The sequence below is a fragment of the Methylobacterium adhaesivum genome (assembly GCF_022179065.1).
In the GTDB taxonomy this organism is placed as follows: domain Bacteria; phylum Pseudomonadota; class Alphaproteobacteria; order Rhizobiales; family Beijerinckiaceae; genus Methylobacterium; species Methylobacterium adhaesivum.
In genome coordinates this window covers 1-42393 of record NZ_BPQD01000048.1, presented here as the reverse complement: position 1 = coordinate 42393, position 42393 = coordinate 1, and the positions used below count along the sequence as shown (strand labels likewise).

The 42393-nt window shown below is 70.8% G+C and carries 36 protein-coding genes; 23 read left to right on the top strand and 13 right to left on the bottom strand.

The features are described 5' to 3' along the window. The first annotated feature begins 244 nt into the window (after window positions 1-244). From MFF01_RS21575 to MFF01_RS21550, 6 genes are all read left to right on the top strand, one after another. Window positions 245-1771, top strand: a complete 1527-nt coding sequence (locus tag MFF01_RS21575; protein WP_238228470.1) for a DUF8728 domain-containing protein — start codon at window positions 245-247, stop codon at window positions 1769-1771. A gap of 66 nt (window positions 1772-1837) precedes the next feature. Beyond that, entirely contained in the window at window positions 1838-3286 is a 1449-nt protein-coding gene (locus MFF01_RS21570; RefSeq protein ID WP_238228468.1) for a UbiA family prenyltransferase, read from the top strand. Window positions 3287-3297: 11 nt separating this feature from the next. Next, on the top strand, window positions 3298-3714 hold the full coding sequence (locus MFF01_RS21565; protein ID WP_238228467.1) for a GtrA family protein: 417 nt from the start codon (window positions 3298-3300) through the stop codon (window positions 3712-3714). Then, entirely contained in the window at window positions 3711-5051 is a 1341-nt protein-coding gene (locus tag MFF01_RS21560; protein ID WP_238228466.1) for an FAD-binding oxidoreductase, read from the top strand. Before MFF01_RS21565 ends, MFF01_RS21560 begins: the two co-directional genes overlap by 4 nt. 490 nt (window positions 5052-5541) lie before the next feature. Beyond that, entirely contained in the window at window positions 5542-6300 is a 759-nt protein-coding gene (locus MFF01_RS21555; RefSeq protein ID WP_238228465.1) for an SDR family oxidoreductase, read from the top strand. Beyond that, window positions 6300-7400, top strand: coding sequence for an endo-1,4-beta-xylanase (locus MFF01_RS21550; protein ID WP_238228464.1), 1101 nt, complete (start codon window positions 6300-6302; stop codon window positions 7398-7400). Before MFF01_RS21555 ends, MFF01_RS21550 begins: the two co-directional genes overlap by 1 nt. Window positions 7401-7785: 385 nt before the next feature. On the opposite strand, the gene MFF01_RS21545 is transcribed toward MFF01_RS21550, so the two are convergent. Beyond that, window positions 7786-9945 (bottom strand): S9 family peptidase, encoded by a 2160-nt coding sequence (locus MFF01_RS21545; protein ID WP_238228463.1) that lies wholly within the window; start codon window positions 9943-9945, stop codon window positions 7786-7788. A gap of 556 nt (window positions 9946-10501) precedes the next feature. Between MFF01_RS21545 and MFF01_RS21540 the strand changes: the two genes are divergently transcribed. Both MFF01_RS21540 and MFF01_RS21535 read left to right on the top strand, forming a co-directional pair. Continuing rightward, window positions 10502-10936, top strand: a complete 435-nt coding sequence (locus MFF01_RS21540) for a Ros/MucR family transcriptional regulator (RefSeq protein ID WP_238228462.1) — start codon at window positions 10502-10504, stop codon at window positions 10934-10936. Window positions 10937-11076: 140 nt separating this feature from the next. After that, window positions 11077-11940, top strand: coding sequence for a DUF6456 domain-containing protein (locus MFF01_RS21535; protein ID WP_238228460.1), 864 nt, complete (start codon window positions 11077-11079; stop codon window positions 11938-11940). A gap of 22 nt (window positions 11941-11962) precedes the next feature. On the opposite strand, the gene MFF01_RS21530 is transcribed toward MFF01_RS21535, so the two are convergent. From MFF01_RS21530 to MFF01_RS21520, 3 genes are all read right to left on the bottom strand, one after another. Beyond that, window positions 11963-12388 (bottom strand): SufE family protein, encoded by a 426-nt coding sequence (locus tag MFF01_RS21530; protein WP_238228458.1) that lies wholly within the window; start codon window positions 12386-12388, stop codon window positions 11963-11965. 230 nt (window positions 12389-12618) lie between these two features. Further along, window positions 12619-13662, bottom strand: a complete 1044-nt coding sequence (locus tag MFF01_RS21525; protein WP_238228456.1) for a sensor histidine kinase — start codon at window positions 13660-13662, stop codon at window positions 12619-12621. 233 nt (window positions 13663-13895) lie between these two features. Continuing rightward, window positions 13896-14900 (bottom strand): 2-hydroxyacid dehydrogenase, encoded by a 1005-nt coding sequence (locus MFF01_RS21520; RefSeq protein ID WP_238228455.1) that lies wholly within the window; start codon window positions 14898-14900, stop codon window positions 13896-13898. 283 nt (window positions 14901-15183) lie between these two features. Here MFF01_RS21520 and MFF01_RS21515 point away from each other — a divergent pair, with 283 nt between their 5' ends. Continuing rightward, the gene (locus MFF01_RS21515) at window positions 15184-15789 is read left to right on the top strand and encodes an SH3 domain-containing protein (RefSeq protein WP_238228454.1); all 606 of its coding nucleotides are present in this window, start codon (window positions 15184-15186) and stop codon (window positions 15787-15789) included. A gap of 106 nt (window positions 15790-15895) precedes the next feature. Here MFF01_RS21515 and irr read toward each other — a convergent pair whose 3' ends face one another. Beyond that, window positions 15896-16417 carry a Fur family transcriptional regulator Irr gene (gene irr, locus MFF01_RS21510; protein WP_373319837.1) on the bottom strand — a complete coding sequence of 174 codons (522 nt, stop codon included), beginning with the start codon at window positions 16415-16417 and terminating at the stop codon, window positions 15896-15898. Window positions 16418-16707: 290 nt separating this feature from the next. On the opposite strand from irr, the gene fabA reads away from it, so the two are divergent. The 3 genes from fabA (at window position 16708) to MFF01_RS21495 (ending at window position 22307) form a co-directional block, all read left to right on the top strand. After that, window positions 16708-17271, top strand: a complete 564-nt coding sequence (gene fabA / locus MFF01_RS21505; RefSeq protein WP_238228453.1) for a 3-hydroxyacyl-[acyl-carrier-protein] dehydratase FabA — start codon at window positions 16708-16710, stop codon at window positions 17269-17271. An 89-nt stretch (window positions 17272-17360) separates the two neighbouring features. Then, window positions 17361-18587: a beta-ketoacyl-ACP synthase I gene (fabB, locus tag MFF01_RS21500; RefSeq protein ID WP_238228452.1), complete on the top strand. Its 1227-nt coding sequence runs from the start codon at window positions 17361-17363 to the stop codon at window positions 18585-18587. A 138-nt stretch (window positions 18588-18725) separates the two neighbouring features. After that, complete coding sequence (locus MFF01_RS21495; protein WP_238228451.1) at window positions 18726-22307, top strand: AsmA family protein; 3582 nt, start codon at window positions 18726-18728, stop codon at window positions 22305-22307. On the opposite strand, the gene MFF01_RS21490 is transcribed toward MFF01_RS21495, so the two are convergent. Beyond that, window positions 22298-23578, bottom strand: a complete 1281-nt coding sequence (locus MFF01_RS21490) for a VpsF family polysaccharide biosynthesis protein (protein ID WP_238228450.1) — start codon at window positions 23576-23578, stop codon at window positions 22298-22300. The genes MFF01_RS21495 and MFF01_RS21490 overlap by 10 nt on opposite strands. A gap of 148 nt (window positions 23579-23726) precedes the next feature. Here MFF01_RS21490 and MFF01_RS21485 point away from each other — a divergent pair, with 148 nt between their 5' ends. The 3 genes from MFF01_RS21485 (at window position 23727) to MFF01_RS21475 (ending at window position 26479) form a co-directional block, all read left to right on the top strand. Beyond that, window positions 23727-25124 (top strand): ethanolamine ammonia-lyase subunit EutB, encoded by a 1398-nt coding sequence (locus tag MFF01_RS21485; RefSeq protein ID WP_238228449.1) that lies wholly within the window; start codon window positions 23727-23729, stop codon window positions 25122-25124. Next, the gene (eutC, locus tag MFF01_RS21480) at window positions 25121-25933 is read left to right on the top strand and encodes an ethanolamine ammonia-lyase subunit EutC (RefSeq protein WP_238228447.1); all 813 of its coding nucleotides are present in this window, start codon (window positions 25121-25123) and stop codon (window positions 25931-25933) included. The genes MFF01_RS21485 and eutC overlap by 4 nt, the downstream gene beginning before the upstream one ends. 117 nt (window positions 25934-26050) lie before the next feature. Next, window positions 26051-26479, top strand: coding sequence for a phospholipase A2 family protein (locus MFF01_RS21475; protein WP_238228446.1), 429 nt, complete (start codon window positions 26051-26053; stop codon window positions 26477-26479). A gap of 94 nt (window positions 26480-26573) precedes the next feature. Here the strand turns inward: MFF01_RS21475 and fabI are convergent, their stop codons facing one another. Further along, window positions 26574-27404, bottom strand: coding sequence for an enoyl-ACP reductase FabI (gene fabI / locus MFF01_RS21470; protein ID WP_238228445.1), 831 nt, complete (start codon window positions 27402-27404; stop codon window positions 26574-26576). 290 nt (window positions 27405-27694) lie between these two features. Then, complete coding sequence (locus MFF01_RS21465; RefSeq protein ID WP_238228444.1) at window positions 27695-27958, bottom strand: hypothetical protein; 264 nt, start codon at window positions 27956-27958, stop codon at window positions 27695-27697. 126 nt (window positions 27959-28084) lie between these two features. Here MFF01_RS21465 and MFF01_RS21460 point away from each other — a divergent pair, with 126 nt between their 5' ends. The 4 genes from MFF01_RS21460 (at window position 28085) to MFF01_RS21445 (ending at window position 32753) form a co-directional block, all read left to right on the top strand. Further along, window positions 28085-30460, top strand: coding sequence for an ATP-dependent helicase (locus MFF01_RS21460; protein WP_238228443.1), 2376 nt, complete (start codon window positions 28085-28087; stop codon window positions 30458-30460). Window positions 30461-30880: 420 nt separating this feature from the next. Further along, window positions 30881-31597 (top strand): PhoH family protein, encoded by a 717-nt coding sequence (locus MFF01_RS21455; RefSeq protein ID WP_238228442.1) that lies wholly within the window; start codon window positions 30881-30883, stop codon window positions 31595-31597. A gap of 135 nt (window positions 31598-31732) precedes the next feature. After that, window positions 31733-31978 carry a hypothetical protein gene (locus tag MFF01_RS21450; protein ID WP_238228441.1) on the top strand — a complete coding sequence of 82 codons (246 nt, stop codon included), beginning with the start codon at window positions 31733-31735 and terminating at the stop codon, window positions 31976-31978. Window positions 31979-32129: 151 nt separating this feature from the next. Beyond that, window positions 32130-32753 (top strand): LysE family translocator, encoded by a 624-nt coding sequence (locus tag MFF01_RS21445; protein ID WP_238228440.1) that lies wholly within the window; start codon window positions 32130-32132, stop codon window positions 32751-32753. Between the two features lie 268 nt (window positions 32754-33021). Here MFF01_RS21445 and MFF01_RS21440 read toward each other — a convergent pair whose 3' ends face one another. The 4 genes from MFF01_RS21440 to MFF01_RS21425 all read right to left on the bottom strand — a co-directional run bounded on the left by MFF01_RS21440 (window position 33022) and on the right by MFF01_RS21425 (window position 38773). After that, window positions 33022-34530: a L,D-transpeptidase family protein gene (locus MFF01_RS21440; RefSeq protein WP_373319839.1), complete on the bottom strand. Its 1509-nt coding sequence runs from the start codon at window positions 34528-34530 to the stop codon at window positions 33022-33024. A 400-nt stretch (window positions 34531-34930) separates the two neighbouring features. Next, window positions 34931-35884, bottom strand: coding sequence for an acetyl-CoA carboxylase carboxyltransferase subunit alpha (locus MFF01_RS21435; RefSeq protein WP_238228438.1), 954 nt, complete (start codon window positions 35882-35884; stop codon window positions 34931-34933). 111 nt (window positions 35885-35995) lie between these two features. Further along, on the bottom strand, window positions 35996-37813 hold the full coding sequence (locus MFF01_RS21430; protein WP_238228436.1) for an aminopeptidase P family protein: 1818 nt from the start codon (window positions 37811-37813) through the stop codon (window positions 35996-35998). A 24-nt stretch (window positions 37814-37837) separates the two neighbouring features. After that, the gene (locus MFF01_RS21425; protein ID WP_238228434.1) at window positions 37838-38773 is read right to left on the bottom strand and encodes a 50S ribosomal protein L11 methyltransferase; all 936 of its coding nucleotides are present in this window, start codon (window positions 38771-38773) and stop codon (window positions 37838-37840) included. A gap of 168 nt (window positions 38774-38941) precedes the next feature. Here MFF01_RS21425 and MFF01_RS21420 point away from each other — a divergent pair, with 168 nt between their 5' ends. The 4 genes from MFF01_RS21420 to MFF01_RS21405 all read left to right on the top strand — a co-directional run bounded on the left by MFF01_RS21420 (window position 38942) and on the right by MFF01_RS21405 (window position 41573). Beyond that, window positions 38942-39118, top strand: coding sequence for a hypothetical protein (locus MFF01_RS21420; protein ID WP_238228432.1), 177 nt, complete (start codon window positions 38942-38944; stop codon window positions 39116-39118). A gap of 98 nt (window positions 39119-39216) precedes the next feature. Then, window positions 39217-39915, top strand: coding sequence for a molybdate ABC transporter permease subunit (gene modB / locus MFF01_RS21415; protein WP_238228430.1), 699 nt, complete (start codon window positions 39217-39219; stop codon window positions 39913-39915). Further along, window positions 39912-41030: a molybdenum ABC transporter ATP-binding protein gene (modC, locus tag MFF01_RS21410; protein ID WP_238228429.1), complete on the top strand. Its 1119-nt coding sequence runs from the start codon at window positions 39912-39914 to the stop codon at window positions 41028-41030. The genes modB and modC overlap by 4 nt, the downstream gene beginning before the upstream one ends. 249 nt (window positions 41031-41279) lie before the next feature. After that, the gene (locus MFF01_RS21405) at window positions 41280-41573 is read left to right on the top strand and encodes a hypothetical protein (protein ID WP_238228428.1); all 294 of its coding nucleotides are present in this window, start codon (window positions 41280-41282) and stop codon (window positions 41571-41573) included. A gap of 139 nt (window positions 41574-41712) precedes the next feature. Here MFF01_RS21405 and MFF01_RS21400 read toward each other — a convergent pair. Further along, on the bottom strand, window positions 41713-42393 hold a 681-nt coding region (locus MFF01_RS21400), incomplete at its 5' end, for a flagellin (protein ID WP_283207222.1).

The window sequence follows — 42393 nt, the reverse complement described above, 5'->3', positions numbered from 1 at the left end:
GACCTGCACAGCACATCATAAAAACATCCCCTCCAGACGATCCCCCCGAACAGGCCGCCTCCAAACGAGGCGGCCTGTTCGCGTTTGGGTAGCGGAAACATGGGGTTCGAAGGGCCGAGCCCTTCGCGGGTCCAGGGCGGAGCCCTGGGTTATCCCCAAACGCGCCCGGTGGTTCGCCGATCGGCATCATGATGTCTTAAGCGCCGGGATGGATGGTGCCCCCTGAACTTCCGGGGACGCCATCATGGACAGAGTTTCGCCGAGAGCGGCGGCGTTGATCGCCTTCGGCGTCGCCCTGGCGTTCAGCCTCGCACCGGTGCCCCTGGGAGCTGCTGCCATCGTCGCGCGGATTCCCGACGACGCGTTCTACTACTTCGTCCTCGCCAAGAATTTCGCGACGCAAGGCACCTGGACGTTCGACGGCGTGAACGCCGCCACCGGCTTCCATCTCCTGTTCGGCTATGCGCTGGCCGGTCTGTACCGGATCGCCCCAGAGATTGGGTTCGTCGAGACCTATCTCCTCGTCGTCCTCGTCAATGCGGCCCTGATGGCGGCGGCCGTCTATTGGCTCGCACACGCCGCGCGGGAGACGTTCGGCGGGGGCGGCCTCGGGGTGCTCCTCGTCGCGATGTCGGCCGGCGGCCTGCACCTCGTCGGATTCCCGATGGAATCCTGCCTCGTCATCGCGGCCGCCGCCCTGTCCTACCGCCTCGTCGCGGCGGATTCGCCCGGACCGGGCGTCGTCCTCGCGGCCCTGGCGACGGGGATCGTCGGCGTGCTCGCGCGCTCGGATTACGCCCTGCTGCCCTTCGCGCTCCTCGGCGGGTTCCTGCTCCACCGCGCCTGGCACCGACGCTGGACGGTGCGGGGCCTCGGCGTGCCGGCGATGCTGTGCCTCGGCGCCCTACTCGGCATCGGCCTCGTGACCCTCCACACCTATCACTTCACCGGCGGCTTCGTGCAGCGCAGCGCCAGCATCAAGCATTTCTGGGCGACGGTGTCGGGCTATACCCCCTGGCCCGGCCTCGCCCGGGTGATCGAGTTGTTCGAGCCCTACGGCCTGCCGCGCGTGGCGGTGCCGGTGGTGCTCGCCGGGCTCGGGCTCTGGGTGATCCGGCGCGGGCGCTTGCGCGCGCTCCTCGACCATCCGCTCAGCCTCGGCTCCGTGCTGGCGATCGTCGGATACGGCGCCGTCTACGCCCTGAACGGGGCGGTGCAGTACTGGTATGCGGCGACGTTCTTCGCCGCCGTCGCCCTCCTGGCCGCCGGCCTCGTGGCCGCCTTGCCGGTGCGGGGCCGCGTCGTGCCGCTCCTCGTCCTCCTCTACGCCGCCGGCGCCGTCTGGCGCTTCGCCAACCCGCCCTGGCCCTGGCAGGTCGCCACCATGGAGGCGGGCGAGATGCTGCGCGACGCGCCCGACCTTGCCCCCGTGGCGGCGTGGAACGCCGGCATCGTCGCCTACTTCGCCGCCCGGCCGGTGACGAACCTCGACGGCCTCGTCAACGACGCCGTCTATCCGGCCGTGGTGTCGGGGGGGCTCGCCCCGTACCTCGCCGCGCAGGGCATCCGCTACATCGTCGACTTCCCCACCATGCTGTCGGAGGAGGCCGGCCGGCGCGGCGGCTATGCCGACGGCACCCTGCGCCGGTGCGCGCGCCTCGAGCGCACCATCGATCCGGCCCGCACCTTCGACGGGACGCCCCTGACCCTCTACCGCCTTGAACCCGCCTGCGTCGCGAGCGCGCCGCGCCTGGAGGCTACGGCGCCATGAGCCCGGGTTTCGCCGTCCTTCCCGCCGCGGTCGCACCGCGCCCCCCACGCTGCGAGGTCTAGAGGCATGCGCGCTCAACGTCTCACCGTCGAAGCGGCGCTGCCCCTGGTGGTCGATCTCGACGGAACCCTGATCCGCTCCGACCTACTCATCGAGAGCTTCTTCGCCGAGATCGGCGGCTCGCCCCTGGCCGCGTTGGCCCTGGCGCGGGCGGTGCCGCGCGGCAAGGCGGCGATCAAGCATCACCTCGGCACCGCCGCCCTCGATGTGGCGAAGCTTCCCTACGACGCGGCCGTCCTCGACGTCATCGCCGCGGCGCGGGCCGAGGGCCGGCCGGTCTACCTCGCCTCGGCGAGCAACGCCGTGCTGGTCGAGAAGGTGGCTCGCCATCTCGGCCTGTTCGACGGCTGGTTCGCCTCGGACGCGTCCGTGAACCTGTCGGGGACAGCCAAGGCGGACCGCCTCGTGGCGACGTTCGGGGCGGGCGGGTTCGATTATATCGGCAATCACGCCGACGACCTGCCCGTCTGGGCGAAGGCGAACCGGGCCGTCGCCGTGCGCCTCGCGTCGGCCGCGCGCCGGGCCCTCGTGGCCCTCGCGCCCGAGGCCGTGTTCCTGCCCGAGACCGGGCAAGACCTCGCCGCGCGGGTCCGGGCCTGGGCCAAGCTCCTGCGGGTGCATCAATACGCGAAGAACGCCCTGGTGTTCGTGCCGCTCCTCATGGCGCACCGCTTCGACGGGGCCGCCTTCCTCGCGGCGTTCCTCGCCTTCGTGGCGTTCTCCCTCTGCGCGTCGAGCGTCTACCTCATCAACGACCTCATCGACCTCGAGGCCGACCGGGCGCATCCGACGAAGCGGAACCGGCCGCTGGCGAACGGGCGGGTGCCCTTGGTCGAGGCCATGCTCGCCGCCCCCCTCCTGTTCGTCGCGGCCCTCGGCGTGAGTCTGGCCGTCTCGGCGGCGTTCTGCGGCGTGCTCCTGGCGTATTTCGCCCTCACCACCGCGTATTCGTTCTCCCTGAAGCGCAAGATGCTCGTCGACGTGGTGACGCTGGCGGCCCTCTACACCATCCGGGTCGTGGGCGGCGGTGTCGCCGTGGGCGCCGTCCTGTCGGATTGGCTACTCGCCTTCTCGCTGTTCATGTTCATGTCCCTGGCGCTGATCAAGCGCTACACCGAACTCACGAGCCGCCTCGACCGGGGCCTGCCGAGCCCGACCAACCGCAACTACGAACTCTCGGATCTCCCCATCGTCGCCTCCCTGGCGGCGGCGGCGGGCTACAACGCCGTGGTGGTGCTGGCCCTCTACCTGTCGTCGGACGCCGTGACGCAGCTCTATTCGCGCCCGAAGCTGTTGTGGTGCGTCGGCCCGGTGATCCTCTACTGGATCTCGCGGGCGCTGCTCATGGCCCATCGCCGGATGATGCACGACGATCCCATCGTGTTCGCCCTGCGCGACCGGGTCAGCCTCGTGACGGCGGCCACCGTTGGCATCCTGGTGCTGGCCGCCATATGAGCGTTCACGCCATGTCCCGTCCCGCGCCCTTCGCCCTCGGCCTGCGCTATGTCGGGTTCGCCGTGCTCGCCACGGCGGCGAACCTCCTCGCGCAGGAAGCCACCGTGCGGCTCGTGCCGTGGGCGCCCCTCCTCGTCTCCATCGCGATGGGCACGGGCGTCGGCTTCGTGGTGAAGTACCTCCTCGACAAGCATCTCGTGTTCTTCGACGCCTCGCGGACCCGGACGGAAGAGGCCCGCAAGGTCGTGCTCTACGGCCTGTTCAGCGTGGCGACGACCCTGGTGTTCTGGGTGTTCGAGTTCGGGTTCTTCGCCCTGTGGGGGACGAGCACGGCGAAATATGCCGGCGCCCTCCTGGGTCTCGGCGTGGGGTATGCGGTGAAGTACGGCCTCGACCGCCGCTTCGTGTTCACCGGGTCCGCGCCGTGAGCGGGGCGACGCAGGAGGTCTCGGGCTGGGGCCGCTACCCCCGGCAGGCGACGCGCCTCCTTCCCGTGCGCGAGGCGGCGGCCGTCTCGCCCCTGCACCGGAGTGGGACCGGGCTCATCGCGCGCGGCAACGGCCGGGCCTATGGCGACGCGGCCATCGGGGCCGACACCACCCTGGCCCTGCGCGGCCTCGACCGGATGATCGCCTTCGATCCGGAGACGGGCCACCTCGCCGTCGAGGCCGGGGTGCTCTTGGCCGACATCATCGACGCATTCCTGCCCCGCGGGTTCTTCCCGCCCGTGGTGCCGGGCACCCGCTTCGTCACCGTCGGCGGCGCCATCGCGGCGGACGTGCACGGCAAGAACCACCACGGCGCCGGGGGCTTCGGCGCGCATCTGCGCGACCTCACCCTGGCGCTCCCCGACGGCACGGTGCGGACCTGCGGGCCGGAGTCGGACCTCTTCGCCGCCACCGTCGGAGGCATGGGGCTGACGGGCACGATCCTGCGGGCGACCCTCGCCCTGCGCCGGGTCGAGACGGGCTGGATCCGCCAGAGCACCGTCGCGGCCGCCGACCTCGACGCCGCCATGGCGGCCCTGGAGGCGGCCCACGGCGCCACCTACGCCGTCGCCTGGATCGACTGTCTCGCGCGCGGCGCCGCCCGGGGCCGCGCCCTGGTCTATCGCGGCGAGCACGCCACCCGGGCCGACCTCGCGGCGCTGCACCCCGGCGCGCCCCTGCATCCCCCGACCGCGCGCGGGGCGCTGGCGGTGCCCTTCGACCTGCCGGCTCTGACCCTCAACCGGCTGAGCGTCGGCGCCTTCAACGCCCTGTATTACGGGCGCGGCCGCGCGGGTGCGGGCCGCGACGGGATCGTCGGCTGGGCGCCCTATTTCTTCCCCCTCGACGGCATCCGCGACTGGAACCGCATCTACGGCGGGCGCGGGTTCCTCCAGCACCAATGCGTGATCCCGAAAGCCCGCAGCCGCGCGGCCCTGGGCGCGATCCTCGATCGGGTCTCGCACGCCGCTCCGTCCTTCCTCGCCGTGCTGAAGCTGCTCGGCGGCGGGGGCGGGCTGCTGTCGTTCCCGATCGAGGGCTACACCCTCACCCTGGATTTCCCGGCGAGCCCCGCCAACCTCGCGCTCCTCGACGGCCTCGACGCCATCGTGCGGGAGGCGGGGGGCCGCCTCTACCTCGCCAAAGACGCCCGCCAGAGCCGCGACACCTTCGAGGCCGGCTACGGCGACGCCGCGACACGGTTCCGGGCGCTCCGGCGGGAGCTCGACGGCGAGGGCAGGATCGCCTCTGCCCTGTCGCGGCGGTTGGGGTTGTGAGCGTGGGCGTGGATCTCGGGAGGGGCGATGCGTCCCCGGCCGTCCACGCGGCGAAGGTTTTTGCTTCCGGGAAATCTCTTGGATCGAGACGTCGCGCGGGTCCCCTCTCCTGGAAGGAGAGGGACAGGGTGAGGTGTGCGGAGTCTCCGGAGAGGTCACACACCTCACCCCAACCCTCTCCTTTCAGGAGAGGGAGTGCGCCGTGCGTTTCACGGGCCGGTGAGACTTTCACGAAGCAACCTTGTGCTGACCGGCCGAGCGATCACAGCGGACGCACGGTGCGAGCCTCCGCTCACCGAAGGCACGACGGGGTGCCTTCGGTCCTCTCCCCGCAAGCGGGGCGAGGGGGATGCGCGCGGGCGTTCCGATTCGAATTCCGCCGCCCGATTACTTCGATGACTCCTCTGCCCGCACGGAGACTTCGCGTGAACCCCAGCGCGTCCACTCCGAAAACTCCGTCCGCGCTCCGCCCCAACGCCTTCGAGGCCGCATGACCCAGACCGCTTCCGTGCCGAGAAAGCTCATGCTCCTCGTCGGCGCCACCTCCGACATCGGGCACGCCACGGCGCTGGCCTACGCCCAGGCCGGATGGGACGTGGTTCTCGCCGCCCGCGACGGGGCGGGGATGGCCCGCAACGCCGCCGACCTCACGGCCCGCACCGGACACGCCGTGCCGGTGCGCGCCCTCGACATCACCGACACCGCCGCCTTTCCCGCCTTCGTCGACGGCTTGCCGCGCCTGCCCGACACGGTGGTGAGCGTCGTCGGGCTCCTCGGCGACCAGGCGCGGTCCGAGGCCGATCCGGCCGAGGCGGCGTTGGTGATGCGCACGAACTTCGAGGGGCCGTCCCTGCTGCTCGGCCTGCTCGCCGAGCGGTTCGCCGCGCGGGGGAGCGGCACCCTCGTGGGGGTCTCGTCGGTGGCGGGCGAGCGGGGCCGGGCCTCGAACTACGTCTACGGCGCGGCCAAGGCCGGCTTCACCGCGTTCCTGTCCGGCCTGCGCAACCGTCTCGCCCCCAAGGGCGTCCATGTCCTGACGGTGAAGCCCGGCTTCGTCCGCACCCGGATGACGGCGGGCATGCCCCTGCCGAAACCCCTGACGGCCGAGGCCGTCGAGGTCGGCGCCGCGATCTTCCGTGGCGCTGAGGTCGCCCGGCGCGACATGGTCTATGTCCGGCCGGTCTGGGCCCTGGTCATGCTGGTGATCCGCACCATCCCCGAGGGCGTGTTCAAGCGCATGAAACTGTGATGGACCGGATCTCGCGCAGGGACCTCGTCCTCGGAGGGGCGGTGCTCGCCGCCGGCACCGCCGCCGGCCCGGCCGGGGCCGCCGACCCGATCCGCTCCGTGCCCTCCCTCGGCGCCCTGGCGGCGGCACGCGGGGTCACGTACGGCGCCTCCATCGACAGGACGGTGCTCACCGATGCACGGCTCGCCGAACTCTACCGGCACCAGACCCGCATCGTCACCACGGACGTCGCCCTGAAGTTCGGCTCGATCCGTCCGCAACCGACCGTCGCCGACTATACGGACGGCGACGCTCTGGTGGCGTTCGCGGCGCAGGCCGGGCTCGCCGTGCGCGGACACACCCTGGCCTGGAACGCCTACCAGCCGGACTGGGTGGACAAGCTCAGCCCCAAGGAGGCCGCCTACTGGCTCGACCGCCACATCGCCGAGACGGTGGGCCGCTATGCCGGGCGCCTGCATTCCTGGGACGTCGTCAACGAACCCCTGTGGCCGGACGACGGCAATCCGGGGTCTTTGCGCGGCGGGCCGTGGTTCCGGGCGCTCGGCCCCGACTACATCCGCCGCGCCTTCGTTGCCGCCCACCGGGCCGACCCGAACGTGCGCCTCGTCCTCAACGAGGCGAGCCCGGAATGGAAGGTCGCCTTCGGGCCGACGGAGATCTACCGGACGGCCCTGTTGCGCCTCGTCGACGATCTCCAGCACGCCGGAATCCGCCTCGACGCGGTGGGCCTCGAATGCCACTGGTTTCCGGACTTCGTGTTCGACCGGGCGATCTTCTCCAAACTCGTGCGCGACCTCGCGGCGCGAAAGCTCGAGGTCTACGTCACCGAACTCGACGTCAACGATCTCCGGATGCAGGGCAACGACACCCGGCGCGACGCGCAGGTGGCGGCGCGCTACGCCGAGATCATGGCGGCGGCACTGGCCGAACCCGCCGTGACGGTGATCCAGACCTGGCAATTGTCCGATGCCCAATCCTGGCTCAACGGCGTCGCCGAGCCCGACTACCACACGATCCGCAAGCCCCGCCCGCTCCCCTTCGACCGCGACTACGCGCCCAAACCGGCGTACCACGCCATGGCGGACGCGCTTTTGCGGTGATCCGCAGAAGCCGTCGAGGTGAAGCGCGCTTCCGCGCCGTCACGTCTTCGATGGGCGTGCCGTCGATGAATCCGGCTCCGGCCGTGAGCCCCCTCTCCCCGCTTGCGGGGAGAGGGCCGCAGGCACCCCGTCGTGCCTGCGGCGAGCGAAGGCGCAGCCGCAGCGACGGTGAGGGGGCTTCGTCGGACGAGGCTCCTCCGGGCGCGCCCCCTCACCCTCGGCTGCCGCCTCGACGAGGGGGAGACGCATCTCCTCTCCCCGCAGGCGGGGCGAGGAGATGCGCACCAGAGCCGCCGCCTCGTCGGCAAGGCGCGTCGGCAGCACGCGCCGACCGCACCTCAGATCTGCGACTCCCTTCCTTTTAGGGACGGGGGTCGCCCGGCCCCTACGCCTCCGCCCGGCCCACGGCCAGCAGCGCGAAGGCGGAGATGAGGGCGACTTCCTCCAGGCGGTCGAAGCGGCCGGCGGCGCCCCCGTGGCCCGCCTCCATGTTGATGCGCAGGAGCACCGGGCCACCCCCCGTCATGGTTGCGCGCAGGCGCGCGACCCATTTCGCCGGCTCCCAGTAGGTCACGCGCGGGTCGGTGAGGCCGCCGAGCGCCAGGATCGCCGGATAGGCTTTGGCCGCCACGTTGTCGTAGGGCGAGTAGGACAGGATGGTCTCGAAGGCCGCGAGGCTCTCGGCCGGGTTGCCCCATTCGGGCCATTCCGGCGGGGTCAGCGGCAGGTCGCCGTCCAGCATGGTGTTGAGCACGTCGACGAACGGCACGTCGGCGACGATGCCCGCGAACAGCTCCGGCGCGAGGTTGGCCACCGCCCCCATGAGCATGCCGCCCGCCGAGCCGCCATGGGCGACGATGCGGCCCTGCGCCGTGTACCCGGCTTCGATGAGCGCCCGCCCGCAGGCCACGAAGTCCGAGAACGTGTTGGGCTTCTTCTCGCGCTTGCCGTCGAGGTACCAGTTCCAGCCCTTCTCGGTCCCGCCGCGCACGTGCGCGATGGCGTAGACGAAGCCGCGATCGACGAGCGACAGGGGGTTGGTGCGGAACGCCGCCGGCATCAGGGTGCCGTAGGAGCCGTAGCCGTAGAGGAGCAGGGGGGCGGTTCCGTCGAGCGCGAGGTCGCGCCGGTGCAGGAGCGAGATCGGCACGGTCTCGCCGTCCGGCGCCGTGGCGAACAGGCGCCGGGTGACGTAGTCCTCCGGCTTGTGCCCGCTCGGAATCGTCTGACGCTTGCGCAGTTGCCGCGAGCGGGTGACGCAATCGTAGTCGTAGGTCTCGGCCGGCGTCGTCATCGACGAGTAGGTGAAGCGGATCACCGCCGTCTCGAATTCGTGGCCCGGCTGCAGCCCGAGGGAATAGGCTTCCTCGGCGAACGCCACCCCATGCTCGGAGCCCATCATGTCGCGCACGACAATACGGGGTCGGGCGTTCTCGATCTCGAGGCGCACGATGTGCTCGGCGATGACGTGCTGGTGGCGGATCATCACGCCGGCCCGGTGCGGGACCACGTCGGTCCAGTGATCGAGGCCGGGGGCCTCGATCCGCGCCGTGGCGATCTTGAAGTCCACCGCCCCACCCGCGTTGGTGAGGATGAAGAGGTGCGGCCCCCAGTTCTCGACGGAATAAATGAGCTGCGGGGTGCGCGGCTGCACCACCCGCAGGGGCGCGTCGACCTCGGCCCGGTCGACGAGGTGGACCTCCGACGTCTCGTGGTCGCTCGCCGTGACCGTGAGGTAGTCGCGCGACTGGGTCGTGTCGATGTGGACGAAGAAGCCGGAATCGGGCTCCTCGTAGATCAGCCGGTCCTCGGCCTGTTCGGTGCCGATGCGGTGGAGCATGACCCGCGCCGGGCGGTGGTTCTCGTCCAGCGCCACGTAGTGGAAGGCGCGGCCGTCCTTCGTCCACACCACCTCGCCCGTGGTCGCCTCGATGCGGTCCGGGCCGTCGAGGCCGGTGGCGAGGTCGCGCACCCGGATGGTGTGGAGTTCCGAGCCGTTGGTGTCGGCGCTCCAGGCGAGCCGAGCGTGATCGTCGGAATGCACCGCCGCCGCGATCTCGAAGAAGGCGAGACCCGCCCCCTCCCGGTCGCCGTCGAGGAGGATCACCTCGCCCTCCTCGGGGCCGCCATCGGCGGCGGTCTCGGCCCCCTGGCCGGGAATCACCACCACGGTGCGCGGACGCCGGCAGACGAGGGGATGCTGCCCGCCGTCGCGGTGGCGGGTGTAGTAGGCGAACGGCCCGTCGGGCTCGGGCACGCTGCTGTCGTCCTCGCGGATGCGCCCGCGCATCTCGGCCACGAGGGTCTTCCGCAGGGCCGCCACGGGTTCCAGGGCGGCCTCGGCATAGGCGTTCTCGGCCCGCAGATACGTGCCGATCTCCTCCGGCAGGGCGGCCGGGTCCTTGAGGACGGCGCGCCAGTTCTCCGCTTTCAACCAAGCATAATCGTCGCCGATCGTCCGATCATGGACCGTGAAGGCATGGGGTCGTGCCTCGGCCACCGGCGCGGCTAGCGGAACTGTGATGGGAATACGATCGGTTATCATGGCAAGAATCCTCGGACCGGGCCGGCGCTGGGTGGCATGGGCGGGGTCGGTCTGACTACGACCGATCCAGGCCCGACCGGCCCGTCGCCTTCGTCGATTGTGCCCCCATGTGCAGGGCCGGCGAGGTCGCTGGCAAGAGGTTTGGATCAGGGCCTCAAAGAGGGGGCTTGCCGGATGGGCTGACGTTCGAAGGGATCGACACCGTTCAACCACCGGCCACGCTTGCATGACGCCGCGTGAGCAACCGGAAGTACATTATCGTACAGTGCGACGATTTGTGCGGTTCGGGCGAATGAATGCCGCAAACTGAATGAATGAATTATGTTTCAAATCGGCTTTACTGAGAATGTGCGCGTCAACTGGCTTGTTTTCAGTCGTCGAGCTGACTATCATTTGTTCTGCTTGATGGCGCGGGACGCCGGGATGGATTGGCACATCCGCCGAAGGCGAGACGTCGATGCTGCAAACAGCCGTCGACCCGTAACACTTCGAGCGCGAAATCGAATGGGATTCGCCGTCTCCTCGGGAACCGTGCAGTGAGGGAAAACAGAAGACTATGAGTGAAATCGAAAATTCGGTGGATTACGTGGACCTGACGGTCGACATCGTTTCGGCCTACGTCAGCAACAATCCGGTCCCGACGGCGGAGCTGGCGCAACTCATCACCCGTGTCCACGCGTCGCTGACGCAGATCGGCAGCGGACAGGAGCAGCCCAAGGTTGCCGCCGCGCCGCAGCAGCCGGCCGTGTCCGTGAAGAAGTCCGTGACCGCCGACCACATCATCTGCCTGGAAGATGGCCGCGTCTTCAAATCCCTGAAGCGTCACCTGCGGGCGAAGTACGACATGAGTCCTGAACAGTACCGGGCGAAGTGGGGCCTGCCGCCCGACTATCCGATGGTGGCGCCGAACTATGCCAAGGCCCGCTCCGACCTCGCGAAGGCCATCGGTCTCGGTCAGAGCCGCAACGGAAGCTACGACGAAGCGGCCTAAGCGCCGCCGCCTCCGCGAGGCGGCTGTCCGGTCGAACGAGATGAGGATCTCGTTCGACCGGAAGGCTTGATTTAGGATTTATATCCTTTACCATGAGTTGCACGGCGACGGGATCGCCCGCGTAACTTATGGAACAAATCATGAACAAAATTCGCCAGCCGTCTTCGGGGCCTCGACGTGGCGTCCGCCCCGCGGGGCTCGCGCCGGTTCTTGGCCGCGAGGCCCTGCGGCTCCTGGCGGCGCTCGGGGAGGAGGGGGCCTACGCCCTGCCGGACCCCACGGCGGAGGATGGCGCGGGGCTCGTCGTGCGGGTCGGTGGTGGCGGCGTGTCCCTCGGGGCCGGGCGTTTCCCGGCGGCGGCGGGCGCGGCCCTCCTCGGCGCCGATCTGGCGGAGCGGGCGGCGGGCCGGAACGCGCGCCTCACCCTGAGCCCGGCGGGGCGGGCCCGCCTGCGCCGCGAGCGGGCCGGCGCGCAGCCGCCTTACCTCGCCCAACACCTCGACCTCGAGGGCGAGGACCGCCCCGAACGGCCCCTGCGCGACGCCGCCGAGAGTCCCCTGGCCTGGATGGCCCGGCGGCGCGACCGGGACGGCGTGCCCCTCATCGATGCGGCCTGCTACGAGGCCGGCGAACGCCTGCGCCGCGACCTGACCCAGGCCGTGATGATGCCGCGCCTGGGAGCGGACTGGAGCGGCACGAAGGTCGACGGCTCGGGGCCGCGCGACCCGTCGAGCGCCTCGGACACCATGCTGGCGGCGCGTCAGCGCGTGCGGGCCGCCCTCGCCGCCGTGGGCAACGACCTCTCCGGCCTGCTCATCGACCTGTGCGGCTTTCTCAAGGGATTGGAGCGGATCGAGGCCGAGCGGCGCTGGCCGGCGCGCTCGGCCAAGGTGGTGGCCCGCATCGCCCTGGCGCGTCTCGCCGAACATTACGGCCTCGAGCGCGAGGCTGTTGGCCCTGACCGAGGCCGGATGCGCCTGTGGCGGGAGGCGGGATCGCGTTGACCGGCCTGTGCCGGTGCCGCGATCAGGCCGCCAGGAGCCGGGCGGCGTCGCGATGGATGCGCTCGGCCATGGCCCGCACGCCGTTCGACCGCTTTGAGGTGAGGTGAGCACCGAGCCCGATCTCCCGGAACACCGCGAAGACGTCCACCGCCGCGATCTCCTGCGGGGTCTTGCCGTCGTGGAGCGCCATCACCAGGGCGATCAGGCCCTTGGTGACGGTGGAATCGCTGGTGCCCCGCAGCGACAGCCGGGGCGGCTCGTGGGCGGCGTCCATGTGGGAAGCGACCCACACCTGGCTCTCGCAGCCGTGCACGCGGTTGGCCTCCGTGAGGAGATCCTCCGGGAACGGCGGCAGGGCGCGGCCGAGCTCGATCAGATACTCGATCTGGTCCGGCCCCTCGTCCAGGATCCCGAAATTGTCGATGATGGTCGCGATGGGCGGCAGCATGGGTGGAGACGGCCTCGTGGCGGGGATGGTCCCGATATAGGCCCCCCGTCCTGGGATACGACCCTCAAGCAGGGTTCCGAATGCGGTATTCGGGACCGTGCTCCGAAACCTCCGTTGTCACATCGTCTTTTCCCGTAAGCTGGACTCCGCCTTTCGGGACGATGCTCTGACGTGCCTGTTTTCGCATCGTCTTGTCCCGAAAGCCGGAGGCCACCTTTCGGGACGAGGCTTTAGTCCGCCGGATGGACCAGCACTTCCGGCAGTTGGAGGATCAGCGGCTCCGCCCGGGTGCCGAGGCCGTGGGCGGCGATCTCGGCCTGGGCGGCGTAGGCGGCGATGAGGCGGGGCCCGAGATTGGGCACCTCGACCTTTCCGGAGGGGGTCGCTCCGGCATCGCTGCTCGAAACGAGGCAGAGGCGCACGGGAGCGCCCGCCGCCGCATCGATGGTGATCGAAATGGCGCAGGCGACGCTCTCGGCCGTGGTGTCGAGGCATTCCGACACCACTTCGGCAACGATCATCCCGAGGGCATTGGCCGTGCGCGGCTCGACGAGACTGGTGCCGGACCCGCCGATGGTGACACCGATCCGTCCGGCCCGACGCAGCTGCCCGAGCCCCGAGGCGAGGCGGTGGAGGTAGTCCCGTAGGTCGATGGAGGCGATGTGGGGCGCCTCGTGGAGGTGCTGCTGCACCAGGGCGATGGCCCGCACCCGCTGGCCCAGGGCCTCGAAGCTGCCCCGGCACGGCGCCGGGGCCGCCCGGCCGTACAGGCCGATGAGGCTGACCATCACCTGAAGATTGTTGCGCACCCGGTGGTAGACTTCGGCCAGAAGCGCTTCCTTCTCCACCAGGGCGCGCTCGGAATGCTCGCGGGCCTCCTTGCGCTCCGTGATGTCGACGCAGGTGCCGACATAGCCCTCGAAGGTTCCGTTGCGGTGGAGCGGTTTGCCGGTGTCGAGGAGCCAGCGATAGGCGCCGTCGTGCCGGCGCAGGCGGAACTCCGCGGTGAAGGGGGTCCGCTCGGCCAGGGCCGTCTCGAACGCGGCAAGGTGGGAGTCCGCATCATCGGGGTGCAGGCCACGGCGCCAGCAGTCCCGCTCCTCGGCCTGAGAGCGACCGGTGAAAGCGAGCCAGGATTCGTTGTGATGGACGATGCGGCCTTGGGGATCCGTGCGCCACATCATCAGCGGCACGAAGTCCGCGAACCGGCGGAAATCGTCGTCTGCCACCGCCCGGCCCGGCTCTGCCTCGGTCAACGGGGTGTCCGCGGCCATGCTACTCCCGATCTACGCTACGTCCACCAACACAACGCGTGTCAGACGCCGGACAACGTGTCGTGTCCGGGCCCGTTCCCCCGTTCGTCCGAGGTTCAGTACTCCGTTCCCGACGAAACGCCAGGGCGGGGAAGCCCCGTGCGCCGGCAGGCCTCGGCGGGTCTCGCCGAACCCCCGATCCCCGCCGGTTCTCTCTCTGGGCGCGGCGCCGGATCCCGCGTGTCGCGAAATCCTCAGAGCATGCTGGGCAGGACGCGGTCCGGCGGGCGGTGGCCGTCCATGAACGACTTGATGTTGATGATCACCTTCTCGCCCATGTCGATGCGGCTCTCGTGGGTCGCCGACCCCATATGCGGCAGGAGCACGACCTTGCCGGACCGGGCGAGCTTGACGAGGCGGGGGCTCACGGCGGGCTCCTGCTCGAACACGTCGAGGCCCGCGCCCGCGACGTCGCCGGCCTCGATGAGTCGGGCCAGCGCGCTCTCGTCGATCACCTCGCCGCGGGCCGTGTTCACCACCACGGCCTCGGGCTTGAGCAGCTTGAGGCGGCGGGCCGACAGGAGGTGATAGGTCGCCGGGGTGTGCGGGCAGTTCACCGACACGATGTCGACGCGCGCCAGCATCTGGTCGAGGGATTCCCAGTAGGTGGCTTCAAGGTCGCGCTCGATGGCGGCCGGCACCCGGCGGCGGTTGTGGTAGTGGATCTGCAGGCCGAACGCCTTGGCGCGGCGGGCGAGCGCCTGGCCGATGCGGCCCATGCCGACGATGCCGAGGCGCTTGCCGGTGATGCGGCGCCCGAGCATCCAGGTCGGCGACCAGCCCGAATCCCAGGCGTCGTCGGGGATGATGCGCGCGCCCTCGGTGACCCGGCGGGCCACCGCCAGGATCAGCGCCATGGTCATATCGGCGGTGTCCTCCGTCAGCACGCCGGGCGTGTTGGTGACGGTGATGCCGCGCTCCAAGGCCGCGGCGACGTCGATGTGATCGACGCCGTTGCCGAAATTCGCGATGAGGCCGAGGTTCGGCCCAGCCTCGGCCAGGAGTTCGGCATCGATCTCGTCGGTCACCGTCGGCACGAGGACGTCGGCCTCGCGCAAGGCGGCGGCCAGATCGTCCCGGCTCAGGGGCTTGTCGTCGGCGTTGGCGCGGATCTCGAAGAGTTCGCGCATGCGCGTCTCCACCACCTCGGGCAGCCGTCGAGTGACCACGACCAGCGGCTTGCGCTTGAGCGACTGCATGCACCCTCCTTGACGCGAACGATCCCCGGGTCGGACCCCGGATCGGGGTCGCTCGGGGTTTCGGCGCACCGTTCTGGCGAAACGGCGTCCTGGCTTACCGTGCGTTAACCACAGCTGGGCCAAGACACGATCACCGGACACGAACATCGAGACAGGGGCCGTCGACCGGCGGCGACCCTCGCCCCAGCCCCCTCGGCCTCTCTATCAGAGAGAGGGCGGAACACAATGCGCGCCGGGGCGTCGGCCAGGACCGGCACCGCCGCGCCGTCAAGGACACCGGACGATGGCGCTCGACAAGACCCCTTTCGTCAAGACCACTTCCTTCGCCCTGGCCCTGGCGATCGCCGCCGTGGCGGGACCGGCCGTGGCGGCACCGCCCCCGCCATCCACCCCCGGGGCGTCCGTCGGCTCGAAGACGGGGCTGCCCCTGCCGCGCTACGCCAGCCTCAAGACCGACCGCGTGAATCTGCGCGAGGGACCGTCCAAGGATCACCGTACCCTGTGGGTGTTCCAGCGCGCCGGCCTGCCCGTGGAGATCATCGGCGAATTCGAGACCTGGCGCCGCATCCGCGATTCCGAGGGTACCGAGGGCTGGGTGCTGCACTCGCTCCTCTCGGGGCGGCGCACCTCCATCGTCACGGCCTCGCGGGCGGCGGGCAAGGGAGATGGCAAAGGTGACGCCAAGCCGGACACCGTCCTGTATGCCCGCGCCGACGACACCTCCGCCGAGGAAGCCCGCCTCCAGGCCGGCGTCATCGGCAGCGTGAAGACCTGCACCGGTACGTGGTGCCGGATCATCGTCGCCCTGCCGCAGAAGGGGGGCGACGTCGACGGCTACATCCGCCAGGAGCGCCTGTGGGGCGTCTATCCGGGCGAGCGGGTGGACTGAGCGTCCGCTGGACCGAGCGTCCGCCGCGCGAGGACCCGCCCGGACATGAAAAAGGCCCGGTCGCCCGGGCCTTTTTCATGTGCGAAATCGAGGGATCGACGGTGGATCAGGCCTTGCGCGCAGGGGCGCCGCGACGGCGCAGGCGCACGATCACCTCGACGCCGGCGATCTCCATGCCCTCGGGGGCATCGGGGAGCGAATCGACGGTGATGCCGCAATCGGGCATGTCGAGAACCTGTCCCTCGTCCTCGAGGAAGAAGTGGTGGTGCTCGCTCGGGTTCGTGTCGAAATAGGCCTTCGACCCGTCAAGCGCGAGCTGGCGCAGCAGGCCGGCTTCCGTGAACTGGTGCAGGGTGTTGTAGACCGTGGCGAGGGACACCGGCACCTTGGCGCGCATGGCCTCGTCGTACAGCATTTCGGCCGTGAGGTGACGGTCGCCGCGCCCGAACAGGAGCCAGCCCAGGGACAGGCGCTGGCGCGTCGGCCGCAGGCCGGCCCGGCGCAGGCGGTCGCGCAGATCGGAGAGCGGACAGCCGCGACGGCCGGCGACGTCGCCCGAGGTAAGGGACGTCCGCGCGTTCAGCGCAGCCGGGAACGGCGGCAGGTTCGGAATCGCGGTGGCTGACATTTCATCCAAACTTCGATCTTCGCAGCGTGTTTTATACGGAACCCGCGGGCGTGCCGCAAGCCGAGGCTCCCGCGCGCCCGTCATGCGGCCCCGTCGGTGGGCGCTCCCCGGCCGTCGCGCCCGGGCGCGGACCCCGACGCCAGGACGTGGGGCCCGGCCCGGCACCTTTGAGGTGCCGATCCCCTGTGTTAACGAGGCGCCGCTTCGTGCCAAATCGGGCCTCTGAATCCGGCCCCCAGGTCCGTGTGTCGCGTGCCGGACCCCCAACCCCGAGGACCGATCCGCTCATCATGTCTTCTTCCGATACCACCGCACCCGCCGGCACCCCGGCCCCCGCCCGGGCGACGCAGTACTCCTACGAGGACTTGCTGGCCTGCGGGCGCGGCGAGCTGTTCGGAGCCGGCAACGCCCAGCTGCCCCTGCCGCCGATGCTGATGTTCGACCGCATCGTCTCCATCGGCGCCGAGGGCGGCGCCCACGGCAAGGGCCACGTGCTGGCGGAGTTCGACATCCGGCCGGACCTCTGGTTCTTCGGCTGCCACTTCAAGAACGATCCGGTGATGCCGGGCTGCCTCGGCCTCGATGCCCTGTGGCAGCTCGTGGGCTTCCACCTCGGCTGGCTCGGCGCCCCCGGGCGCGGCCGGGCGCTGGGCGTCGGCGAGGTGAAGTTCTCCGATCAGGTGCTGCCGACGGTGACCAAGGTGGTCTACGGCATCGACATCAAGCGCGTGCGCCTCGGCAAGCTCGTCCTCGGCATCGCCGATGGCTGGCTCGAGGCCGACGGCACCCGCATCTACGAGGCCAAGGACCTGCGCGTCGCCCTGTTCCAGGCGCAAGGCTCGACCGCCGCCTGAGGCGAAACGGTTGAGATCGGCGCGTCAGCGTCCTAACTGACGACAATAGGGTGCCGTCCGAAGCACCGGCGGCGGAGAAGAAGCGGTCCATGCGGCGTGTCGTGATCACCGGGATGGGCATCGTCTCGTCCATCGGCAACAACACCGACGAGGTTCTCGCCTCCCTGCGCGAGGCCAAGTCCGGCATCGGGCCGTCTGCCTCGTATGCCGAGCACGGTTTCCGCAGCCAGGTGGAGGGGCGTCCGACCCTCGATGCCGAGAGCGTCGTCGACCGGCGCGCCATGCGCTTCCACGGTGGCGGCACCGCCTGGAACCACGTCGCCATGGATCAGGCGATCCGCCAGTCGGGCCTCGAACCCTCCGACATCTCCAACGACCGCACCGGCATCATCATGGGCTCGGGCGGCCCGTCCACGAAGGTGATCGTGGAATCCGCCGCCATCGCGCGGGAGAAGGGTCCCAAACGCGTCGGACCGTTCGCGGTGCCCAAAGCCATGTCCTCAACCGCCTCCGCGACGCTCGCGACCTGGTTCAAGATCAAGGGCGTGAACTATTCCATCGCGTCGGCCTGCGCGACCTCGAACCACTGCATCGGCAACGCCGCCGAGATCATCCAGGGCGGGCGCCAGGACATCATCTTCGCGGGCGGCTGCGAGGACCTCGACTGGACCCTGTCGGTGCTGTTCGACGCCATGGGCGCCATGTCGTCGAAGTACAACGACACGCCGGCCCGCGCCTCGCGCGCCTACGACGTCAACCGCGACGGCTTCGTCATCGCCGGCGGTGCCGGGGTGCTGGTGCTTGAGGAATACGAGCACGCCAAGGCGCGCGGCGCCACGATCTACGGCGAGATCGCCGGCTACGGCGCCACCTCCGACGGCCACGACATGGTCGCCCCCTCGGGCGAGGGCGCGGTTCGCTGCATGCGCCAGGCCATCGGTGGCCTGAAGGGCGCGCCCATCGACTACATCAACCCCCATGCCACCTCGACGCCGGTCGGCGACGAGAAGGAGATCGAGGCGATCCGCGAGGTGTTCGGACGCGGCGACGCCTGCCCGCCGATCGCCGCCACCAAGTCCCTCACCGGCCATTCGCTGGGCGCCACCGGCGTACAGGAGGCGATCTATTCGCTCCTCATGATGAACAACGACTTCATCTGCGAGAGCGCGCATATCGACGAGATCGATCCGGCGTTCGCCGACATGCCGATCCTGCGGGCCCGTCGGGACGGGGCCAAGCTCGGCCACGTGCTGTCGAACTCCTTCGGCTTCGGCGGCACCAACGCCACCCTGGTCCTCAAGAACGTCGACGCCTGATCCGCCTCTTCCACGGCCCGGGGGTGAGGCGCCCGGGCGGTACGCCAAACCGAACCGGTGTGCTATGCCGCCCCTCGGGCGGGACGCGATCCCGCGGCGGACGGCCCCGTCTCCGGGGGGCGGCGGAACGAGACGAGCGTGCGTGACCTCCTGACTGCGCTGGCGGGCGTCGTCGTCCTCATCCTCGTCGCGGCCCTCGCGGTCCCGCCCTTCGTGGCCTGGAGCGCGCAGCGCGACCTCATCGACGGCGTGATCGCCCGCTCCCTCGGTGTCCCGGCCCGCAGCGAGGGCCGCATCGCCGTGCGGCTCCTGCCCTCGCCGCGCCTGCGCTTCGACCGCCTGCACCTCGGGGAATCCCCGACGCGGCCCGGCCTCGACCTGCATTTCGTGAAGGCCGAGGTGGCGCTGACTCCCCTGATCAAGGGCGAGGTGCGGTTCACCGAGACCCGGATCGGGCGGGCCGAACTACGCCTGCCCGTCACCGAGGGCGAGGCGATCCGCGTGCCCGCCGATCTCGCGGCGGGATTGAGCGGCCGCGACCTCGCCATCGAGGATCTGGAGGTCCGTCAGCTCCTCGTCACCACCCAGGTGCCGGCCACGGGCCGCACCGACCAGTTCTATGCCGAGGCCGTGCGACTCGCGAGCCCGCGCCTCACTGGGCCCTGGCGGGTCGAGGGCACGAGCCAGGGCGTCCCCTTCCGGCTGGCGACGGGCGAGCCGACCCCGGAGGGCGCTCTTCCCGTGAAGGTCTCTGCCGGCGGCGACACCCGGCCCTACGGCGAGATCGACGCGAAACTCTCCCTCGCGCCCGCCCCCTCGGAGACGGCCGGGCCGGGCGAGCGCGCGGTGATCCCGCAGGGGGAGGGCACGGCCCGCCTCGTCGTCGGGCCGCCCTCCCAGGTGGCCGGGCCCTACCTGCCGGTGCAGCTCGGCGGCACGTTCACGGCCCGGGGCGCCGTGGCACGCTTCAGCGCCCTCGATCTCGACATCGATCCGGGCGGCCGGGCCTTGCGCCTGTCGGGCAAGGGCGGGGTGGACCTGCGCAGCGGCCGCGCCACCCTCTCCCTCGGCGCCCGCCGCCTCGACCTCGACGCCTTCCTGCTTTCGGCGGCGGGCCAGGCCCTCCTCGCGCGGGGCCCCCCGAAGGCCGGGACCGGCCTGCCGCTCAGCATCGAGGCCGACCTCAGCGTCGAGAGCGTGTCGCTCGGCCTCGAGGACTGGCAGAACCTCACCCTCGCCGGCACCTTCGAGCGCTCGGGCGGCATCCTGCTCAAGCGGTTCTCCGTCACCGCCCCCGGGGCGGCGGCCTTCAGCGCCTCGGGCGAGATCGACAGGGACCCGGCCCCGCGTTTCACCGGGCGGTTCGATCTCGACGCCCCCGCCTCGGACGGGTTCGGGCGCTACCTGCGCAAGCTCGGCGTCGAGGGACCGGGCGTGGCGCTCATGGACGGGCGTCCGATCCGGGCGGCGGCTGATCTGTCGGCCGAACCCCTCTCCGTGTCCCTGCGCAATCTGCGCCTCGATCTCGGGACGGCGCGCGTCACCGGCAATGCCCGCTACCGCGTTCCCGAGGCCGGCGCCCGCGGGCGAGTCGACGCGCAGCTCGCTGCGCAAGGGATCGACATCGCGGCACTTCCGTCGTTCAGCGGGGCGCTCGCCGATCTCCAGGGCCACGATTTCGGCCTCGTTCTCCAGGCCCGCGACGTGCGCTACGGCCCCGCCGGGGCGGATTCGGGCAACGGCACCATCGCGGCGAGCATCCAGTCCGACGGGGCGCGCCTCGCCATCGACAGCCTCGACGTCACGAATCTCGCCGGCGCCCGGGCCAGTCTGTCGGGCCGCATCGACGCCGACGGGGCCGGCCGCATCGCCGGGCGCATCGCCGCCCCCGTGGCCGCGCCATTGCTCGCCCTCCTCGACCGGGTGTGGGTCGCGGAGGCCCGCCTGATCCCTCCCGGCCTGCGCGCGGGGGCCCTCGACCTCGCCGTCACCCTGGAGCGGGACGCGGGCGCGGCCGACAGCCTGCGCACCACGGCCAAGGGCACGGCGGCGGGCGGCAGCCTCGACCTCGACCTCGTGAGCCGCGCCGGCCGCGTCGGCCAACTCGACCTCACCCTGGCGACGCCCGCCGCCGCCACGTGGTTCGGCCGCGCCGACGTGGCCGCCCTGAACAAGCCCGGCCGCCTGCACCTCACGGGGACCCGCGACTCCGAAGACGCCGCCGCCGGCCTCGCCCTCGGGGTGACCGGCACGGTGGCGGACCTCACGGTCTCGACCCTTCAACCCATCGTCCTCGCGGCCGAGGCCGGGCCACCGAGCGCGGGCGAACTGCGCCTCGGCACCCCCGATCTCGCCCCGTTCCTGCGGCTCGCCGGGACTGCGCCCCTGCGCCTTCCCCTCCCGGCCGATCTCACCCTCGGCCTGTCGCGGGCCGGCGACGAGGGCCGCGTCGTCCTCAAGGGGCGACTCGCCGGCACCGCCGTGTCGGCCGAGATCGGCATCGCCCCCGAGGGCGAGGTCGCCGGGCGCGTCGGTCTCGGGCGCCTGTCCCTGCCGGCCCTGGCCGCCGCCCTGGTGATCCCCCAAGAGGGCGGGGGCGACACGGCCTTCGCGCGTTTCGCTCCGGCGCCCCCCGCCCGCCCGCGCATCGCCCTCGACCTCACCATCGACAGCCTCGACCTCGGACGCGGCCACGTCGCCACGGGGGCCGCCGCCAAGGCGCGCCTGGAGGACGGGACCCTGAGCCTCACCGACCTTGCCGGCACCCTGGCGGGGGGGCGGCTCACGGGCGCGGTCACCCTGTCGCGCCAGGGCGGCGCGGCGGCGGTGGCGGGGGAGGGCAGCGTGAGCGATGCCGATCTCGCAGGCCTCGTCGGCACCGGCACGGTCTCGGGCCGCCTGTCCGCGAATCTGCGGTTCGGCACCTCGGGCGAGACGCCAGCGGCGCTGGCGAACAACCTCGGCGGCAGCGGCGGCCTCACCCTGGCGAACCTCACCCTGCCGGGCGCCGATCCGGCGGGCCTGACACGTGCCCTCGACCGGGCGCTCGCCGAGGACGACCCCTTACGCGAGGGCCGCCTCCAGGCCCTGGCGGCGGAGGAACTCGGCGCCGGGCCGCTCCACGCGCCGGGCCCCGTCACCACGCCCGTGACCCTGGTGGGGGGAACGCTCCGGACGGGTCCCTTGAGCTTCGATCTCGGGGGCGCGCGCTGGACCGGCACCCTCGGCCTCGACCTGCGCGGCGACCGCCTCGACGCGCGCGGCACCCTGACGGCGGCGACCGCCCCGAAGGCCTGGACCGGCGGGCCGCCCGCGATCCAGCTCGGCTTCACCGGGCCGGTGGCGAACCCCGAGCGCCAGATCGATGTCGGGCCCTCGACCAACGGCCTCGCCGCCCTCGTGCTGCAGCGCGAGCTGGAGAGCATCGAGGCCATGGAGGCCGACCAGACCGAGCGCCTGCGCCGCCGGGCCCGCATCGAGATGGACAAGGCCCGCGCCGCCGCCGAGAAGGCGCTGGCGGACAAGGCGCTCGCCGAGAAGGCATTGGCCGAGCGCCTCGCAGCGGAGGAGGCGGCCCGTCAGGCGCGCCTCAAGGCCGCCGCCGAGGCCGCGCGCCAAGCCCGTGCCCGTGAGGCCGAGGAGGCGAGCCGGGCCCGCGAGGCGGAGGAGGCCGCCCGGCGCCGCGAGCCGGAGGCCGCGCCGCTGGTGCCTCAGCCCTGAGGATCCCGCCCGGCGGATGGGCGCGTCCAAGTCATCACGAGGAGCAGGCATACCACGAGTTCGAGGGTGGTGGACTTGCTGGCGAAGCCCGTCGAGGTGGTGTTGAGGAACAGGCACAAACCCAGGGCGGCCTTGCCCTGCCACGGGACCAGGAGGCCGATCCGGATGAAGAACAGCGCGAGGCCGAAGAACAGGATCGAACTGACGAAGATCCCGCTCGTGAGCAGGAAGGCGACGACGAAGCTTTCGAGGCCGAGTTCCAGCCCCTCGCGGAACTGCAGGGCGGCCAGGGTCTTGGGATCGGGGCCGATGAACAGGTCCCCCCACGAGAACTCGCCGAACAGCGACAGCATCCGCACCCGGGTCTCGGCGCTGCCGGCATCGTCCACGAACCGGTCGACGAAGAGCGTCACGTAGGCGCTGTCGCTGACGAGCCAGACGCCGATGGCCAGCACCGGGCACAGCAGGGCGATCCACAGCAGGGCCGAGAGGGGAAAGCGGCGCCCGGACAGGATGAGCAGCCCCTGCGCGGCGAGCCAGACCCCGGCCGCCACCGTGAGCGCCACCGCCGCCGTGCGGCCGCCGAAGGCCGGCAGGGCCGCGAGCTGAAGGAGGAAGGCCGGAAGCGCCCAGCGGGCGGGCAATTCCCCGCGCAGGCCCGTGAGCAGCACCAGGGCGTAGATCGCCGTGACACCGGCATTCTGCAGGGGATGGCCGAGGAGCGCCGTCGAGCGCCAGTCGTAGTCCACGAGGACGTCGCCGATGTAGAACGGCACGAGCCGCCATTTCAGCAGGGATTCGAGGCTTCCGATCACGGCGTTGATGGCCATGAGGCCGTGGATGAGCCAGCCGATGCGGCGCAGGGAGCGGATGTCCGTGCGGGCGAGCAGGATGGCGGCGACGGCTGGGGCCAGCAGCGTATCGAAGATGAACGTCACCGGCCGGCCGAGGACCACGGGCACGTACAGCATGTAGAAGACGAGGCACCCGACGTAGATCACCGAGAGCCGGTGGTCGCGCAGGAGGAGGCCGATCGTCCGCTCCGGCCCGTCCTCGACCACGAGGAGCGCGAAGGCGACTAGCAGCACCACGGTGCCGGGGTGGAACTTCTCGAACGGCAGGCCGCCCGAGGTCTCGTAATGGTAGCCGAGGGTGGAGAGCAGCATCGACGAGACGGTGAACGACAGCGCCACCGAGACGACGGTCAGCGCGATGCGCAGCCCGTGCACGCGGGTGTGCTCCGCCGCGGGGCGCACGGGGTGCAGGGCCATCCCTCTGTCCAAGGCCGCTCCTCCGTCGCGCTGCCGCGCATCATCGCCGGCCCGGCTTAAGCGTTCGTTCCCACCGGCATCGCCGATCTCGACACCCACCGCCCGTTGTGGCTTCGTGGGGCTTCGGTGCGGGGTTGAGGGAACGGCCATGGCCTACCGGTGCGATCTCGGCGGCGAGCGTTACGCCTTCGCCGACCTCCGGCACGTGATGGCCGCCGCCTCGCCCCGGCGCTCGGGGGACGAGCTGGCCGGGCTCGCCGCCACGAGCGACGCCCAGCGCATCGCCGCCCGGCGCGTCCTGGCCGATCTGCCGCTTGCCGTCTTCCTCACCGAGGCCCTGGTGCCCTACGAGGCGGACGAGGTCACCCGCCTCATCCTCGACACCCACGACGCGGCGGCCTTCGCCCCCGTGGCGCACCTGACGGTGGGCGGGTTCCGCGACTGGCTCCTGTCCCGCGCGGCGACGACGGAGGGGCTCGCCGCCCTGGCGCCGGGCCTGACGCCGGAAATGGTGGCGGCGGTCTCGAAGCTCATGCGGGCGCAGGACCTCATCGTGGTGGCGCGCAAGTGCCGGGTGGTGACGGCGTTCCGCACCACCCTCGGCCTGCCCGGCCGCCTCGGCACCCGGCTGCAGCCGAACCACCCCACGGACGATCCGCGCGGCATCGCGGCCTCCGTCCTCGACGGGCTTCTCTACGGCGTGGGCGACGCCTGCATCGGCGTCAATCCGGCGACCGACAACGTCGAGAACGCGCGCGCCCTCATGATCATGCTCGACGAGCTGCGCCAGCTCTACGACATCCCGGCCCAGACCTGCGTACTCACCCACGTCACCAACGCCCTCGCCATCCTGGAGCGGGGCGCGCCCGTGGACCTGGTGTTCCAGTCGGTGGCCGGAACGGAGGCGGCCAACCGGGGCTTCGGCGTCGACCTCGCGGTTCTGGCCGAGGCCCACGACGCCGTGCGTGGCCTGAAGCGTGGGACCGTGGGCGACCACGCGATGTATTTCGAGACTGGCCAGGGCGCGGCGTTGTCGGCCGACGCCCATCACGGCATCGATCAGCAGACCGTGGAGGCCCGCGCCTACGCCGTCGCCCGCGCCTTCCGGCCCCTCCTCGTCAACACCGTGGTGGGCTTCATCGGCCCGGAATACCTCTACGACGGCAAGCAGATCGCCCGCGCCGGCCTGGAGGACCACTTCTGCGGCAAGCTCCTCGGCCTGCCGATGGGCTGCGACGTCTGCTACACCAACCACGCCGAGGCCGACCAGGACGACATGGACGGGCTGATGACCCTGCTGACGGTGGCGGGGTGCAGCTTCCTCATCGCCGTGCCGGGCTCCGACGACATCATGCTCAACTACCAGAGCCTGTCGTTCCACGACGTGTTGACCCTGCGCGGCACCCTGAACGTCCGCGCGGCGCCCGAATTCGAGGCGTGGCTCGACCGGATGGGCCTCGCGACCCCGGACGGCGGCGTTCGCGAACTCGAACCCCGCCACCCGAGCCTCGCCCGCCTCCTCGATCACGCGGAGCGGGTGGCATGAGCGGCGGCGACCTGGCGAGCGGCGGCGGCCCGCTTCCCCCTTCGGACGATCCCTGGGTCCGCCTGCGGACGGCGACCTCAGCCCGGATCGGCCTCGGCCGCCGGGGCGACGCGATGCCCCTCGGGGCGGTGCTCGATTTCCAGCTCGACCACGCCCGGGCGCGCGATGCCGTCCACGCCGCCCTCGACACGGCGGCCCTGGCGGCGGCCCTCGCGCCCAATCCGGTGGTGCAGGTCCGCAGTGCCGCGCCCGACCGCGCCACCTATCTCCGGCGCCCCGATCTCGGTCGGGTGCTCGAGGCCGGGACCACGCTGGAGGCCGTGACGGGTGGGGTCGACCTCGTCTTCGTGATCGGGGATGGCCTGTCGGCCCGGGCCGTGCAGAGCCAGGCCGCCGCGCTGGTCCACGCCTGCCTCGCCCGCCTCGACGGCGTGTCCATCGCCCCCATCGTGGTGGCGACCCAGGCCCGCGTGGCCCTGGGCGATCCCATCGGCGACGGGCTCGGCGCCCGCCTCTCGGCCGTCCTCATCGGTGAGCGGCCCGGCCTCAGCGTCGCCGACAGCCTCGGGATCTACCTCACCCACGCGCCGCGCCCGGGCCGGCGCGATGCCGAGCGCAACTGCATCTCGAACATCCACGAACGCGGCCTCTCCCTCGCGCGGGCCGCCGACACCCTGGCCTGGCTCGTTCGCGAGGCCCTGCGGCGCGGGGTGACGGGCGTCGCCCTCAAGGAGAATCGCGGCGACGAGATGGGTCAGGCCGTCACCGGTGGGACAGCCCCCGCCCTGCCGCCTGCGACGGATCGGTAACCCGGCGGCCCGGAACCCCGTCCCACTTTGAAACTTAAATCAGGCTGGCCGCACCCGGCGGCGGTCGCCGCACCGCATCACCTGAGGGGGTGATCCGTACCAGAATTGGCTGCCATCATGCGCTCGATCCAAACCATCCCGTTCGTTCTGCTTCTCGCAGCGCCCGTCCTGTCGTGGGCCTTGCCCGCAGCGGCGCAGCCGGCGGCGGGTCTCAACAGACCGCTCCTCGTCCACGGCAATTATTGCGGGCCGGGCAACAACGCCCCCCTGCCGCCCATCGACGCCCTCGACGCGGCCTGTGCCCGGCACGACGCCTGCACGCCCACGGGCGGCCTGCCGTCGAAGGCGTGCAACTTGCGTCTGGAGCGCGAGGCCTCGGCCATCGCCCGCGATCCGCGCCAGTCGCCCGACCTGAGGGCCATGGCGGGGCTGGTCTCGACCAGCATCGCCATGCTTCCGTCCGAGGAACTGGTCAGGCCCGTGACGCATCGGCCCGACGAGGCGGCGTCACAGAGCTGGGATGCTTCGTCCGACGGCGAGGACTGATTTCTTCGCGACGTCACCCGGCCGGAGTCCGTTCAGGCTCCGGCGTTCCGGACCGGCCCTGCGACCTCCTGCGGGGGGCGTCGCGGCCGAGGGTTCAGCCAGCGTCGATGAGGCCGGCTTCGTCCTGGGCCTGGAGCACGTCGGGGCGCGGCATTGAGATGATGTTGTAGCCCGAATCGACGAAGTGGACCTCGCCGGTGACACCGCCCGACAGGTCGGACAGGAGGTAGACGGCCGAGCCGCCGACCTCCTCCTGGGTCACCGTGCGCCGCAGGGGGGCGTGCGCCTTCTGGTGGTTGAACATGAGACGGGCATCGGCGATGCCGGCGCCCGCCAGGGTCCGCATCGGACCGGCCGAGAGGGCGTTGACCCGGATGCCGTCCGGACCGAGATCGCCCGCGAGGTAGCGGACCGATGCTTCGAGGGCGGCCTTGGCGACACCCATGACGTTGTAGTTCGGCATGACCCGCGTCGAGCCGCCATACGTGAGGGTGAGGAGCGAGCCGCCGCGCGGCATGCGTTTGGCCGCCCGCTGGGCGATCTCGGTGAACGAGAAGCACGAGATCGTCAGGGTGCGGGAGAAGTTCTCTCGCGTCGTGACGTCGACGTAGCGGCCCTTGAGCTGGTTCTTGTCGGAAAACCCGATGGCGTGGACGACGAAATCGATCCCGTCGGGAAACCGGGCGTCCAGGGTCTCGAACACCGCGTCGACGCTGGCGATATCCTCGACGTCGCAGGGAATGACGATGTCCGACCCGAGGGAGGCGGCCAGCGGCGCCACCCGGCGCCCGAGGGCGTCGCCCTGGTAGGTGAAGGCGAGTTCGGCCCCGTGCTTGTGCAGGGCCGACGCGATCCCCCAGGCGATGGAATGATTGTTGGCGACCCCCATGATGAGGCCGCGCTTACCCGTCATCAAACCCGTCATGCGTTTCCCCGCGGACGTGGCCGGCATCGGCCGGCGCCATCATCCTTATGGGGTAAGGCTTAGCGTGCGGGTCGCCGGCCTGTCCAATCAGGCAGCTTCGCGGGCTAGAAGTACCCGTTGGTTTCGGTGCGGGCCCAATCGATCAGGGCCTGCTTGGCGTAGATTGCCGCGAGGCCGGTGATGGCGAGGCCGCCGACGGAGCCCAAGGTGAACCACAGCATGTGTTTTGTCCTTGCGTGTTGCAGAGAAAACGCACCGTGAATCCCGTGGTTCCCCGTCGCCCGCCGGCCTCAGCGCCGGGGCGCCACGATGGTCGGTCCCGCGCTCGGCTCAGGACGGAACAGCTCGTTGCGCTGGATCTGCATCCGGGTCTGGCTGTTGTCGAACTGCTGCTGGTTCTGGATGCCGCGGATCTGGCTCTGGGTGGCGAGCCGGTCGTTCATGGTGTTGAGGCTGCTTGGATTGGCCGAGGATTGCGCGAGCGCCGGGGCGGCTCCCGCCGCCAGCACGGCGAGGCCGGCGAGGGCCAGGGTGATTCGGGGCGAATGGATCATGGGGGAGCCTCCCTGCGGGGAACCGTCTCTGTCGGAGACGACGCGTGGAGTGAAAGCCGGGTTCCCGCGCGGGCGCTTTGCCGCTGAACCCTCGACGCCGTTCGCGTTTTGGTCCAGGGATGCGGCATGACTCAGCACCCCGATCGGGCGGGGCCTTCACGGCCGGTGTCCGCCTCCGATGCCGCCGCGCCGGGCTCCATCGCCGCCCGCGCCATGGCGTCCCTCAGGCCCCAGTCCTCGCCCTACCTCGAGGGACTGAACGACGAGCAGCGCCGGGCCGTCGAGGCCACGGACGGTCCCGTCCTCGTGCTCGCCGGGGCGGGCACGGGCAAGACCCGGGTGCTCACCACCCGCATCGCCCACCTCATCGCGACGGCCAGGGCGCGGCCCTTCGACATCCTGTCAGTGACCTTCACCAACAAGGCCGCGCGGGAGATGAAGCACCGCATCGGCGCGCTCATCGGCCCGGCCGGCGAGGGCATGCCGTGGCTCGGCACCTTCCACTCCATCGGCACCAAGATCCTGCGCCGCCACGCCGAACTGGTGGGCCTGCGGTCCGACTTCACGATTCTCGGCATGGACGACCAGCTGCGCCTGATGAAGCAGGTGATCGTCGATCAGAACATCGACGAGAAGCGCTGGCCCGCCCGTGCCCTGGCCTCGGCCATCGACGGTTGGAAGAACCGGGGCCTGCTGCCCGAGCAGGTGCCGCCGGGCGAGGCGCAGGCCTTCGCCTTCGGTAAGGGCGGCGCCCTCTACACCGCCTATCAGGCGCGGCTCCTCACCCTCAACGCCGCCGATTTCGGCGATCTTCTGCTGCTGTGCCTCAAATTGTGGCGCGAGAACCCGGACGTGCTGGAGAACTACCAGCAACGCTTCCGCTATATCCTCGTCGATGAGTATCAGGACACCAACGTCGCCCAATACCTGTGGCTGCGCCTCCTCGCGCAGGGTCACCGCAACGTCGCCTGCGTCGGGGACGACGACCAGTCGATCTACGGTTGGCGCGGCGCCGAGGTCGACAACATCCTGCGCTTCGAGCACGATTTCCCCGGCGCCACCGTGGTGCGCCTGGAGCGCAACTACCGCTCCACTGGCCATATCCTCGCCGCCGCCTCGGGCCTGATCGCGAAGAACGAGGGGCGGCTGGGCAAGACCCTGCGCACGGAGGACGTGGCGGGCGAGAAGGTGACGGTGGCGGGCGCCTGGGACTCCGAAGAGGAGGCCCGCCAGCTCTCCGAGGCCATCGAATCGCTGCAGGCCAAGCAGCATCCCCTGTCGGAGATCGCCGTCCTCGTGCGGATCTCGGCGCAGATGCGCGAGATCGAGGACCGCTTCGTCCAACTGGGCCTGCCCTACCGCGTCATCGGCGGACCGCGCTTCTACGAGCGCGCCGAGATCCGCGACGCCTTGGCGTACCTGCGCGTCACCATGAATCCGTCCGACGATCTCGCCTTCGAGCGGATCTTCAACACCCCGAAACGGGGCCTGGGCGACGCCACCCTGCAGATCCTGCACGGCTACTCGCGGGCCCAGGGCGTGCCCCTGCTGCAGGCGGCCCGCCTCCTCACGGAGACCGACGAACTCAAGCCCCGCGCCCGCTCCGGGGTCCGCGCCCTCGTCGAGAGCTTCGGGCGCTGGGCGCGGCTGGTCGGCACCAAGCCGCATTCCGAGGTGGCCCAGACCATTCTGGAGGAATCCGGCTATACCGAGATGTGGCAGAAGGATAAGTCCGCCGACGCCGCCGGGCGCCTGGAGAACCTCAAGGAGTTCGTGCGCTCCATGGAGGAGTTCCCCGACATGGCGGCCTTCCTCGAACACGTCTCCCTCGTGATGGAGGCGAGCGAGCAGGAGGGAGCCGACCGCGTCTCGCTCATGACGCTCCACGCCGCCAAGGGCCTCGAGTTCGACACCGTGTTCCTGCCCGGCTGGGAGGACGGCCTGTTCCCGAACCAGCGGGCGCTGGACGAGAGCGGCCGGGCCGGGTTGGAGGAGGAGCGGCGCCTCGCCCATGTCGGCCTCACCCGCGCCCGCAAGCGCGCCAAGCTGTCGTTCGCCGTCAACCGGCGCATCCATGGTCTGTGGTCGTCGACGATCCCGAGCCGGTTCATCGACGAGCTGCCCCCTGGCAGCGTCGACGTCATCGACGCGCCCGCACATTTCTCGGCCGGCGCCTCGCGCTTCGACCGCAACCCGACGCCGTTCGGCTCGTCCTACGGCACGCCCGGCTGGCAGCGGGCGCAGGCGGCCACGGCGAACACCGGCAATTTCGGGGGCGGTGCCTCGCGCAATCCGGCCAACCGCTCCGGGCCGCGCCAGATCGAGGGCGAACTCATCGCGAAATCCACCGGCGCCCCCTCGGCCTTCTCCGTCGGCATGCGGGTGTTCCACACCAAGTTCGGGCCCGGCGACGTGGCGGCGGTCGACGGCAACAAGCTCACCGTCGACTTCGACAAGGCCGGTCAGAAGATGGTGCTGGACAGTTTCATCCAGCCCGCCTGATCCCCGTCCCGGGACAGCTCCGAAAGCCTCCGGCGATACGGCCTCCCGGGGGGAGGGCGGTGGCGTCGTTCCCGTGCGCGCAAGCCTGCGGACTTTCGGCACCAGTGACGAAGAATCAACTTCATTTACGGAGAACAAGTGATCGTCACGCCAGCGTCGTGTCGATCACGGCATGGTGTATGCAAAGGTTCCGGGCGGCCGGAAAGCTTCGGGCGGACGGAAGAGGCGGGACGCCCGGTCATCCACAGGCAAGGCCGTGCCCGCGGGAACCGCCCCCTTGTCGGCGGATTGGCTGTCGACGGACACTGGTGTCCGGTCGGGGAAGAACGACTTTCAGGGCAAGAGGTTTCAGGCGCGTCACGTTCAAAAGTGCAGTTCAGATTGAGTCCGGTTGGCCAAGTCCAGGTGGAGTATTGATCGATGAAGAGACGGCGCACACGACTTGAACTGGTGGAAGATCGCCCCGTCCGGTTGCACCGGACCCGCTTCGACGAGGAGCGCAACCTCGGCCCGATCCAACCCCTGACCGACCGGCAGGCGCAGTACCTCGACGCCCTGGCGCTCCACAAGCAGGTGATCGTGCTCGGCCCCGCGGGCACCGGCAAGACCTTCATCGCCGGCACCCGCGCGGCGGACCAGCTCCGCCAGCGTCGCATCGGCAAGGTGATCATCACCCGCCCCAACGTGCCGTCCGGTCGCTCCCTCGGCTATTTTCCCGGAACCCTGGAGGAGAAGATCGCCCCCTGGGTCGCGCCGCTCACCGAGACCATGAAGGAGCGCATGGGCGCTGCCGCCTTCGACATCGCGGTCAAGACCGGCGACATCGAAGTGGTGCCCTTCGAGGTGATGCGCGGGCGCACCTTCAAGAACTGCCTGGTTATCCTCGACGAGGCGCAGAACACCACCACGGCCGAGATCAAGATGTTCCTCACCCGCATCGGCGACGATTGCCAGGTGATCATCAACGGCGACGTCTCGCAGACGGACCTGCGCGAGACCTCGGGCCTGCGAACCGTGATCCATCTCGTCAAAAGCCGGATGATGCCGATCCCGATCGTGGAGTTCACCCTCGACGATATCGTGCGCTCGGGAATTTGTGCTGATTGGGTGCGGGCTTTCGAGGAAACGAATCTCTGACTTGAGTGTTATCAGCGGCAGGCTTCTGCGGGGCCTGCCGCTCACCCCGGTGCGCGACGCACGTCTCGCGGGCTTCACGCTCGCGGAAGACGGACCGGGTGCCGCGCTCGGACAGAAAAGAACAGGAGTTCTGACGTGAGGAAACTGACTTTCGCCATCGCCGTGCTTGCCTCGCTCGGCGGCGCCAGCCTCGCCACCTCTGCCTCGGCCGCACCGGGCGCCCCCATGGGCGTGACCGCTCCGGAGACCGTCTCCACCGTGCAGATGCGCATGGAGCGTCGGATGGAGCGCCGCATGATGCATCGGCGTATGGAGCGCCGCATGATGCACCGTCACATGCACCGTAAGATGATGCATCGCCGGATGATGCGCCGCATGTGATCGATCGGTTTTCGATCGCACTGGAAAGGGTCCCTCGCGGGGCCCTTTTTTTGTTGGTGAAGGCCAGTCGCGGCCTGGGCCCGCGTGGAACGGATGCGGCCCGTTCCTGACAGGTGTATGGGGGCGAACCTCCCGGCCCGGTGCCCGAATCATGACGCTCCACACCTGGTGGCTGTTCTTCACCGCCGTCTTCCTGCTCAGCGCCACGCCCGGCCCCAACATGCTCCATGTCCTGGGGCGCAGCGTGCGCTTCGGCTTGCGCGGCAGCCTCGCGGCCATGAGCGGGTGCCTCCTGGCCGTCCTCCTCGTGCTCATGGCCTCCGCCGCCGGGCTCAGCGCCGTGCTCCTGGCCTCGCCCACCCTGTTCGATGCCCTGCGTTACGCCGGCGTCGCCTATCTCGTTTACCTTGGCATCCGGGCCTGGCGGGGCGAGGACGCGCCGATCCGCGTCGGCGACGCGACCGCGGCCCGGCCCGCCACCGCCCGCCTCGTACGGGACGGCTTCCTCATCGGCGCCAGCAACCCGAAGCTGCTGCTGTTCGCCGGGGCCTTCTTTCCGCAATTCGTCGATGCAGGCCGGCCGCAGGGCCCGCAATTCGCGATCCTGGTCGCGACTTTCGCGGCGGTGGAGACCTTCTGGTACGCCGTCTATGCCTCGAGCGGGGCGCGTCTCGCCGCCACCCTGACGCGCCCCGGCCTCCGGCGCCTGTTCGACCGGGCCACGGGGGCGATCTTCCTCGGCTTCGGCGCCGTCCTGCTGGGGACGCGCCCGTAGGGGGGGCGGCCTCTGATGCGGCTTTCTGGCTGATCCGTTCGGTGATGTGGTGAAACGCGGGTCCCCTCTCCTTCCAGGAGAGGGAGACCGTCGCGCACGCTCGATCCGAAGTGATCAAGCGACATCGCATGAGGATCGTCTTGCCCCATGAGCTCGAAGCCGCCGTTCGGGGCGATGCTCAGAGGAGCGGTGATCGTCTCGAGCCGGCGGTTCGCCGCAATCGCTTCCGGTTTGGGGAGCGGAAGACGGCCCGGCCGGTGGCGGTCCCTCAATCCTTGGCGGCGGGTGCCTTGGTGATGGAGCCGGTCGTCTTCGCGCCGGGCTTCCCCACCTTCGCGTCGGCTGTGGCCACCGTCGCGGCCTTGGCCTTCGCGGCCGGGGCCGTCGCCGCATGGACCTGCCCGGCATGGGCGAGTTTCGCGGGGGCCTTCGGCGTGAGCTTGGCGGGGGCGGGATCGGCGGCGACGGCGGCCGGGATCGTCGCGGCGTCCGTGGCCGGAGTCGCCGGGGCGGGATTGGTGCCGAGCACGTGGCTCAGGGCCTTCTTGAAGGCGGCCGGATCGTCCTCGGCGTCGGCGACCATGACGCGGGCGGGCTTCGCCGGGGCCGGTTCGGCGACGGGATCCACCTTCGCCATCAGGGTGGCCGGGCTGCCCTTCTTAGGCACGCCCACGGCGGCCTTGCCCTGGGCGGCCGCCTTGGTCGGAATCGGTGCCTCGGCGGCGGCCAGCATCACCGGGCGGCCCTTGGCGTCGACCTCGATCTCGCGGGCCGCCGCGACGGTCTCGGGCCGGCTGACCTCGCCGAGGTGGTGGCGGGCGTATTCCTTCGGGTCGTAGGGCTGCTCCGGCTCGTCCTTCGGGATCAGGTTGGCGAAGGCCGTGGCGGTGCTCGGCGGCTGGGAGCGGAACACCGGGTTCTGGGTGCCGTCCTCGTAGACGAGGCGGGTGGCCGGGGTGCCCTTGGCAATGAGGTCGGCCACCTCGCGGTTGTCGCGGTCGCGCTTCTCCGCCACCAACGGATCGACGCGGGGCGTGCAGGCGCCCGCCGCCGCATCGGCCCCGCCGAACACGTAGCGGGTGCCGCACAGGCCGACCTTCGGCTCCTCGCGCAGGGCCTCGAAATAATCCGAGCCCTCCTTCAGGTTCTTCCAGAACGGCGCGTTGGGGTCGTTGCGGAACTTCGCGACGTTCGCCGCCGTCATCCGGAACGGGTAGGACTGGAACTGGAACGCCCGCTGGCCGCCGGCGAAGGAATCCCGCGCCAGCGCGTAGATCTCGCCCATGGATTCGTCGGTCATGGCGAAGCAGCCCGCCGACGAGCAGGTGCCGTGGACCATGATGTAGTTGCCGGAGCGGCCGTTGGCCCGGTCATAGGCGTTGGGATAGCCGGTGTCGAACGAGAGATAATACGAAGAATTCGGGTTCATCTGCCCCGGCGTCACTGTGTAGAAGCCCTCCGGTGCCTGGCGGTCGCCCTGCTTCGTCTTCGGCCCGAGCTGGCCAGACCAGCGGCAGATGGGGAAGGTCTTCAGGAGCGCGTACTGGCCGTTCGTGCCGCGCTTCCACACCTCCATCTCCGCTTCCTTCTTGTAGGCGCGGATGAGGATGGGATCGCTCGGAGACATGCCCTTCTGCGCCATGAGCGCGAGGGTCTTCTGGGGCACGGGTGCGAGGGCCCGCAACGGAACGCCGCCGCCCGTCGACCCGTCCTGGCAGGCGCCGAGGGAGATCGTGAGCGCGGCGAGGCCGGCGATCACGTACGGGCGCAACGCCAGTCGGCGCACAGCCATGGGGAACCCCGTTCTCAAAAGACACGCCTCCGCGGACTTTGCCCGTCGGACGCCACTCCCCAACCCCTTAGCTCCGTTAAACTTACCCCTCTGTTACCGCAAGGCGACAAATGTGGGGGCGCGGCGTGCCTGTGGATCCCGGGTATGGTTCGGATGAGGCATGGAACCCGGAACGATGGCCACGGCGCGCACCGCACCCGGATCACGAAGGCCTTGGGCGAGCACGAGATTTTTCGGCGCCCAGAGTGAAAGGCGGTCAGGCCGCCGCGTGCGGCTGCGCACGGTGCGTCGAAACAGGGCTTAAAAAGTTCCCCTCCGGAGGGTGCGACAATAGCGCGCATCTCCGGCTTCGGCTAGTCGTGGCCGCCGTGGCGAGAGGCCCGCGCTACAGCTTGCGGCCGATCTCCAAGAATTTCACGGCCCGCCGGTCGCGGATATCGTCCGGTGACAGGCCGTCGAATTCGGCCAGCGCCGCGTGGAGGGCCTCGCCCGCGGCCGCCGTGGCGGCGGCGCGCCCGCGATGGGCGCCGCCCGTGGCCTCGGGCACGATGGTGTCGATGATCCCGAGGCGCAGGAGATCCTGCGCGGTGATCTTCATGGCGGTGGCGGCGTCGGACGCCCGGCCCTGGTCGCGCCACAGGATCGAGGCGGCGCCTTCCGGCGAGATCACCCCGTAGATCGCGTGCTCCATCATCAGGACGCGATTGGCGGTGGCGAGCGCGATGGCGCCACCCGAGCCGCCCTCGCCGATCACGAGGGCGACGTTGGGGACGCCGAGGGCCAGGCACGCCTCCGTGGAGCGGGCAATGGCCTCGGCCTGCCCGCGTTCCTCCGCCTCGATGCCCGGAAACGCCCCGGCGGTATCGATGAAGGCGAGGACCGGCAGGCCGAAGCGGTCGGCCATCTCCATGAGGCGCACGGCCTTGCGGTAGCCCTCGGGCTTGGCCATCCCGAAATTGTGGTGCAGGCGCGTTTCGGTGGAGTGGCCCTTCTCCTGGCCGATGACGCAGACGGCGCGGCCCCGGAACCGGCCGAAGCCGGCGACGATGGCGGCGTCCTCGCCGAAGGCGCGGTCTCCGGCGAGCGGCGTGAACTCGGTGATGAGGTCGGCGCAGTAATCGACGAAATGCGGCCGCTGCGGATGGCGGGCCACCTGCGTCTTCTGCCACGGAGTCAGCGAGGCGTAGATGTCCGACAGGGCGGCAGCCGCCTTGGCCTCGAGGCGCCCGACCTCCTCGGAGATGGACACGGCGCCGTCACGGGCGCCCACGGCCTTCAGTTCCTCGACCTTCGCCTCGAGCTCGGCGACGGGCTTCTCGAAGTCCAGGTAGGAGCGCATCACCGTCATCGGTCTCAAGGTCCATCCAGATCGCGCAACGGCGGTTCGGTCGCCGGTGCGGAGCGGGCCGACGTGTTGGCGAACCCTCGCCGGGTGTCAACCGCGTCGGGGTCAGGCGAGGGGGCGGGTGGCGTCCAAGAGCCAAGCGCGGGTCGGCCCGTCGAGGTGGGGCCCGAGGGTGTCGCGGACCCGGGCGTGATAGGCGTCGATCCAGGCGCGCTCGGCCGAACGCAACAGGTCGAGGGCGATGAGGCGGCGGTCGAACGGCGCCAGCGTCAGGGTCTCGAACCCGAGCATGGACCGCTCGCCCCCGGGAATCGCGCGCGGCTCCACGAGGACGAGGTTCTCCAGGCGGATGCCGTATTCCCCCGCCCGGTAATAGCCCGGCTCGTTGGAGAGGATCATGCCCACCTCCAAAGGCACGGTCCCGGTCTTGGCGATGCGCTGCGGCCCCTCGTGCACGGAGAGGAAGGCGCCGACCCCGTGCCCGGTGCCGTGGTCGAAATCGAGGCCGGCCTCCCACAGGGGGGCGCGGGCGAAACCGTCGATCTGCGCCCCCGTCGTGCCCTTCGGGAACACCGACCGCGCGATGGCGATGTGGCCCTGGAGCACGCGGGTGAAGCGGTCGCGCATGGTGTCGGTGGGCGTGCCGATGGCCACCGTGCGGGTGATGTCCGTGGTGCCGTCCAGGTATTGCGCGCCGGAATCAACGAGGAAGAGTTCCCCCGGCCGGATCGTCCGGTCGGTCTCGTGGCTGACCCGGTAATGCACGATGGCGCCGTTGGGGCCGCTGCCCGAGATGGTCGGGAACGAGACGTCCCTCAGCAGCCCGCCTTGCGCGCGGAAATCCTCCAGAGCCTCCACGGCGGCGATCTCCGTGAGGCCCCCGGCGGCGTGTCCGTCGAGCCAGGCGAGGAAGTGCACCACCGCGACGCCATCGCGAAGATGGGCGGCGCGGGTCCCGGCGATCTCGGCGGTGTTCTTCACGGCCTTGAGGGCGGTGATCGGATCGGGGCCGGTTTCCACCGTGCCCCCGGCGGCCTCGATCCGGACTTTCAGGGCGATGGCGGCCGTCGCCGCGTCGAGGCGGATCGGGCCGCCCCGCGCGAGATCGTCGAGGGCGGCCTCGAACGCGCTCCGGGGCCGGATGTCGGCCAGCGGCGCCAGGGCCGCGCCGAGATCGGGCGCGATGTCGGGCGAACCGAGGAACAGCGTCGGGCGGCCCTGCTGGGGGAGGATGGCGTAGCCGAGCGCGAGGGGCGTGTGGGCCACGTCGGCGCCGCGCAGGTTGAACGTCCAGGCGAGGTTGTGCGGATCGGAGATCACCAGGGCGTCGCACCCGGCCTTATCCAGGGACGCGCCGATCCGAGCGAGCTTCTCCGGCACCGCCTCGCCGGCGAGCGCGAGGGGATGGGTCACCACGGGCCCGGTGGGCTGGCCCGGCCGGTCGGGCCAGATCGCGTCGACGGGGTTGGCCGCGACGGCACGCAGGGTCGCGCCGGCCTTGTGCGCGGCCCGCTCCAGGCGGGCGACGCCGTCCGGCGTGTGCAGCCACGGATCGTAGCCGAGCACCTGCCCGCTCCCGAGATGCGTGCCGATCCAAGCCTCGACGCCCGTCTCGGCGAGTTGAAGGGGGGTGATGACGGTGGTGTCGACCTGGGCCGGGGCCTGGAGGGTGTAGCGCCCATCCACCACCAGGGCGGCGGCGTCCTTCAGGATCACCGCCGTGCCGGCCGAGCCGGTGAAGCCCGTGAGCCAGGCGAGGCGCTCGGCGCCCGGCGGAACGTATTCCGATTGGTGCTCGTCGGCCCGGGGCACCACGAACCCGTCGAGGCCCTGAGCCGCCAGGGCGTCTCGCAGGGCGGCGATGCGGGTGGACCCCGCGCGGTGGCCGGGATCGTCGAAGGTCTGGAAGCGGGCGCGCGTCATGCCGCCAGGGTTACGCCGCGCGGTTCAGTGCGGCAACCATCGCCGCAGGGGCCGGGGTGCCGCGCCGCCGCGCTTCAGCACCAGGGTGGCCCAGCCCTCGATGAGGCCGTGGCGGGCGAGGTGGAAGCCGCGATGGCGGTAGGTCGAGAGCACGCCCGGCACGTCGCGCTCGATGAGCCCGGACAGGATGAGGATGCCATGATCCGCCACCACCGCCGTCAGGGACGGGGCGAGGCCCTTGAGGGGCCGAGCCAGGATGTTGGCGAACACCACGTCGAACCGGCGCGGCCGGTTGGCGAGGGCGTGGCGCACGCCGGGTCCCTGGTACAGCCGCAGGGTCGGCCCCAGCCCATTGAGGCGGGCGTTGCCCACTGCCGTGGTCACCGCCTCGGGGTCGAGGTCGCCGGCGATCACGGGGGTGTGGAGGGCTTTGGCCGCCGCGAAGGCGAGGATGCCCGTGCCGGTGCCGACGTCGAGGACATGGGCCGGGCGCCCGCATTTCAAACGGTCGGCCAGCGCCCTGAGGCATCCGAGCGTCGTGCCGTGGTGGCCGGTACCGAAGGCCAGCGCCGCCTCGATCTCGATGGCGAGGTCGTTCGGCCGCACGGTGTCGCGGTCGTGGCTGCCGTGGACGAGGAAGCGGCCGGCCCGCACGGGGTTGAGCCCTTCGAGGGAGGCCCGCACCCAATCCTGCTGGTCGATGGTCTCGAACGCTGCCGCATCGGCCTGGTCGCCGACCACGGGGCGGATGAGGTCGCGGATCATCGCCTCGTCGGGCGCATCGGCGAAATACGCCTCGAGGCGCCAGGTCCGGCCGTCCTCCGCCTCGAAGGCGGCCACCGCCGTTTGCGTCGGATCGAACATCTCCCCGAGGAGATCGGTCATCGCCTTGGCCGAGCCCTCGTCCGTGAGGAGGCGGAGCACGTGGGTCGGGCGATGGGGGGGCAGGCCTTCAAGCATGGACGAGGGCTCTAACACCCCGCGCGAAGCCCCGCCACTGGGCGCGGAATTTCATGGAACTGGGGGCGGACCTTCGCGTTTGTCCTCGCTTCCCCGAGTCCGGCAACCGTCGCGGGTGATCGAGTGCGTATGAAAATCAAGAGAATCGGCGGTCGAACGCCGGTGGTCATGGCTGAGAAATCCAAGTCCCGCAGGCGCCTCGCCCGCGGGCGGGACGGGATTCACGATCCCGAGGTGCTGACGGCGCCGCTTCCGGGTCCCATGCTCGTTCTCCTCAGCCGTCTGCACCGATCCGAGATCACCCCCGAGATCGCCTGGATGGACGACGACGAGCGCTGGGCCTGAGGCGGCTTTCCGGGCCGCCGCTTGCATGACACGCGGCGGATCGGCGTAATCGCCCCCTCCGCGCGCGTCCCGCCCGCTCCACCCCGGATTGCCGTTCCTTGGACCGTCTCGGCCTCACCCCCGACGAGTGGACCGCCCTTGCCCTGAGCCTGCGGGTGGCGACGGTGGCGACCCTCGCCAGCCTCGGGCCCGGCCTCGCCGTGGCCTGGCTGCTGGCGCGCAAACGCTTTCCGGGCCGGAGCCTCCTCGACGGGCTCGTGCACCTGCCCCTGATCCTGCCGCCCGTGGTGACGGGCTACCTCCTGCTCCTCGCCTTCGGCCGCCGGGGCACCTTCGGGGCGGCCCTGGCCGAGATCGGAATCGTGCTGTCGTTCCGCTGGACCGGGGCGGCGCTGGCCTGCGCCGTGATGGGGTTTCCCCTCATGGTGCGGGCCATGCGCCTGTCCCTCGAGGCCGTCGACCGGCGCGTCGAGCAGGCGGCGGCGACCCTCGGGGCCTCGCCGTGGTCGGTGTTCCTCACCGTGACCCTACCGCTCGCCATGCCGGGCGTCCTCGCCGGGGCGGTGCTGGCCTTCGCCAAGGCCATGGGCGAGTTCGGCGCCACCATCACGTTCGTGTCGAATATTCCCGGCGAGACCCGGACGCTCCCCTCGGCCATCTACACCCTGACCCAGGTGCCGGGGGGCGAGGCCGGCGCCCTGCGCCTCACCCTCGTCTCCATCACCCTGTCCATGGCGGCCCTGCTCGCTTCCGAATTCCTCGCCCGTCGCCTCGCGCGCCGCCTGGGGGCGGAATGAGCCTCGAACTCGACGTCTCCCTGGCGCGCGGTGCCTTTCGCCTCGACGTCGCATTCACGGCGCCCCCCGGCCTCACCGCCTTGTTCGGCCCCTCGGGCTCGGGCAAGACCACGGTGATCGGTCTGCTCGCCGGCCTCGTGCGGCCCGACCGGGGCCGCATCGTCCTCGACGGCGAGACCCTCTTGGATACGGAACGCCGCATCGATTGCCCCGCCCACCGCCGCCGCATCGGCGTGGTGTTCCAGGAGGCGCGGCTGCTGCCCCACCTCTGCGTGCGGCAGAACCTCGATTACGGCCGCCGCTTCGCGCGCCGTCGCCCGGAGGCGCCCGGCCTCGGCTTCGACGACGTGGTCGGCTTGCTCGGGATCGGCCACCTCCTGGCGCGCCGCCCCGCCGGCCTGTCGGGCGGGGAGAGCCAGCGCGTCGCCATCGGCCGGGCGCTGCTGTCGCGCCCGCGCCTGCTCCTCATGGACGAGCCGCTGGCCGCCCTCGACGCCGCCCGCAAGGCCGAGATCCTGCCCCTCGTCGAGCACCTGCGCGACGGCGCCGGCATTCCCATCGTGTATGTCAGCCACGCCGTGCCCGAGGTGGCGCGCCTCGCCGACACCCTCGTGGTGCTGGAGGCCGGGCGCGTCGCCGCTGCCGGTCCGGCCGAGGCCCTGCTGCGCCGGGGCGAACTCGGGGCCGAACAGGCGGCGCACGGCGGCAGCCTCCTCGACATGGCGGTGGCCGGGCACGACGGGGCTGCCGGGCTCACCCACCTCACCGGCGCCGTGGGCCGCCTCAGCGTGCCCCGCCTCGACCGGGCGGTGGGGACGCCCGTGCGCCTCCTCGTGCCGGCCCGCGACGTACTCGTGGCGACGCGGCAGCCCGCGGGCCTCAGCGCCCGCAACGTGCTGCCCGGGACGGTGCGCGACCTCAGCGTTTTGGGGGAGGGGGCGGTCCTCATCACCCTCGATTGCGCCGGCGCGGCGCTCACTGCCCGCCTGACGCAGGCCTCCGCCCGCGACCTCGGCCTCCGGCCGGGCCTGCCCGTCTTCGCCGTGGTGAAGAGCGTCGCCTTCGATGCGCAGGGCATCGGCGCGGCTCGGGTGCCCCGCGCGGTGGAGATCTGATCCGGAAAGGGCACTATGGTTTAAATGCCGCCGTTCCTGAAGACTATCTCTTCACGATATTGAGCAGGGCGGTCGAGAGAAGGGAATTGCTTAAGACTCGATTCAGCCGCGATCCGTCTAATGTCCCCATTGGATCATTCAGCGATAGGAGGCGAGGGGCAGACAATGTCGATTTCGAGCATAACGAGTGTCAGTGCGGTCCAGGGATCCCTGGGCACGGGTATGGGGCCGGTGCCGCCGGTTCCCCCCGTGCCCGGTCCGACCCGCCTCGGGCCGGCGGTGACCTTCGATATCCACACGACGGCGCCGGAGGATGAGTCGCCCGAGACGCGAGACGTGCCTCCGGTGGAGGTGGCGCCGGATGCCCGCATCCGCATCGACCAGGATACCCGCACGGTGGTGTATCAGGAGGTCGATCCCAGCTCGGGCGACGTGGTAATCCAGCTGCCCGATCCCGTGGTGCTGAAGGCCCGCGCCTATGCCGACCGGGCCGCCGCCGCCGAGGCGTCCACGGAGGCCCATCCCGTCGACCGAACCGCCTGACGCGGCCGGGGTGTCCGCCGCAGGGACGGACGGCCGCGACGTGTGTCGACGTCGCCGGGTAGAGGCGCCGGACCGGATGTGATGATCCGGCCCGGCGCATTCGTTTTGGTTTCCCCCGCCGTGGCGGGGGCGCCTCGCCTCAGCGGAGCAGCTGGAGCACGGCCTGCTGGGCCTGGTTGGCCAGCGAGAGGGCCGAGATGCCGAGCGAGTTGCGGGTCGAGAGGGCCTGGGAGTTGGCGGCCTCCTCGTTAAGGTCGGCATTCACGAGGTTGCCGGCGCCGGTGTCGAGGACGTTGATGATCTGCTTGGTGAAGTCCTGACGGTTCTGGACCACGGCGAGGTTGGAGCCGAGCGACGAGGCCTCCGATTTTAGCTGAGACGAGGCCGAGCTGATGGTGGTGATGACCTTGGCGATCGCGCCGTTCTCCTGGAACCCATCGGGGTCGATGGGGCCGAGACCGAGGGTTCCCGTGTTGACCGTCGTGCCCTGGACCGAGAGCAGGGAGGTGCCGCGCTCGTTGAACACCACCTTCAGGCTGTCGCCGGCCAGGAGGTTGAGGCCGTTGAAGCTGGCATCCGCCGCGAGCTGATTGATCTGGGTCAACAGGCCGTTGTAGGTCGCCACGGCGTTCTTGCGGGCGGCGGCACCATCACCGCCGATGATGGCGCTGGTGGTGCTGGAGGCGAAGGCGGTGCTGCCGGCGACCGTGACGCTGAGGTTGTCGGCGCCGAAGTCGTTCGTCGACGTGATGGTGATCTTGCCGGTGAGGCTATCGATGGAAGCCTGGGCGTTCACGGCGGCAAGCGACGCGTTTAGCTG

Bases quoted from the DNA above. Each gene is read 5' to 3' on its own strand.
- MFF01_RS21575 (WP_238228470.1), top strand. From the start codon at position 245: ATGGACAGAGTTTCGCCGAGAGCGGCGGCGTTGATCGCCTTCGGCGTC.
- MFF01_RS21570 (WP_238228468.1), top strand. From the start codon at position 1,838: ATGCGCGCTCAACGTCTCACCGTCGAAGCGGCGCTGCCCCTGGTGGTC.
- MFF01_RS21565 (WP_238228467.1), top strand. From the start codon at position 3,298: ATGTCCCGTCCCGCGCCCTTCGCCCTCGGCCTGCGCTATGTCGGGTTC.
- MFF01_RS21555 (WP_238228465.1), top strand. From the start codon at position 5,542: ATGACCCAGACCGCTTCCGTGCCGAGAAAGCTCATGCTCCTCGTCGGC.
- MFF01_RS21550 (WP_238228464.1), top strand. From the start codon at position 6,300: ATGGACCGGATCTCGCGCAGGGACCTCGTCCTCGGAGGGGCGGTGCTC.
- MFF01_RS21545 (WP_238228463.1), bottom strand. From the start codon at position 9,945: ATGATAACCGATCGTATTCCCATCACAGTTCCGCTAGCCGCGCCGGTG.
- MFF01_RS21540 (WP_238228462.1), top strand. From the start codon at position 10,502: ATGAGTGAAATCGAAAATTCGGTGGATTACGTGGACCTGACGGTCGAC.
- MFF01_RS21535 (WP_238228460.1), top strand. From the start codon at position 11,077: ATGAACAAAATTCGCCAGCCGTCTTCGGGGCCTCGACGTGGCGTCCGC.
- MFF01_RS21530 (WP_238228458.1), bottom strand. From the start codon at position 12,388: ATGCTGCCGCCCATCGCGACCATCATCGACAATTTCGGGATCCTGGAC.
- MFF01_RS21525 (WP_238228456.1), bottom strand. From the start codon at position 13,662: ATGGCCGCGGACACCCCGTTGACCGAGGCAGAGCCGGGCCGGGCGGTG.
- MFF01_RS21520 (WP_238228455.1), bottom strand. From the start codon at position 14,900: ATGCAGTCGCTCAAGCGCAAGCCGCTGGTCGTGGTCACTCGACGGCTG.
- MFF01_RS21515 (WP_238228454.1), top strand. From the start codon at position 15,184: ATGGCGCTCGACAAGACCCCTTTCGTCAAGACCACTTCCTTCGCCCTG.
- irr (WP_373319837.1), bottom strand. From the start codon at position 16,417: ATGTCAGCCACCGCGATTCCGAACCTGCCGCCGTTCCCGGCTGCGCTG.
- fabA (WP_238228453.1), top strand. From the start codon at position 16,708: ATGTCTTCTTCCGATACCACCGCACCCGCCGGCACCCCGGCCCCCGCC.
- fabB (WP_238228452.1), top strand. From the start codon at position 17,361: ATGCGGCGTGTCGTGATCACCGGGATGGGCATCGTCTCGTCCATCGGC.
- MFF01_RS21490 (WP_238228450.1), bottom strand. From the start codon at position 23,578: ATGGCCCTGCACCCCGTGCGCCCCGCGGCGGAGCACACCCGCGTGCAC.
- MFF01_RS21485 (WP_238228449.1), top strand. From the start codon at position 23,727: ATGGCCTACCGGTGCGATCTCGGCGGCGAGCGTTACGCCTTCGCCGAC.
- eutC (WP_238228447.1), top strand. From the start codon at position 25,121: ATGAGCGGCGGCGACCTGGCGAGCGGCGGCGGCCCGCTTCCCCCTTCG.
- MFF01_RS21475 (WP_238228446.1), top strand. From the start codon at position 26,051: ATGCGCTCGATCCAAACCATCCCGTTCGTTCTGCTTCTCGCAGCGCCC.
- fabI (WP_238228445.1), bottom strand. From the start codon at position 27,404: ATGACGGGTTTGATGACGGGTAAGCGCGGCCTCATCATGGGGGTCGCC.
- MFF01_RS21465 (WP_238228444.1), bottom strand. From the start codon at position 27,958: ATGATCCATTCGCCCCGAATCACCCTGGCCCTCGCCGGCCTCGCCGTG.
- MFF01_RS21460 (WP_238228443.1), top strand. From the start codon at position 28,085: ATGACTCAGCACCCCGATCGGGCGGGGCCTTCACGGCCGGTGTCCGCC.
- MFF01_RS21455 (WP_238228442.1), top strand. From the start codon at position 30,881: ATGAAGAGACGGCGCACACGACTTGAACTGGTGGAAGATCGCCCCGTC.
- MFF01_RS21445 (WP_238228440.1), top strand. From the start codon at position 32,130: ATGACGCTCCACACCTGGTGGCTGTTCTTCACCGCCGTCTTCCTGCTC.
- MFF01_RS21435 (WP_238228438.1), bottom strand. From the start codon at position 35,884: ATGCGCTCCTACCTGGACTTCGAGAAGCCCGTCGCCGAGCTCGAGGCG.
- MFF01_RS21430 (WP_238228436.1), bottom strand. From the start codon at position 37,813: ATGACGCGCGCCCGCTTCCAGACCTTCGACGATCCCGGCCACCGCGCG.
- MFF01_RS21425 (WP_238228434.1), bottom strand. From the start codon at position 38,773: ATGCTTGAAGGCCTGCCCCCCCATCGCCCGACCCACGTGCTCCGCCTC.
- MFF01_RS21420 (WP_238228432.1), top strand. From the start codon at position 38,942: ATGGCTGAGAAATCCAAGTCCCGCAGGCGCCTCGCCCGCGGGCGGGAC.
- modC (WP_238228429.1), top strand. From the start codon at position 39,912: ATGAGCCTCGAACTCGACGTCTCCCTGGCGCGCGGTGCCTTTCGCCTC.